The sequence below is a fragment of the Acidovorax sp. GW835-FHT14G06 genome, from assembly GCF_058793595.1.
Map to the genome: position 1 here is coordinate 340,683 of NZ_JBXAGA010000007.1, position 46,346 is coordinate 387,028.

41 protein-coding genes (1 of these 41 only partly in view) are annotated in these 46,346 nt (G+C 62.4%); 15 read left to right on the plus strand and 26 right to left on the minus strand.

The genetic code is table 11. From position 1 onward, the window contains the following. Nucleotides 1–451, minus strand: partial view of a YebC/PmpR family DNA-binding transcriptional regulator gene (locus tag AC1Q64_RS14950; protein ID WP_492251881.1) — the 5' portion only. Its footprint begins 269 nt before the window's first position; the window shows 451 of its 720 coding nt (coding positions 1–451); it begins with the start codon at nucleotides 449–451; the stop codon falls past the left edge of the window. A 79-nt stretch (nucleotides 452–530) separates the two neighbouring features. Between AC1Q64_RS14950 and AC1Q64_RS14955 the strand changes: the two genes are divergently transcribed. From AC1Q64_RS14955 to AC1Q64_RS15000, 10 genes are all read left to right on the plus strand, one after another. Further along, nucleotides 531–2,069: a helicase HerA-like C-terminal domain-containing protein gene (locus AC1Q64_RS14955; protein ID WP_492251882.1), complete on the plus strand. Its 1,539-nt coding sequence runs from the start codon at nucleotides 531–533 to the stop codon at nucleotides 2,067–2,069. A 190-nt stretch (nucleotides 2,070–2,259) separates the two neighbouring features. Beyond that, nucleotides 2,260–3,072, plus strand: a complete 813-nt coding sequence (locus AC1Q64_RS14960) for a glycine-rich domain-containing protein (protein ID WP_492251883.1) — start codon at nucleotides 2,260–2,262, stop codon at nucleotides 3,070–3,072. A 170-nt stretch (nucleotides 3,073–3,242) separates the two neighbouring features. After that, entirely contained in the window at nucleotides 3,243–4,085 is an 843-nt protein-coding gene (locus tag AC1Q64_RS14965) for an enoyl-CoA hydratase-related protein (protein ID WP_291435678.1), read from the plus strand. Between the two features lie 203 nt (nucleotides 4,086–4,288). Beyond that, nucleotides 4,289–5,263 (plus strand): threo-3-hydroxy-L-aspartate ammonia-lyase, encoded by a 975-nt coding sequence (locus AC1Q64_RS14970; RefSeq protein ID WP_492251884.1) that lies wholly within the window; start codon nucleotides 4,289–4,291, stop codon nucleotides 5,261–5,263. A gap of 83 nt (nucleotides 5,264–5,346) precedes the next feature. Continuing rightward, nucleotides 5,347–5,976, plus strand: a complete 630-nt coding sequence (gene upp, locus AC1Q64_RS14975) for a uracil phosphoribosyltransferase (protein ID WP_056062295.1) — start codon at nucleotides 5,347–5,349, stop codon at nucleotides 5,974–5,976. 227 nt (nucleotides 5,977–6,203) lie between these two features. Further along, a complete protein-coding gene (locus AC1Q64_RS14980; protein ID WP_444824695.1) occupies nucleotides 6,204–7,214 on the plus strand; it encodes a BMP family protein in 1,011 nt (336 codons plus the stop codon). Between the two features lie 111 nt (nucleotides 7,215–7,325). After that, nucleotides 7,326–8,291 (plus strand): 5'-methylthioadenosine/S-adenosylhomocysteine nucleosidase, encoded by a 966-nt coding sequence (locus AC1Q64_RS14985; protein ID WP_492251885.1) that lies wholly within the window; start codon nucleotides 7,326–7,328, stop codon nucleotides 8,289–8,291. Continuing rightward, nucleotides 8,292–9,848 carry an ABC transporter ATP-binding protein gene (locus tag AC1Q64_RS14990; protein WP_492251886.1) on the plus strand — a complete coding sequence of 519 codons (1,557 nt, stop codon included), beginning with the start codon at nucleotides 8,292–8,294 and terminating at the stop codon, nucleotides 9,846–9,848. A 25-nt stretch (nucleotides 9,849–9,873) separates the two neighbouring features. Beyond that, nucleotides 9,874–10,935, plus strand: coding sequence for an ABC transporter permease (locus tag AC1Q64_RS14995; protein WP_492251887.1), 1,062 nt, complete (start codon nucleotides 9,874–9,876; stop codon nucleotides 10,933–10,935). 114 nt (nucleotides 10,936–11,049) lie between these two features. After that, the gene (locus AC1Q64_RS15000) at nucleotides 11,050–11,973 is read left to right on the plus strand and encodes an ABC transporter permease (protein ID WP_492251888.1); all 924 of its coding nucleotides are present in this window, start codon (nucleotides 11,050–11,052) and stop codon (nucleotides 11,971–11,973) included. Here the strand turns inward: AC1Q64_RS15000 and AC1Q64_RS15005 are convergent. After that, nucleotides 11,952–12,320, minus strand: coding sequence for a VOC family protein (locus AC1Q64_RS15005; RefSeq protein WP_291435693.1), 369 nt, complete (start codon nucleotides 12,318–12,320; stop codon nucleotides 11,952–11,954). The two genes, AC1Q64_RS15000 and AC1Q64_RS15005, sit on opposite strands and share 22 nt — an antisense overlap. A gap of 71 nt (nucleotides 12,321–12,391) precedes the next feature. Between AC1Q64_RS15005 and AC1Q64_RS15010 the strand changes: the two genes are divergently transcribed. Further along, the gene (locus tag AC1Q64_RS15010) at nucleotides 12,392–13,666 is read left to right on the plus strand and encodes an amidohydrolase family protein (protein ID WP_492251889.1); all 1,275 of its coding nucleotides are present in this window, start codon (nucleotides 12,392–12,394) and stop codon (nucleotides 13,664–13,666) included. Between the two features lie 67 nt (nucleotides 13,667–13,733). Here AC1Q64_RS15010 and AC1Q64_RS15015 read toward each other — a convergent pair whose 3' ends face one another. From AC1Q64_RS15015 to AC1Q64_RS15060, 10 genes are all read right to left on the minus strand, one after another. Beyond that, nucleotides 13,734–14,867: an ABC transporter permease gene (locus AC1Q64_RS15015; RefSeq protein ID WP_492251890.1), complete on the minus strand. Its 1,134-nt coding sequence runs from the start codon at nucleotides 14,865–14,867 to the stop codon at nucleotides 13,734–13,736. 1 nt (nucleotide 14,868) lies between these two features. Next, entirely contained in the window at nucleotides 14,869–17,640 is a 2,772-nt protein-coding gene (gene rbbA / locus AC1Q64_RS15020; RefSeq protein WP_492251891.1) for a ribosome-associated ATPase/putative transporter RbbA, read from the minus strand. After that, nucleotides 17,637–18,707, minus strand: a complete 1,071-nt coding sequence (locus AC1Q64_RS15025; RefSeq protein ID WP_492251892.1) for an HlyD family secretion protein — start codon at nucleotides 18,705–18,707, stop codon at nucleotides 17,637–17,639. The genes rbbA and AC1Q64_RS15025 overlap by 4 nt, the downstream gene beginning before the upstream one ends. Before the next feature lie 210 nt (nucleotides 18,708–18,917). After that, complete coding sequence (locus tag AC1Q64_RS15030) at nucleotides 18,918–19,562, minus strand: DUF1569 domain-containing protein (RefSeq protein ID WP_492251893.1); 645 nt, start codon at nucleotides 19,560–19,562, stop codon at nucleotides 18,918–18,920. Nucleotides 19,563–19,726: 164 nt separating this feature from the next. Continuing rightward, on the minus strand, nucleotides 19,727–20,953 hold the full coding sequence (locus AC1Q64_RS15035; protein ID WP_492251894.1) for a GGDEF domain-containing protein: 1,227 nt from the start codon (nucleotides 20,951–20,953) through the stop codon (nucleotides 19,727–19,729). A 221-nt stretch (nucleotides 20,954–21,174) separates the two neighbouring features. Next, nucleotides 21,175–22,467: a hypothetical protein gene (locus tag AC1Q64_RS15040; protein ID WP_492251895.1), complete on the minus strand. Its 1,293-nt coding sequence runs from the start codon at nucleotides 22,465–22,467 to the stop codon at nucleotides 21,175–21,177. Between the two features lie 169 nt (nucleotides 22,468–22,636). After that, on the minus strand, nucleotides 22,637–23,392 hold the full coding sequence (locus AC1Q64_RS15045; RefSeq protein ID WP_492251896.1) for a hypothetical protein: 756 nt from the start codon (nucleotides 23,390–23,392) through the stop codon (nucleotides 22,637–22,639). Between the two features lie 152 nt (nucleotides 23,393–23,544). After that, complete coding sequence (locus AC1Q64_RS15050; RefSeq protein ID WP_291438221.1) at nucleotides 23,545–24,120, minus strand: hypothetical protein; 576 nt, start codon at nucleotides 24,118–24,120, stop codon at nucleotides 23,545–23,547. Then, nucleotides 24,117–24,413, minus strand: coding sequence for a DnaJ domain-containing protein (locus tag AC1Q64_RS15055; RefSeq protein WP_015014301.1), 297 nt, complete (start codon nucleotides 24,411–24,413; stop codon nucleotides 24,117–24,119). The genes AC1Q64_RS15050 and AC1Q64_RS15055 overlap by 4 nt, the downstream gene beginning before the upstream one ends. Nucleotides 24,414–24,473: 60 nt before the next feature. Beyond that, nucleotides 24,474–25,187, minus strand: coding sequence for a YebC/PmpR family DNA-binding transcriptional regulator (locus AC1Q64_RS15060; RefSeq protein WP_056062254.1), 714 nt, complete (start codon nucleotides 25,185–25,187; stop codon nucleotides 24,474–24,476). A 274-nt stretch (nucleotides 25,188–25,461) separates the two neighbouring features. Here AC1Q64_RS15060 and AC1Q64_RS15065 point away from each other — a divergent pair, with 274 nt between their 5' ends. Then, complete coding sequence (locus tag AC1Q64_RS15065) at nucleotides 25,462–26,691, plus strand: nucleoside recognition domain-containing protein (RefSeq protein ID WP_492251897.1); 1,230 nt, start codon at nucleotides 25,462–25,464, stop codon at nucleotides 26,689–26,691. Nucleotides 26,692–26,754: 63 nt separating this feature from the next. Here AC1Q64_RS15065 and AC1Q64_RS15070 read toward each other — a convergent pair whose 3' ends face one another. The 3 genes from AC1Q64_RS15070 to sbcB all read right to left on the minus strand — a co-directional run bounded on the left by AC1Q64_RS15070 (nucleotide 26,755) and on the right by sbcB (nucleotide 30,968). Then, nucleotides 26,755–28,083: a protein kinase domain-containing protein gene (locus tag AC1Q64_RS15070; protein ID WP_492251898.1), complete on the minus strand. Its 1,329-nt coding sequence runs from the start codon at nucleotides 28,081–28,083 to the stop codon at nucleotides 26,755–26,757. Between the two features lie 39 nt (nucleotides 28,084–28,122). Further along, nucleotides 28,123–29,370, minus strand: coding sequence for a cystathionine gamma-synthase family protein (locus AC1Q64_RS15075; protein ID WP_492251899.1), 1,248 nt, complete (start codon nucleotides 29,368–29,370; stop codon nucleotides 28,123–28,125). Nucleotides 29,371–29,519: 149 nt separating this feature from the next. After that, on the minus strand, nucleotides 29,520–30,968 hold the full coding sequence (sbcB, locus tag AC1Q64_RS15080; protein WP_492251900.1) for an exodeoxyribonuclease I: 1,449 nt from the start codon (nucleotides 30,966–30,968) through the stop codon (nucleotides 29,520–29,522). A gap of 221 nt (nucleotides 30,969–31,189) precedes the next feature. Here sbcB and AC1Q64_RS15085 point away from each other — a divergent pair, with 221 nt between their 5' ends. Together AC1Q64_RS15085 and AC1Q64_RS15090 are read left to right on the plus strand one after the other, a co-directional pair. Then, the gene (locus AC1Q64_RS15085) at nucleotides 31,190–32,569 is read left to right on the plus strand and encodes a lytic murein transglycosylase (protein ID WP_492251901.1); all 1,380 of its coding nucleotides are present in this window, start codon (nucleotides 31,190–31,192) and stop codon (nucleotides 32,567–32,569) included. 510 nt (nucleotides 32,570–33,079) lie between these two features. Then, on the plus strand, nucleotides 33,080–34,372 hold the full coding sequence (locus AC1Q64_RS15090) for a tyrosine-type recombinase/integrase (protein WP_056419748.1): 1,293 nt from the start codon (nucleotides 33,080–33,082) through the stop codon (nucleotides 34,370–34,372). A 60-nt stretch (nucleotides 34,373–34,432) separates the two neighbouring features. On the opposite strand, the gene AC1Q64_RS15095 is transcribed toward AC1Q64_RS15090, so the two are convergent. The 11 genes from AC1Q64_RS15095 to AC1Q64_RS15145 form a co-directional block, all read right to left on the minus strand. Continuing rightward, nucleotides 34,433–35,173 carry a DUF4113 domain-containing protein gene (locus tag AC1Q64_RS15095; RefSeq protein WP_326938734.1) on the minus strand — a complete coding sequence of 247 codons (741 nt, stop codon included), beginning with the start codon at nucleotides 35,171–35,173 and terminating at the stop codon, nucleotides 34,433–34,435. A 28-nt stretch (nucleotides 35,174–35,201) separates the two neighbouring features. Next, a complete protein-coding gene (locus AC1Q64_RS15100) occupies nucleotides 35,202–36,116 on the minus strand; it encodes a Y-family DNA polymerase (RefSeq protein WP_436128525.1) in 915 nt (304 codons plus the stop codon). Between the two features lie 797 nt (nucleotides 36,117–36,913). Beyond that, complete coding sequence (locus AC1Q64_RS15105; RefSeq protein WP_233247173.1) at nucleotides 36,914–38,140, minus strand: DUF3987 domain-containing protein; 1,227 nt, start codon at nucleotides 38,138–38,140, stop codon at nucleotides 36,914–36,916. Between the two features lie 41 nt (nucleotides 38,141–38,181). Further along, a complete protein-coding gene (locus tag AC1Q64_RS15110) occupies nucleotides 38,182–38,508 on the minus strand; it encodes a hypothetical protein (RefSeq protein WP_146186020.1) in 327 nt (108 codons plus the stop codon). Nucleotides 38,509–38,510: 2 nt separating this feature from the next. Then, a complete protein-coding gene (locus tag AC1Q64_RS15115) occupies nucleotides 38,511–38,738 on the minus strand; it encodes a helix-turn-helix transcriptional regulator (RefSeq protein ID WP_082493275.1) in 228 nt (75 codons plus the stop codon). Between the two features lie 509 nt (nucleotides 38,739–39,247). Beyond that, nucleotides 39,248–39,541 carry a hypothetical protein gene (locus AC1Q64_RS15120; protein ID WP_056419743.1) on the minus strand — a complete coding sequence of 98 codons (294 nt, stop codon included), beginning with the start codon at nucleotides 39,539–39,541 and terminating at the stop codon, nucleotides 39,248–39,250. A 312-nt stretch (nucleotides 39,542–39,853) separates the two neighbouring features. Beyond that, nucleotides 39,854–40,987 carry a hypothetical protein gene (locus tag AC1Q64_RS15125; protein WP_146186019.1) on the minus strand — a complete coding sequence of 378 codons (1,134 nt, stop codon included), beginning with the start codon at nucleotides 40,985–40,987 and terminating at the stop codon, nucleotides 39,854–39,856. A 3-nt stretch (nucleotides 40,988–40,990) separates the two neighbouring features. Further along, nucleotides 40,991–42,397 carry a tyrosine-type recombinase/integrase gene (locus tag AC1Q64_RS15130; RefSeq protein WP_124513999.1) on the minus strand — a complete coding sequence of 469 codons (1,407 nt, stop codon included), beginning with the start codon at nucleotides 42,395–42,397 and terminating at the stop codon, nucleotides 40,991–40,993. Nucleotides 42,398–42,708: 311 nt separating this feature from the next. Then, nucleotides 42,709–43,404, minus strand: a complete 696-nt coding sequence (locus AC1Q64_RS15135; protein WP_082493271.1) for a MobA/MobL family protein — start codon at nucleotides 43,402–43,404, stop codon at nucleotides 42,709–42,711. Between the two features lie 586 nt (nucleotides 43,405–43,990). Beyond that, a complete protein-coding gene (locus AC1Q64_RS15140; RefSeq protein ID WP_199226355.1) occupies nucleotides 43,991–44,188 on the minus strand; it encodes a hypothetical protein in 198 nt (65 codons plus the stop codon). Between the two features lie 257 nt (nucleotides 44,189–44,445). Further along, the gene (locus tag AC1Q64_RS15145; protein ID WP_108625398.1) at nucleotides 44,446–45,552 is read right to left on the minus strand and encodes an IS5 family transposase; all 1,107 of its coding nucleotides are present in this window, start codon (nucleotides 45,550–45,552) and stop codon (nucleotides 44,446–44,448) included. Nucleotides 45,553–46,026: 474 nt separating this feature from the next. Here AC1Q64_RS15145 and AC1Q64_RS15150 point away from each other — a divergent pair. Further along, nucleotides 46,027–46,346, plus strand: a 320-nt coding sequence (locus AC1Q64_RS15150) for a PD-(D/E)XK nuclease domain-containing protein (protein ID WP_492251902.1), incomplete at its 3' end; no start/stop codon positions are given.

Genomic DNA, 46,346 nt, shown 5'->3' on the forward strand with positions numbered 1-46,346 from the left:
CCTTGTCTTCGCTCGTGCCGGGGGCAAAAATCAGCTGACCACAGTGCTTGAACTGGAACACCACCGAGCCTTCGGTGCCCATGTTGCCGCCGTGTTTACTGAACGCGTGGCGCACTTCAGCCACGGTGCGCACACGGTTGTCAGTCATGGTGTCGATCATGATGGCGGCGCCACCGATGCCATAGCCCTCGTAGCGGATTTCTTCGTAGGTCAGCCCCTCGGCATTGCCCGTGGCCTTGTCGATGTTGTATTTGATGCGGTCAGCGGGCATATTGGCCGCCTTGGCCTTGTCCACCGCAAGGCGCAGGCGGGGGTTGGCTGACAGGTCGCCGCCACCGGCGCGGGCGGCCACAGTGATTTCACGAATGATGCGGGTCCAGATCTTGCCGCGTTTTTCATCCTGGCGCCCTTTGCGGTGCTGGATATTCGCCCATTTACTGTGTCCTGCCACGGGAAGTCCTTTTGTATTGATTTAATCTAGTCGGTGGATTTTACTTTTTGCCGAACCCGTACCCCCGAGGAAACCCGAAATGGCCGAACCCCTGCTGATTGCCAAGCACGACACGATTGAATGCCACCTGCTGCCCGGCCTGGCCAACCGCCACGGGCTCATCACCGGTGCCACCGGCACCGGCAAGACGGTGACCCTGCAGACCCTGGCCGAAAACTTCTCGCGCATTGGCGTTCCGGTGTTCATGGCCGACGTGAAGGGAGACCTCACCGGCGCCAGCCAGCCGGGCAAGATTGGCGACAAGCTGGCCAGCGTGCTCAAGGAGCGGGGCCTTCAGCTACCCGTCCCCCTGGCCTGCCCCACCACGCTGTGGGACGTGTTTGGCGAACAGGGCCACCCGGTGCGCGCCACGGTGTCGGACATGGGCCCGCTGCTGCTGGGCCGCATGCTCAACCTGAACGAAACCCAGCTGGGTGTGCTCAATCTGGTGTTCAAGATCGCCGACGACAACGGCATGCTGCTGCTGGACCTGAAGGACCTGCGCGCGATGCTGCAATATGTGGGCGACAACGCCAAGGAGTTCACGACCGAGTACGGCAACGTGAGCGCCGCCAGCGTGGGCGCCATCCAGCGCGGACTGCTGCAGATCGAGCAGCAGGGCGGTACGCAGTTCTTTGGCGAGCCCATGCTCAACATCCAGGACTTCATGCAGACCGTGGACGGCCATGGCGTGGTCAACATCCTGGCTGCCGACAAGCTCATGAACTCGCCGCGCCTGTATGCCACCTTCCTCCTGTGGATGCTGTCCGAGCTGTTCGAGCAACTGCCCGAAATTGGCGACCCCGAGCAGCCCAAGCTGGTGTTCTTCTTCGACGAGGCCCACCTGCTGTTCAACGAGGCGCCCAAGGTGCTCATCGAGCGCATCGAGCTGGTGGTGCGACTGGTGCGCTCCAAGGGCGTGGGGGTTTACTTCGTCACCCAGAATCCGCTCGACATCCCCGATAGCGTGCTGGCCCAGCTGGGCAACCGCGTGCAGCACGCGCTGCGCGCCTTCACCCCGCGCGACCAGAAGGCCGTCAAAGCGACGGCAACCACCATGCGGCAAAAGCCGGGGCTGGACATTGAAACCGCCATCACCGAGCTGGCCGTGGGCGAGGCGCTGGTGAGCTTTCTGGACACCAAGGGCCGCCCCAGCGTGACCGAACGCGTTTTTGTATTGCCTCCGGGCAGCCAGTTGGGCCCCATCACACCACAGCAGCGCCAGGCCCTGATGGCCGGTTCTCTGGTCGCGGGCGTGTATGAAAAGGTGGTGGACCGCGAGTCGGCCTACGAAAAGCTCAAGGGTCGCGCCGCCGAAGCCGGCGAGCAGGCGGGTAACGCAGCGGGCGGGGGCAACGGCAAGGTGGCCACCGGTGCGCCCGCCGAAGAAGGCGGCGGCCTGCTGGGCGGGCTGAACGATGTGCTGTTTGGCAGCACCGGCCCGCGCGGCGGCAAACGCGACGGCCTGGCGCAGACCATGGCCAAGTCCGCCGTGCGCACCATGGGCACCACGATCGGCAAGGAGATTTTGCGGGGCGTGCTCGGCGGCATCTTTGGCGGCGGCAGCAAGCGCCGCTGACATCAGTGATACGGCGCCAGGTGTCACAGACCGGCGCCACGACAGCTTGTGTCCCTGGCGGCTTGCCTCCACTGCCAAAGCGCATCACAAGGCGCCTGTGACTGTGTGACGACACTGCGCGATTCGTCACAAATCAGTCACATGACTGCCGTGAAATCGAAGAACACAACAACAAAAAGAAGGAGGGACTATGACACGCATCGAAAACGTCCTGCTGCGCTGGGGCGGCAAGGTCATACTGCTGGCGATTGGCGTGTGGGTGGCGGCCATCCTCGGCATATTTGCAGGCGCCTGGCGCCTGCGCTGGCCCTGGGTCCTGTACTTTATTGCCACGGTCATCATCACTGCGCTGGTGATCCAGTGGACCAATGCAGTGCGCCAGCGCTACATCCGCGAGGCGCCCCTGCCCCGCTTTCTGCAGCGCAAACTGCGCGAAACCTACCCCCACCTGAGCACGCGCGACTGTGAGCTGGTCGAGCGGGGCCTGCGCCAGTTCTTCATGGCCTGCCTGCGCAGCAACCAGCAGTTTGTGGCCATGCCTTCCAAGGCGGTGGATGCCCTGTGGCACGAGTTCATCCTGCACACGCAGGCCTACAAACTTTGGTGCCAGAACGCCCTGGGTTTCTTCTTGCACCACACCCCCGCCGAGGCGCTGGGCCACAAGGCGCGCCACAACGATGGCCTGCGCCGCTGCTGGTACTGGGTGTGCAAGGAAGAGTCCATCGACCCCAAGGCGCCCAGCCGCCTGCCCCTGCTGTTTGCGCTGGACGCCAAGTTCGCGATTGCAGGAGGCTTCAGCTACGTGCCCGACTGCTCCGACATTGCCCGCAAAAGCGACGCGGGCGGCAGCGGCGGTGACAGCTACTGCGGCACCAGTTTTTCGGACGGCAGCTACAGCGGCAGCTCGGGCGATTTTGGCGGCGCCGAGAGTTCGGATGCAGGCAGTGACGGCGGCGGGGATGGCGGGGGAGACGGCGGCGGTTGTGGTGGTGGCGGGGACTGAGCGCCTGAACCACCGACCCCGTTGGCGACACAACGCCAGCCCCAATCACTCTCTTTTTGATAGCTACCCGAGCATGATGCACTAGCGCATGCAGCCAAAATTGCCTGAAATCAAGCCCAGTCACCCAGGCGACGACCGGGCCTGCGCACACCGGTCTACAGTGGCACCCCATGAACACCCTCACCTGCTTTTCCCTCAGCATCACTGACCATGTGGCCCATCTGGTTCTGAACAAACCCGAGGCCATGAATACCATGCACCCCACCTTCTGGCGCGAGCTGGACGCGGTGCTGGCACAGCTGCACCAGGCGGGCGCGGCGCGGGCGCTGGTCATCAGCAGCACCGGCAAACATTTCAGCGCGGGCATGGCGCTGGAAACCTTTGGCGGCGCCATCACGATGGACGACCAGAGCCCCGAGGGCCGTGCCGCCATCTTTGACCTGCTGACGGACATGCAGGCCACCTTCACCCGCATCGACAACCTGCGCATCCCCGTCATCATGGCCATCCACGGCGGCTGCATCGGCGGAGCGGTGGACATGGTCACCGCAGGCTGCATTCGCTATGCCACGGCCGACGCGTTCTTCTGCATCCAGGAGATCAACATCGGCATGGTGGCCGACGTGGGCACGCTGCAACGCCTGCCCAAGCTCATCCCTCTCGGCGTGGTGAAAGAACTGGCCTACACCGGCCGCCGCTTGAGCGCCGCCAAGGCCCTGGGCTACGGCCTGGTCAACGAGGTCTTCGACACCCAGGAAGCCATGCTGGCCGCCGCGCTGCAGTGCGCCAAGGAGATCGCGTCCAAGCCCCCGGTGGCCATTTGGGGCACCAAGCAGGCGGTGAACTACGCGCGCGACCACAGCGTGGAAGACAGCCTGCGCCAGATGGGCTGGCTGCAAGGCGCCATCTGGAGCAACCAGCATGTGCGCGAATCGGTCATAGCCATGAAGCAAAAACGCGTGGGCGAGTTCCCGGCACTCACGCCGTTGCAGCGGTTCAGCGAGCTGGGCTGACCGCCACCGGGCCGCGCCATGCGGCCCGTGGTATTGGGCTCACAGGCATGTGCCACATCAAAATGTATAGCTGCCCAGGCATACAGCACTAGCGCTTGCAAGCCCTTTTGCTTGAAATGGTGAGGCAAAGGGCTATCATCAGGCTTCAAGGGCTGGGCCAGGTATGGCCGTCTTCCAGCCCTGTCCACAAGGATGCCGCCACCATGACGCTGCCCAGCCTGACCCCACCCACCTACGACGATGTGGCCGCTGCCGCGCACCGGCTCAAGGGCATGGCGCACCGCACACCCGTGCTGCGCTCCAGCACCGCCGACGAGCGGCTGGGCGCGCAGCTGTTCTTCAAGTGCGAGAACCTGCAGCGCACCGGCGCCTTCAAGTTCCGGGGTGCGTTCAACACCCTGGCCCAGTTCACCGACGAGCAGCGCGAGCGCGGCGTGCTCGCCTTCTCTGCTGGCAACCACGCCCAGGCGATTGCGCTGTCAGCCCGGCTGCTGGACATGCCCGCCGCCATCGTCATGCCCGAGGACGCCCCAGCCTCCAAGATGGCCGCCACGCGCGACTACGGCGCCCAGGTCGTCACCTACAACCGCTACACCGAAGACCGCGAGGCCATCAGCCGCCGCCTGGCGCTGGAGCGCGGCATGACGCTGGTACCCCCGTTCGACCACCCCCATGTCATCGCTGGCCAGGGCACGGCCGCCAAAGAGCTTTTTGAAGAAGTGCCCGACCTGGACTACCTCTTCGTCTGCGTGGGCGGCGGTGGCCTGCTGGCCGGCAGCCTGCTCGCAGCCGAGGCCCTGGCGCCGCAATGCCGGGTGGTGGGCGTAGAGCCTGCGGCGGGCAACGACGGCCAGCAGTCGTTCAAAGCTGGACACGTGGTGCAGATCCCCACGCCCCACACCATTGCCGACGGCGCACAGACCCAGGCCCTGGGCCAGCTCACCTTCCCCATCATCCAGCACCTGGCCGACGACATGGTCACCGCTACCGACGAGCAACTGGTGGAGTCCCTGCGCTTTTTTGCCGAGCGCATGAAGATCGTGGTCGAACCCACGGGCGCCCTCGCGTTCGCCGGGGCCCAGCACGGCAACGTGGACATCCATGGCGCGCGTGTCGGCATCCTCATCAGTGGCGGCAACGTCGATTTGTCGCGCCTGGCACGGTTTCTGGCAGACTAGCCCCCACTTTTTTACCCACTGTGTGGCAGAGCGTGCCTGTGCACCGGCACTGAGGCCTCTGCCCTTCTCCTTTCAGGTTCCCCATGAGCAACGTCACCGTCATCACCCACCCCCTCGTCCAGCACAAGCTCACGCTGATGCGCAAGAAGGACGCCAGCACCAACAGCTTTCGCCGCCTGCTCGGAGAACTCTCCACGCTGATGGCGTACGAAGTGACCCGCGACATGCCGCTGCAGGATGTCCAGATCGAAACCCCGCTGGAGACCATGACCGGCAAGATGATCGACGGCAAGAAACTGGTGCTGGTGTCCATCCTGCGTGCGGGCAACGGGTTTCTGGACGGCATGCTCAACGTGGTGCCCGGCGCGCGCGTGGGCCACATCGGCCTGTACCGCGACCCGGCCACGCTACAGCCGGTGGAGTACTACTTCAAGATGCCGTCCGAAATGGACGAGCGCGACATCATCGTGGTGGACCCGATGCTGGCCACCGGCAACTCCGCGGCCGCCTGTGTGGACCGCCTGAAAAAGCTCAACCCCCGCTCCATCAAGTTCGTCTGCCTGCTGGCTGCGCCCGAAGGTGTGGCCACGCTGCAAAAGGCGCATCCCGATGTGCCGATCTTCACCGCCGCCATCGATCGCGAGCTGAACGACCACGGCTATATCCTGCCGGGCCTGGGCGATGCGGGTGACCGTATCTTTGGCACCAAATAAGCGCACAGCCGCCTGGTCATGCACCAGCCACCGCAGGAGGGCCTTTGTGCCCGGCGGTGGCTTTTTTCATGGCTGCGCTCCCACGTCCGCAAATTTTTACCACTTGGTGGCTTTCCTCTGGCAGACTTGCCAGCGGTTTGCCGCAGTCCGGGGGGCCTACTGGCGCGCTCCTTGCTAGGACAAAGGCACCTCCAACCCTTTGTTCGCTTGTCTGAAGGACCCCCACCATGACCACTCGCCGCATCTTCACCGGACGCCTGCTCTGCACCTCCATGGCCCTCTCGGCCGCCATGGCGATGGCGCCCTCTTTGGCCTTCGCGCAGTCCAAGATCAAGGTCGCGGCGATCTACACGGTGCCTTTTGAACAGCAATGGGTCAGCCGCATCCACAAGGCGCTGAAGGCCGCCGAGGCACGTGGCGAAATCGAATACAAGGCCAGCGAAAACGTGAGCAACGCCGACTACGAGCGCGTGATGCGCGAGTACGCCACCGGCGGCAACCAGCTCATCGTGGGCGAGGCCTTTGCGGTAGAAGCCGCCGCCCGCAAGGTGGCCAAGGACTTCCCCAAGACTTCGTTCCTGCTCGGCTCCTCCGGCAAGCCGCAGGCGCCCAATTTCAGCGTGTTCGACAACTACATCCAGGAGCCCGCGTACCTCAGCGGCATGGTGGCTGGCGGCATGACCAAGACCAACAAGATCGGCATGGTGGGCGGCTTCCCCATCCCCGAGGTCAACCGCCTGATGCATGCCTTCATGGCAGGCGCCAAAGAAACCAATCCCAAGGTCGAGTTCACCATCACCTTCATCAACAGCTGGTTTGACCCACCCAAGGCAAAGGAAGCCACCTTCGCCATGATCGACAAGGGCGCCGACGTGCTCTACGCCGAGCGCTTTGGCGTGAGCGACGCGGCCAAGGAAAAAGGCAAGCTCGCCATCGGCAACGTGATCAACACACAAGAGCAGTACCCCGACACCGTGGTCGCATCGGCCCTGTGGCACATGGAGCCCAGCATTGAGCGTGCGCTGAAGTTGGTGAAAGAAGGCAAATTCACACCCGAGGACTACGGCCCGTATTCCATGATGAAACACAAGGGCTCGGAACTGGCCCCACTGGGCACGTTCGAGAAGAAAGTGCCTGCCGACATCGTCGCCAAGGTCAAAGCCAAGGAGGCCGACATCCTGGCCGGCAAGTTCACCGTGAAGGTGGACGACAGCCAGCCCAAGTCCACGGCCAAGTAAGCACCGGATGCAGCGGGCGCCGTGCCCGCGTCCTCAACTTCTGTGCACAGGCCACCCCAGCAAAGCGGTGGCCTGTTTGTTTTGATGTTCACCGCTATTGGCTCACCCACCATGTTTTCGCACCACACCACCAAGCCGACTCTGACAACCCGGTGCACCCGCCTGCTGGGCGCCCTGGCCCTGGCCGCCGTGGTCGCGGGCTGTGCCGCCACCTCGCCTGGCAAAACAGCCGTGCGGCTGGACGATACACCCCGCATCGCCGTCATCTCCGCCTTTGCGCCCGAGCTGAACGTGCTGCTGCCCCAGGTGCAGCAGCCCGCCAAACACAGCATCAACGGCGTGGAGTTCACCACCGGCACGCTCGAAGGCAAGCCTGTGGTGGTGTTCCTCTCCGGCATCAGCATGACCAACGCGGCCATGAACACGCAGCTGGTGCTGGACCGCTTCCACGTGAGCCACGTGGTGTTCAGCGGCATCGCGGGCGGTGTCAACCCCAGCCTGCACATTGGCGACGTCACAGTGCCCGCGCAGTGGGGCCAGTACATGGAATGGCTGATGGCGCGTGAAGACCGACCCGGCCAGTACAGCGCCCCCGCGTGGATGAAAAGCGAGCTGACAATGCCCGCCTTTGGCATGATGCACCCGCGCCCGGTGGAGGTGCGATCGGCTGCCAACCCCCAGCTCAGCAAGAAGTTCTGGTTCGAGGCTGACCCCAAGATGCTGGCCACCGCCCTCAGCCTGCAGAACGTGGGCCTGGAGCACTGCCTGGCCGCCACCTGCCTGAAGCAGCGCCCGCAGCTGGTGGTAGGCGGCAACGGCGTATCGGGCCAGGCCTTTGTGGACAACAAGGCCTTCCGCGAATACGCCTTCAAGACCTTCGAGGCCAACGTGCTCGACATGGAAACCGCCGCCACCGCCATGGTCGCCCACAGCAACGGCGTGCCCTACATCGCCTTCCGGTCGCTGAGCGATCTCGCCGGTGGTGGTGATGGCGAGAACGAAATGGGCACTTTCATGGGCCTGGCTGCCGCCAACTCGGCCAAGGTGTTGCGGGCGTTTCTGGCGGCGTGGAAGTAGATGGCCTCCACCAACGCCCCCGTCCTGAAACTGTCGGGCATCACCAAGCGTTTTGGAAAGCTCGTCGCCAACCACAGCATCAGTCTGACCTTGGCGCGCGGCGAGGTGCTGGCCCTGCTGGGCGAAAACGGCGCGGGCAAGTCCACGCTGATGTCCATACTCTTCGGGCACTACATGGCCGACGAAGGCAGCGTCGAAGTCTTCGGCCAGCCCCTGCCGCCCGGCCAGCCGCGTGCGGCGCTGGCGGCGGGCATTGGCATGGTGCATCAGCACTTCACGCTGGCCGACAACCTCACGGTGCTGGACAACGTGCTGCTGGGCACCGAGCCGCTGTGGCAACCGTTATCACGCCGCAGCGAGGCGCGTGCCAAGCTGCTGGCGGTGTCACAGCAGTTTGGCCTGCCCGTCAACCCCGATGCCCGCGTGGGCAGCCTCTCAGTGGGTGAACGCCAGCGCGTCGAAATCCTGAAGGCACTCTACCGGGGCGCCCGCATCCTCATCCTGGACGAACCCACCGCCGTGCTCACCCCGCAAGAGAGCGAGGCGCTGTTCGACACCCTGGCGCAGATGGTGGCGCAGGGCCTGTCCATCATCTTCATCAGCCACAAACTGGGCGAGGTGCTGCGCGTCTCACACCGCGTAGCCGTGCTGCGCCAAGGCAAGCTGGTGGCCGAGGCGCCTGCACAGGGCACCACGCAAGGGCAGCTGGCGCAGTGGATGGTGGGCCATGCGATTGAGGCCGCTGAGCGCCGCCCCGCGCAGAACGTGGGCGAGCCCATCTGCACCCTGACCAATGTCAGCACCGCTCTCGCAGGGCGCGACCGATTGAATGATGTGTCTCTCACCTTGCGCGCAGGCGAGATCGTGGCGATTGCAGGTGTGAGCGGCAACGGCCAAGTGGCACTGGCCGATGTGTTGTGCGGCGTGCGCAGCGCCTCCTCCGGCCAGGTCACCCTCCGCGGCGCCCCTCTGCAAGCACGGCCCGCGTGGCTGGTCGGCCAGGGCGTGGCCCGCATCCCCGAAGACCGCCACGCCGTGGGCGTGGTGGGTGACCTGCCCGTGTGGGAGAACGCTGTGGCCGAACGCCTGCGCGGGCCCTGGTTTGCGCACCCGTGGTTCCGCGCCTTCTGGGTCAAACGCCGCGCCGCGCGCCAGCACGCGCAGCGCGTGGCCGAGACCTTTGATGTGCGCGGCGGCGGTGCCGACGCGCCTGCGCGGTCGCTGTCGGGCGGCAACATGCAAAAGCTCATCCTGGGCCGGGCGCTGATGCCGCCGAAGGACGCAGCAGGCTACACCGCGCCTGCGCCCCAGCTCATCGTGGCCCACCAGCCTACTTGGGGGCTGGATATTGGTGCGGTGATGTTTGTGCAGCAGCAGCTCATTGCCGCGCGGGATGCAGGTGCCGCAGTGCTGCTCATTTCTGACGACCTGGACGAGGTCCTGGCGCTGGGTGACCGCGTGGCCGTGATGCACGACGGACAACTGAGCGAGGCGCGACGCGCTGAAGACTGGACACGCGAAGCCATCGGCCTGGCCATGGCGGGCGCTGCCCATTGAGCGACAACAACAAGAACAACCCAGCATGAGACTTGAAAAACGCAACCACACCTCCCCAGCCGCCTACGTGCTGGCGCCGGTGGGCGCCGTGGTGTTCACACTGATCGTCAGCGCCCTGCTGGTGCTGTGGGCCGGGGCGCCCGTGGGCCAGACCTATGCGCTGCTGCTGCAAGGCGCGTTCGGCTCGGTGTTTGCGCTGACCGAAACCCTCACCCGCGCCACGCCACTGATCCTGACCGGGCTGGCAGCGGCCGTGGCCTTCCGCGCGCGGCTGTTCAACATCGGGGCCGAGGGACAGCTCTACGCCGGGGCGCTGGCCGCCGTGGCCGTGGGCGGCATGCACGGGGGCACGGGGCTGGAGTGGTCGCCCTATGTGCTCTTTCCGCTGATGATGCTGGCGGCCGCGCTGGCGGGCGCAGCGCTGCTGCTGGGCCCGGCGCTGATGAAGGCGCGGCTGGGCGTGGATGAGGTGGTCACCACACTGCTGCTCAACTTCATCATGCTGCTGCTGGTGTCGGCCCTGCTCGATGGGCCGATGAAAGACCCGCTCTCCATGGGCTGGCCGCAGAGCGTGGCACTGCAGGGTGATCTGGAACTGTCCAAGCTGGTGCCGCAGACGCGGCTGCACACGGGCCTGCTGTGGGCCGTGTCGCTGGCGGTGATGCTGTGGGCGCTGCTGGCGCGCACGGTGCCGGGCTTTGACATTCGCGCTGCGGGGGCCAATGCACGGGCTGCTGCGTTTGCGGGCGTGCCCATCACCCGCACGGTGGTGCTGGTGGCCCTGCTTTCGGGCGGGCTGGCGGGGTTGGCGGGCGCCATCGAAGTGGCGGGCCGCACCAGTTATGTGACGCTCGACATGTCGCCCGGCTACGGCTACAGCGGCATCGTGATCGCCATGCTGGCGGGGCTGCACCCGCTGGGCGTGATTGCGGCGGGCACCTTTGTGGCGGGCGTGCTGGTGGGTGCCGACAGCATGAGCCGTGCGGTGGGCGTGCCGACCTACATTGCGGATGTGATCGTGGCAACCTCGCTGATCGCGGTGCTGGTCGCCGGGCTTCTCACGCACTACCGTGTGCGGCGGAAATGAGGGCACCATGAACAAGCACGCGCACCAGAATTTCATGCCAAATTGGCCTCTAGCGCTTATCCATCAAGCGCTAGCAGCTATCAAAATCAAAGTAACCAGCACTGAGGCGAGCACATGACAGAACTGCTCGACATCCTCGCCAACCCCGCGTTCTGGATCGCCACCCTGCGCGTGGCCACGCCGCTCATCCTGGGCACGCTGGGGGTTTTGCTGTGCGAGCGCGCAGGCGTGCTCAACCTGGGCATTGAAGGGATCATGGTCGCAGGCGCTTTCACCGGCTGGCTTGCCGTGTACGCGGGCCATGGGCTGTGGACCGGGGTGCTGGTGGCTGCGCTCACGGGGGCGGTGTTTGGCTTGCTGCATGCCTGGCTCACCGTAGGGTTGGCGCTGTCTCAGCATGTGTCGGGCCTGGGCATCACGCTGCTGGCCACAGCGCTCAGCTACTACGGCTACCGGGTGAGCTTTCCCAAGGTCAACACGCCACCCACCATCGAGCCCTTTGCACCGATGGAGTGGCTGGGCATTCCTATCCTGTCGGCTCAAACCCCACTCACGCTGCTGGCCCTGCTGCTGGTGCCACTGCTGGCCTGGGTGCTGCTGCGCACGCCACTGGGCCTGGCGGTGCGCATGGTGGGCGAGAACCCGCAGGCGGCCGAGGGCCAGGGCATCTCGGTGGCGGCCACGCGCACCGGCGCCATCGTGGCGGGGTCGGCGCTGATGGGGGTGGCGGGGTCGTTCCTCACGCTGTCGGCGTTCAACGCGTTTTTCTTCAACATGATCAACGGCCGGGGCTGGATCTGCGTGGCGCTGGTGGTGTTTGCCTCGTGGCGGCCCGGCAAGGCGCTGCTGGGTGCGCTGCTGTTTGCGTTTTTTGATGCGCTGCAGTTGCGGCTGCAACAGGCGGGCGATGCGTGGCTGCCATACCAAGTGTATTTGATGCTGCCGTACCTGCTGTCCATCCTGGCGCTGGTGCTGGTGGCACGCAAGGCGGCGTATCCGCAGGCGCTGATGAAGCCCTACCGCAAGGGGGAGCGGTGATCGGACCACACCGCAAACTCGTTGCCGCTGGGCTCTGTGAAATGAAAGCGCCGTCCTCCCGGAAAGTCGAATACCGGCTTGACCACATGGCCACCCGCCGCCTCCACCTTGGCCAATGTGGCTTCGAGGTCTGCGCTGTAGAACACCAGCAAGGCGCCGCCAGTGGCTGGGGAGGAACACAGGCTGGCTTGGAAAAAGCCGCCGTCCAGCCCCTGGCCCGAGAAGGCCGTGTACTCCGGGCCGTAGTCCACAAAGGCCCACGCAAAGGCCTTTTCAAAGAACGACTTGGTGGCGGGCAAATCGCGCGCCGCAAATTCGACGTAGTTCAGCTTTTCATGTGCGTTCATCGGATGACCCTTTTTTCTTGAAACCCCGCAGTGTGCCAGCGCGTCCCGACGAATATCTACACTCCCCCACCATGCTCGACCTGCTCATCACCCACGCCACCCTGCCCGACGGGCGCCAGAACATGTCGATCGCCGTGCAAGGCGGCCGCATCACCGAAGTGACCGAGGGCCTGCAAGCCCCCGCGCATGAGACGGTGGATGCCGGTGGCCTGCTGGTCAGCCCGCCGTTTGTGGACGCGCATTTCCACATGGACTCGACCCTGAGCTACGGCCAGCCGCGCGTGAACGAGAGCGGCACGCTGCTCGAAGGCATTGCGCTGTGGAGCGAGCTCAAGCCCACGCTGACCCATGACGCCATCGTGCAGCGCGCGCTGCAGTACTGCGACATGGCCGTGGCGCGCGGGCTGCTGGCCATTCGCAGCCATGTGGACACCAGCCACCCCAGCCTGCTGCCGGTGCAGGCGCTGCTGGATGTGAAACAGCGCGTGGCGCCCTACCTGGATTTGCAGCTGGTGGCCTTCCCCCAAGACGGCGTGCTGCGTGCGCCGGGTGGGCTCGACAACCTGAAACGCGCGCTGGACATGGGTGTGGACGTGGTGGGCGGCATTCCGCACTTCGAGCGCACCATGGCCCAAGGGGCCGAGAGCGTGAAGATCCTTTGCGAACTGGCGGCCGAACGGGGCAAACGCGTGGACATGCACTGCGACGAATCCGACGACCCGCACTCGCGCCACGTGGAAACCTTGGCGTACGAAACCCAGCGCCTGGGCCTGCAGGGCCGCGTGACGGGCTCGCACCTCACCTCCATGCACAGCATGGACAACTACTACGTGAGCAAGCTGATGGCGCTGATGGCCGAGGCCGACCTGGGCGTGGTGGCCAACCCGCTCATCAACATCACGCTGCAAGGCCGCCACGACACCTACCCCAAGCGCCGGGGCATGACCCGCGTGCCCGAGCTGATGGCTGCGGGCCTCACCGTCGCGTTCGGCCATGACTGCGTGCTGGACCCCTGGTACAGCGGCGGCAGCGCCGACATGCTGGAGGCCGCGCACATGGGCCTGCATGTGGGCCAGATGACCAGCCAGGCGGCGATGCGGCAGTGTTTTGATGCGGTGACGGAGAACGCTGCGCGCCTGCTGGGGCTGGAGGGTTACGGCATCGCCCCCGGCTGCCATGCCGACTTGGTGCTGCTGCACGCACGCAACCCGGTGGAAGCGATCCGCCTGCGCGCAACGCGCCTGGGTGTGTGGCGGCGCGGCCAACGGGTGGCCAGCAGCCCAGCGCCCGTGGCGCAGCTGAACCTGCCTGGGCGGCCCGGCAGCGTGGATTTTGCGTCCAACTAGCCTCAAGCGCTAATGGATCATGCCTTGACAGCTATATATTCGATAGCATATACAGTCTCCCCGACATTCAGGCCATGCGCGCAATCGTCTTGCGAAACCGCGCCAGCGCCAGGCTGAAAAGCACCGCCCCAATCCCCAGGAGCCACACCAGCGACGGCCACACCACCGCCCAGCCCGCGCCCCGGTAGAGGATGGCCTGGGCCAGTTCGGTGAAGTGCGTGGTGGGCGCAAGCGCCATGCCGTACTGCACCCACAGCGGCATGCTCTCGCGCGGGGTGACGCCGCCCGACAGCATCTGCAGCGGCATCATCACCAGCACCATCAGCAAGCCAAACTGCGGCATGCTGCGCGCCACCGTGGCCATGAAAATGCCCATGGACGTGGTGGCAAACAGGTGCAGCGTGGCGCCCAGAAGGAACAGCGGCACCGAGCCCTCGATGGGCACGCCAATCGCCCAGCGGATCACCGCCGTAAGCGACACCCAGGTAGCGACCAGCACCACCAGCGCCATGGCCCAGACCTTGGCCAGCATGATCTCGCCCGGAGTGACGGGCATCACCAGCAGGTGCTCCACCGTGCCGTGCTCGCGCTCGCGGATCAGCGCAGCGCCGGTGAGGATGATGGAGAGCATGGTCACGATGTTGATCAGCTCCATGAGCGAGCCGAACCACGCAGGGTTGAGCGCCGGGTTGAAGCGCGCGCGCACCGTCAGCTCGATGGGCTGCTCGGCCACGGTGCGGTCGCGCTGCACAAACTCCGCCACCTCCAGCTGCACGATCTGCTGCACCGCCCCATTGGCCGCAAACGCCTGCCCCATGCGCGTGGCGTCGATGTTGAGCTGCACCTGCGGCACCCGGCCCGCCAGCACGTCGCGCTGGAAGTGCGCTGGGATGTGCAGCACTAGCGTGAAGCGGCCAGCGTCCAGCCCCGGGTCCACCTCGCGCATGCTGATCCTGGCGGGGCGTGTGAACTGGGGCGCATAGAACGCGGTGGCGATGCGCTGGGACAAGGCCGAATCGTCCTCGTCCACGATGGCAATCGGCACGTGGTACAGCGTCTCGGGCTGCGCCATGCCGGCCGAGTACACCGCCAGCGTGGTGGTGTAGACGATGAGGAACAGCATGGCCGGGTCGCGCCACAGGCTCCACAGCTCCTTGATGCCCAAGCGAAAAATATTGGACCAGCGGCCACGCAGAGCCATATCAGGTCTCCTGCTTTCGTAACAGCAAGATCGCCGCGCCGATGATGACCGGCACCGCCACCAGCATGGGCCAGAACTCGGCCTGCAAATCCTGCAGGCCCAGCGCCTTGTTGAACACGCCCCGGCTGATGGTGAACATGTGGCTGGCCGGGTAGGCCTCTCCGAACCAGCGCGCAAAGCCCGTCATGGACGACACGGGGTTGATGAGCCCTGCAAACTGCACGGCGGGAATGATGGTGCCCACCATGGCAAAGAACATCGCCGCAATCTGGCTGCGCGTGACGGTGGAGGCCAGCAGCCCCATGCCCGTGGAACACAGGCTGAACAGCACAGCGGCCAATGTCAACGTGGCAAAACTTCCCGTCATCGGCACGCCAAACACCGTCACCGCCGCCAGGCACATCAGGCCAAAGTTGAACAGCGCCAGCAGCACATAGGGCAGCTGCTTGCCCAGCATGAATTCGGTGCGCGTGGTGGGCGTGACATACAGGTTGATGATGGAGCCCAGCTCTTTCTCGCGCACCACCGCCAGGGCCGTGAGCATGGCGGGCAGCATGAGCAACAGCAGCGGAATCACGGCGGGCACCATGGACGGCAGGCTGCGCACGTCGGGGTTGTAGCGGTAGCGTGGCTCCACCTCCAGCAGGCCTCGGGGCACCACGCCAGTGTGGCTGCGGCTTTGCTCCACCAGCCACTGCTGGTGCAGGCCCTGGGCGTAGCCGATGACGGTTTCGGCGCGCTGCGGCATGGCGCCGTCCACCCACGCGCCGATCTGCACCGGCTGGCCGCGCGCCACATCGCGTGCAAAGCCGGGCGGGATCTCCAGCGCCAGCGATATCTCGGCGGAGCGCATTCGCGCGTCCAGCTCGGCGTAGGTGGCAATCGGCGGCTGCTCCGTGAAGTAGCGCGAGCCCGCCAGGTTCAGCGTGTAGGCACGGCTCAGCGCGGTCTGGTCGCGGTCCAGCACGGCAAAGCGCAGGTTCTCCACGTCCATGCTGATGCCGTAACCCATCACGAACATCAAAATCAGCGAGCCCAGGAGTGCCATGGCGCCACGCACCGGGTCGCGGCGCAGCTCCAGCGCTTCGCGCCACTGGGTGCTGTGGATGCGGGCCAGGCTGTGGCGCAGGCGGGTGGGCCAGGCGGGGGCGTTGGGAGTGGGCGCCGGGGATAGCGCAGTGGGGGTCGAAGCCGCCACGGACACAGGAGCCGGGGCCGTGCCCGCAGCATCTTCCAGATAGCCGATGAAGGCTTCTTCCAGCGTGGCGGCGCCGCGCTTGGCCACGATGTCCTGCGGCGCAGCGCTTTCCAACACGCGCCCTGCGTGCATCAGCGAGATGCGGTCGCAGCGCTCGGCCTCGTTCATGAAGTGGGTGGAGATGAAGATGGTGACCTTGTCGCGCCGTGCCAGCTCCACCATCAGGCGCCAGAAGTTGTCGCGTGCCATGGGGTCCACGCCCGAGGTGGGCTCATCCAGGATCAGTAGCTCGGGCTGGTGCACCATGGCCACGGCCAGCGACAGGCGCTGGCGCATGCCCAGCGGCAGCTTCATGGGCAGTGCGCTGCGGGCGGCCTGCAGGTCAAACCGCTCCAGCATGGCCGTCACGCGCGCGGGCACCTCGGCCTCGGGCACGTGGAACAGCCGGGCGTGCAGCACCAGGTTCTGCTCCACCGACAGCTCGCTGTACAGCGAAAACGCCTGCGACATGTAGCCCACCCGCCGCCTCGTGGCCATGTCCTTGGGGTCCACCGGCTGGCCAAACAGCCAGGCCTGCCCGTCGCTGGCGGGCAGCAGGCCGGTGAGCATCTTCATGGTGGTGGACTTGCCGCAGCCATTGCTGCCCAGGAAACCAAAAATCTCGCCCCGCTGGATGCGAAAGCTCACATGGTCCACCGCCACAAAATCGCCAAAGCGCATGGTGAGGTCGCGCGCCTCGATGGCGACATTGGTGAGGTCGTCTGCCTGCGACCGGTCCAGCGGCGGAATCTGCACCGCCTGGTGACCCCGGCGCTTGGCCTCGGGCAGCAAGGCCACAAAGGCCTGCTCCAGCGAATCATGGCCGGTGCGGGCCATCAGCTCGGCAGGCGTGCCGGTGGCCAGGATGCAGCCTTCGTCCATGGCCACCAGCCATTCAAAACGCTGGGCCTCTTCCATGTAGGCCGTGGCCACGATGACGCTCATGCCCGGCCGGGCGGCGCGGATGCGGCCGATCAGGTCCCAGAACTGCGCGCGCGCCAACGGGTCCACGCCGGTGGTGGGCTCGTCCAGAATGAGCAGGTCCGGGTCGTGGATGAGCGCGCAGCACAGGGCCAGCTTCTGCTTCATTCCGCCCGAAAGCTTGCCCGCAGGCCGCGCGAGAAACGGGTACAGCCCCGTGCTGCGCGTGAGTTCGTCAATGCGGCGGCGCCGCTCGGCCGCGTCGTGCCCGAACAGGCGGCCAAAGAACTGCAGGTTCTCTTCCACCGACAGCGTGGGGTACAGGTTCTTGCCCAGCCCTTGAGGCATGTAGGCGATGCGGGGGCACACGCGGCTGCGGTGGCGGCTTTTGGCCATGTTGCCACCCAGCACCTCCACCGTGCCCTGCCGTACCGCCCGCGCGCCCGCCACCAGGGCCAGCAGGCTGGACTTGCCCACGCCGTCCGGCCCGATCAGGCCCACCATGCGGCCTGCGGCCACGTCCAAATCAATGTCTGCGAGCGCCACCGTGCGCCCGTAGCGCTGTCCCACGCCACGCAGGCGGGCCACGGGTGCCAAACTGTCAGAGGGGTTCACTGACCGGCCTTGACGGCGAGTTCTGCAGGCCACTCCACGGCGGGGTCCACCCGCAGCCAGGCCACGCCAGGCAGGCCGGTCTTGACCTGCTCCTGGTGGCGCTGCAGCAGAGCCTTGTCGATCTGCGCGCGCACGCGGAACATGAGCTTTTGGCGCTCGCTCGCGGTCTCCACCGTCTTGGGGGTGAACTGCGCGGTGCTGGCCACAAACGACACGGTGGCCGGGATCACAAAGCCCGGTGCGGCATCGAGCACGATGCGCACCTCGCTGCCCAGCGCCACCCGGCCCGCCACAGTCTCGGGCAAAAAGAAGGTCATGTACACATCGCTCAGGTCCACCAGTTGCAGCACCCGCGCGCCCGCGCCCACCACCTCGCCGGGCTGCACCACGCGGAACTGCACGCGGGCGTCGCGCGGGGCCTTGAGCTCGCTGTCGGCCAGCTCCACATCAATGCGGGCCAGCGTGGCCTGAAGCGCGCGCACATTGGCCTCGGCACTGGTCACCTGCGTGCGCGATGCGCCAATGCCCGCCTGTGCGGCCTTGGCCTGGGCTTTGGCAGCGGTCACGGCGGCCTGCTGGCTGCGCACCTTGGCGCGGTCGTCATCGAGCAACTGGCTGGAGAAAAAGCCTTCGCGCGCCAGCTGCTCAGAGCGCGGCAGGCGGCGGCGGGCGGTATCGAGATCGCTCTCGCGCTGTGCCACCACGGCCAGCGCAGCCTGGTAGTCGCTCTCACGCTGGGCCACTTGCACCTGTGCGCTGCTGATGGCCAGCTGAGCCTGCTGCAGCCGGGCCACGGCCTCTTCGCGCTGGGCCTGCAAGCTGTCGATCTGCATACGGGCCAGAGGTTGCCCGGCTTTCACGAAGTCGCCCTCGTCCACCAGCACGTCCACCACCCTGCCCGCCAGCTTGGTGGCCACAGCGATCTCGGTGGCCTCGATGCGGCCGTTGCCGCTCACAAAACCGGGGCCTGGCCCCTTGGGCTGCCAAGGCGCCCACCGCACTACCAGCACGGCTCCCAGCAACAACAGCACTGCTGCTACCGCGAAAATTCTCCACTTGCTGCCCATGGCTCTGATCCTCTTTGGTGTGGAGGCGGGAGCACATTCCAAGTCACGCAAGCGAAGCCGCCTCCCATCCAAAAAGCATCGTACGCGCAGCGCCCCCATCGGCTCTGTGCGGCAAGCCACCTCACTTGACTTGCATCAATTCGCTTGCGATTGCCCACGGCATCGCCAGGCGGCGCGAGGCCCTTCCTGCAGATTCAAAGGGGCGCAGCGTCAGCCCGGAGCCCTCCCATCAAAGGCTGACAGATGGTTGGCCAGGTGCATGGCATGCGCTTGCTCGTACTGGGCCCGGCTCAAGGCGCCGTAGGCGAAGTGGGGATGCAGTGCCCCAGTGTGGAATGCAAAATCCTGTACCGCCTGGCGCAAGCGGGCCATGGCGACAGAGGCATCCGTGGCCTGCGCATCCAGCGAAGGCGCACCCGGAATAGGCTCCGCCAGGTTGTGGCTCATGCGGCCACGCAGGGCAAACACCTTGAAAGCCGCTGCCCCCAGCGTGCTCTGAAACAGCGCAGATTGGGGCGACGGAAAGCCTCTCAGCGAATACTCAATGCTCTGTGCGCAATGCGCCAGCGTCTGTGCCCAGGTCCAGGCCGTAGCAGGCTCCAGCGCATGGACAGATGCGGCATTCAGCCGCTCGGCCTCGCGCATCGCATCGTGCAAAGTGGCGAACACCAACTGCCTGTCGTTACTCGGCTGGTGCAGAAAATACCCGGCAGCACCAGCCGCTGCGAGCACCACCCCCGTGCCGATGGCCAGAAACGCCCTCCGGTCGGGCGCTGCACGCGGCGCAGAGGGCGAGGGGTGCGTGGCTGCGAGGGTAGCGGCTTTGGGTGCGCCAGGAGTGGGTGGAACTGCCATGGGGTTGTCTGCCCGCATCACCGGGGGTGGTGTGAAAGCGTTGATTGTGCCGGGCAGCGCCTGCCTTGTGCCCCCTGCAGCCATCGCCAGGGTCGGGCAGCCGACACAGCCCGCCATGGCGCAGGGCTGCAAGGCCTGGGCGCCTTACTGGCGCTCCGCCGCTCCTAGGCTGCCAGGGTGGTTGGTGCGGCGGGCACGGGGGTTGCAGTAACGGGTACCAAGGGCGCTGCTGGGGCCACCGTCATCTCCACCCGGTTGCGCCCCCGCTCCTTGGCCAAGTACATGGCCTCGTCCGCACGCTGCAAGGCCGTACCCGCCGACTCGCTGCCCGCGCACAGGGTGACACCAACACTCACCGTGAGCGCAATGCTGCGCTGCTCGGTCACCACAGGGTGGGCCTCCACCATGGCGCGCAGGCGCTCGGCCACCGCAATGGCGCCACCGGCCCCTGCATTGGGCAAGAAGATCGCGAACTCCTCCCCGCCCAGGCGGCCCATCACATCTTCCTTGCGCAGGCAGCGCTGGGCCAGCATCACAAAATGGCGCAGCACATCGTCGCCCGCGCGGTGGCCCCAGCTGTCATTGACCTTCTTGAAGTGGTCCAGGTCCATCACCAGCACGGGCAACGTCGTCTGCGTGCGCTGGGCGTTGCTGATGGCCTTGTCCAACAAGGTCAGAAACGCGCGGCGGTTGAACACATTGGTCAGCGGGTCCACCTCGGCGAGGTGGCGCAGTTCGTTGGTGATGAACTCATTGGTCAGCATCAACGCGCCAAACGCCACCAGCACCACCGCGAGAGTGGACTCCAGAACCACAAACTGCGACAGCGCAGCCACTATGCCCGCCTCGGGCTGCGCCCCTTCGGCGGGTGCGGCCAGCTTGAACAATAAGGGCCGCAGGAGCAAGAAGGCACCGTGCACACCCACCGTGGCCGCAAACAGGTACCGTGCGGGTACCTTGCGAAAACCGCCACGCGCCAGCGTGTGTGCAGCCGCAATGAATATCACCCCTGGCACCAGACCCGTCAGCACGATGCGCACCTGCACGTTAGGCTTCACCAGGGTAAAAAACAAGGCTGTCGCCAGCAGAAGCGCCAAGGCCAGAGCGGCAACACCATGCCCCAGGGGCGCCTTGCCCATGTACTCGCGTGCGCCCAGCAGGCACAGGTATGCAGTCAAAGCAATGGAAGACTGCGCCAGCACGACAGACAATGGCAGCGGCACATGGTCGCGCAGCAACAGGTTGATGCAGAACACAGTGGCGCAGAACAATGCCTGCGCCCAGAGACGAAGTCCCGGAATACGTCTGTTGAAGAGCCACACCGCGGACAAAACGCCGGTGACCAGCGCTGCAAGAATGGCCGCGACGATAAGGAGGGTGGGGCTGTGCACAGAGGGTACGGGCAGGCGATGGAGTGGGGTTCACAACGCGACGCCATCGCTCAACGCCCGGCTGCTATCGCCTGCCGGCTGTGAGATGACTATCAACGTTAACAATGGTACCCGAGAGCATTGACTGCCCCGCGACGCTTTGCGGGCAGCAATGCAGTGCTTCAGCCGGCGCTTGGAGCCCCTCAGGCCATACCTCCTCGCGTGGCCGTTGGGAGCACCTGTCAACCCACCACGTGGCATTCGCGCCGCAGCAGCGCCAGCGCATCGTGCATCTGGTAGTCGCGGTCGCTGGTCAGCGTGGCCTGGGCGTCTTGCACAAAACCAGACCACAGAGCCAGATAGTCCTGCTGGAAGGCGGCAGCCGCGTGGCTGCGGATGAAGTCAGACGCCAGCTCGGGCTGCAGGCCAGACTTGCGGATCTTGCGCACCAGGCTGGCGGCGGTTTTCTCGGTGAGCAGCGTCTTCTTGGGCGCACCGGCGGCCAGGCACAGGAAGAGCGTCAGCAGCGAGTGCTCATCGTCGTTGCCCCCGGTCGCCTTGGTCCATGTCTTGCTGGCGGGCTGTGGGGGCTCGTCGTCGCCCTCCAACACATCCAGGCTGCGGTGAAAGCTGTCCACCTCGGCCAGGGGGTCGTCCAGCAGGAAGTATCGAGCCCTGAAGGCCCCCATGGGGCGCAACAGGGTGCGCAGCGGCGCAGAGGACTGCAGCAGCTTGGGCAGGTCGGCCAGCACCGTGGCGCACTGGGCTTGCAGCACGTCGTGCAGCTCTGCCGGCACACCGGGAGGCAAACGCAGCGCTGCGGGCAGTGCGGGCTTCTTTTTGCGCAGGGCAGTCACCAGCTTTTCAAACACCGGGGCGCTGGGCCACTCACTCGCCGCCATGGCCTTGGGGTTCAGCGCCTGCATCAGCAGCCCTGTGCGGATCACGGCCTCGGCGTCGGCACCGGCGGTTTCCAGCTCGTCCGTGTCCAGGCCATACTGCGCGGCCAGCCACTCGGCGGCGCCGATGGCCTGGGCGATGTGGCTGCGCCTGGCAAGCTCTGCGCGGTAGTCGGCATGGCTGCGCAGCGACCAGGCAGCCAGCAGTGGGGTTTCGGCATCCGCATAGCCGCCCATACCGAAGTTGCTGCTCTCGGGCATGGCGATCAGGCGCTTGAGCATGTCCGAGCCGCCCTTGGAGCGCGACAAAAAGGAGTTGTCGCGCAGCGACACCGCCGCCTTGGCCAGATCACCGTCCGTGGTCTCCAGCAGGTACAGGCTGATGAGGTTGACCATGCGGTCTCGCGCCTTCTCCAGCTCTGGCCGCAAAAACTCGCTGCCAAAGTAACGAGCAATCTGCACCATGCCCTTGGGTGCATCGGCATTGATGGCCGCCAGCCGGTCCGCATCAATCAGGCCGTGCTGCACGCCGTAGACCAGCGCCTTTTCAAAGAAAGGGCGCGCATCGTGCAGTTGCAGGGCATTGGCAGTAGCGACTGGTGCAGAAATTGAGGAAGGCGTGGGAGGCACGGTCATGTCTGAATCTATCGCGCTTCGCGCTGCTCATGGGCTATGAAACTGGCGCGGCCCATTCCAGGACCGCCGCGCAAGGGCCGCCCCGCCGCGCTGGCGGTGTGCCCCTTCCCGAATGGCACAGCCATTCGAGAGAAGGGGGAAGGCGCGAAGCGCCTCAGGGGGTTGTTCACTAAATTGCAGACTCTTCGTCTGAAGCCCGTGCGGCAGGCGTGGCCTTGCCGCGGTCGGTTTCGCTGGTCTCGAACTTGCCATCGTCTTCTTCGGACGTCTCGTCGCCCTCTTCCAGTCCCAGGTCAAACGCGCGGGCCTTGGCGCGCAGCACCAGCAGCATCTCGATGAACAGGTCGCGGCATTCATAGCGCAGCAGCCAGGCCATCTGCATCCAGTCACGGTCGGCCACCTCATCGAGGTCGATGCGCGGCTGCACATAGCCCGAGGCCAGCAGTTCGTCATCGCTCAGCGTGGGGCCGTAGTCTTCGGTCGCATCGAAGGTGCCGGTGCGGGCAAACGCCTCGACGCGGCTCCACTTTTCGGCAAAGTAGTTGGCCAGTGCCTCGGCGCCCCCCTCCAGATCGCCAATGGCGGTGAGGAACTCCACCGGGTCGGCATCGTCACGGAACACCACTGCGTTGACCATGTTGCGAAGGTGTGTGTGGGTGAGGTCCTTGTACTGCTTTTCCAGCACCATGGCGCGTGCGAACTGCTCGGGCGTGACCAGCATGTTGACCACCGAGGCCTTGGAGTCGTCGTACTCGCGCATCACGGCCAGGATGTCCTTGGGCGCCAGCTGGTCCAGCACCACCATCAGCGCGTTGTCGCCCTCTGCATCCGCCAGCTCGGCCAGGGCCGATTCAGCGCCCACGATGTCGCCCGCCGCGATGAGGCTGGTGGTTTTGGTGATGAGGGCCAGGTGGGTGTTGCTCATACGAAATTCCTTTTCATTTGTCCATGGCGCCGTGCACGCTGCGCAAGCCGATGAAACTGGCGCGGCAACGGCAAGCGGCCGCCGCGCAAGGGCCTCCCCGCCGCACTGACTGCATCTCCCTCGAAAGGGAAGGCACGAGCCGACTCAGGGGGCTAGTCCTTCCGGTCAAAGCCCACGTCCGCCAGCCAGTTGGAGCTGGCCTCCTCTCGCGTGCGGCTGTTGTGGGGCTCGATGGCGTCGTCTGCGCTCAGCGCATCAAAATCGTCATCGTGCTCGGCGGCGTCTTCGTCATCGCCCTCTGCATCACCGTCGCCATGCGACGCTGCGGCCGGAGCCAAGCGCGCGTGCTGTTGCAGGTATTCCAGGCCGGCGGCTACCGTCAGAAAGCGTGCGCCCTGGGGCTCGCGCAACACGGTCTGGGCCAGACTCATTGCCCAGGGCTCCAACGCTACGGCATGGGTCAGGCTGTGCCAGTCGGGCAGCTCGTTCACCGGCAAGCCCAGCAGGTGCTCCAGTGCAGCCGGTTTGGTAAAGCGAAAGCCCCGGTGAAAGACCACGGCCACCATTTCGGGGGCCAGTTCCATCATCTGCACCAAAAACGCCATCTCGTTGCGCTTTTCGGCCAGGCGTTTGCGCAGAACGTCGTTGCCCTCGGAGTCGGACACCAAGTCGTCCAGCTCGGCCTGGTAGGCCGAGCGCAGGTCATAAAAATAAGGAGAAAGTTTCACAGGGCAGAAGGATGAGAAAGAATGCGCGCACTGTAGGCCTGCCAGATCTCCTGGGCGGTCTGCAGCGGGTCGTCCAGCAGGTTGCGGCGGCGGTTGTCGTCATAAGCCTGGCGGGCGTCGTCGTCAGACAGCACCTCGTAGGCCTTTTGCACCTCCGCAAAGCGCTGTGCGGCGTCGGGCGCCGTGTTGCGGTCGGGGTGGTAGAACGAAGCCTTCTGGCGAAAGGCCTTTTTGATGTCCGCCAGCGACGCATTGGCCGCCAGCCCGAGGGCTGCGTAGTGGTCAGCAGTCATGAAACAGTCGGTTCGTCAGTCAAAGCCTGTGGCACGGTCAGCGGCGCCAGCGCGCCCGCATCAGCCACCCAGGCTCACAAACACGTTTTGCACGTCGTCGTTCGAATCGATGGCCGCCAGGAAGTTCTCGACCTCCTCCAGTTGCTCGGCCGTGAGGTTGGCAGGGTTCACCGGGTTCTTGGGCTTGTACCCCAGCTTGGCGGACAGCACCGTGAAGCCGTGGGCGGGCAGCGCACGGCTGACCAGGTCGAGGTCGGTGGGGTCGGTCCAGAAGGTGGTGGTGCCCTCTTCGTCGCCCGCCTCAAAGTCCTGCGCACCGGCTTCGATGGCGGCCAGCTCAGGGTCGGCATCGGGGGTGGCGGGTTCGGCTTCGATCATGCCGACATGGTTGAAGTCCCAGGCCACCGAGCCCGAGGTACCCAGCTGGCCCTTGCGGAACAGCACACGCATTTCGGGCGCGGTGCGGTTCACGTTATCGGTCAGGCATTCGACCATCACAGCCACTTGGTGGGGGGCAAAGCCTTCATAGATCACGCGTTCGTAGTTCACCGCGTCGGCGCCGGTGCCGGAGCCCTTCTTGATGGCACGCTCCAGCGTATCCTTGGGCATGGAGGCCTTGCGGGCCTGCTCCACCACCAGGCGCAGGCGTGCATTGCTGGCCGGGTCGGCGCCGCCGCGTGCGGCCACGGTGATTTCCTTGACCAGCTTGCCAAACAGCTTGCCCTTGGCGTCGGCCACCTGTGCCTTGCCTTTTGCTTTCCACTGCGCGCCCATGATGGATCTCTTTTCCTTGGTGTGAATGCGGCGCGCCGGGGCGCCGTGTGTAGTGTGGGAGTTGCTGCGGCCGTGCAGAAGGGCAAAAAAGCCCTCGAATAACCAACCAAAAGGCGGTTGTGCAACTCCAAACCGAACCCTATAGAGTACCACTGACCACCATTGACAGTTTCGTTGCCCTCCCGCCACGCTCTCAACCACCCGAACGCAGCGGTGCAGTTAACCTCGGCGACATGCGCAAAGCCCCCTCCTTCGCCTTCTCCCCGGTGCACTGATGCTCAACACCCTGTGGCTGGGCTTTTTCCTCACGGCGGCGGTGGCAGCCCTGGCCCAATGGCTGGTGGGTGGCAACGCCCAGATTTTTGCGGCCATGGTCGAGGCGCTATTCGCCATGGCAAAGCTGTCGGTCGAGGTGATGGTGCTGCTGTTTGGCACGCTCACGCTGTGGCTGGGCTTTTTGCGGATTGCCGAAAGGGCCGGATTGGTCGATGCCCTGGCCCGCTGGCTGGCCCCGCTGTTCCAGCGCCTGATGCCGGGTGTTCCCCGGGGCCACCCTGCTCTGGGCCTGATGACACTGAACTTTGCCGCCAACGCCCTGGGGCTGGACAACGCAGCGACACCCATGGGCCTGAAGGCCATGAAGGCCCTGCAAGAGCTGAACCCTGAGCCCGATACCGCCACCAACGCGCAGATCCTGTTCTTGGTGCTCAACGCCTCGTCGCTCACGTTGCTGCCGGTCACGATTTTCATGTACCGCATGCAGCAAGGCGCGCCCGATCCCACGCTGGTCTTTTTGCCCATTCTGCTGGCCACATCGGCGTCTACCCTGGTGGGCCTGCTCAGTGTGGCCGTGGTGCAGCGCCTGCCGCTGTGGAGCCCCGTGGTGCTGGCCTACCTGCTGCCCGTGGCGCTGGTGCTGGCTGGCTTCATGGCACTGCTGACCACGCTGAGTGCCGCCGCACTTGCATCCCTGTCCTCGCTGCTGGGCAACCTCACGCTGTTCGCGTTGATCGTGCTGTTTGTGGCTCTGGGCGCGTGGCGCAAGGTGCTGGTGTACGAGGCCTTCATCGACGGAGCACGCGAAGGCTTTGACGTGGCCAAGGGCCTACTGCCCTACCTGGTGGCCATGCTGTGCGCCGTAGGCGTGTTCCGCGCCTCGGGCGCGCTGGGCTATGTGCTGGACGGCATCCGTTGGTGCGTGACCACACTGGGCGCCGACGCCCGGTTTGTGGACGCACTGCCCACCGCCCTGGTCAAGCCGTTTTCAGGCAGCGCGGCGCGCGCCATGCTGATCGAGACCATGCAGACCCAGGGCGTGGACAGCTTTGCCGCCCTGGCCGCCGCCACCATCCAGGGCAGCACCGAGACCACGTTCTACGTGCTGGCCGTGTACTTTGGCGCAGTGGGCATACAGCGCGCGCGCCATGCTGTGGGCTGCGCCTTGCTGGCCGAACTGGCAGGCGTGGTAGCCGCCATCGTGGTGTGCTACCGGTTTTTTGGGTAATTTTGGCTGGTAGCGCGAGTGCAATATGCCCTAACAGCTATCAATTAAGTAGCAACCGGGATATCAACCGCAAGCGGGCCCTGGCGCTGCCACCAGCTCCCATTCGGCCAGCTGCTCGTTGGTGGCAATCAGCCGCCCCACCAGCAGCTTGATGAAGGCCTTGTCAAAACGTGACTGCAGGTCTTCCGACGCCTCGCGCAGCGCGGGGTTGCGCACCTTGAGTACCAGCACCTCGGTCTCGGCCACGGCGGTGGCGGTGCGGATGCGGTTGTCGGGGCGCAGGTAGGTCATCTCGCCCAGAGTCACGCCCGGCCCGAGCGTGCTGAGGTTCCAGCCCTGGCGGCTGACGGCCACCTGGCCTTCGATGAGGATGCAGAACGAGTCGCCCGGCGTGTTCTCGCGCATCAGCACCGTGCCCTGTTCCAGCCGGCGCCAATGCCCCAAGCGCATCAGCTCCCACAGCGCGACGTCGTGAAAGTCGGCAAAAAACGGCAGCGCACGCAGGCGTGCAAAGCGCTCGGCCTCGGTGTCTTGCGACTTCTGGCGGGGCAGGCCCCGGTGCGCCGCCAGCAGCGCCTGGGCAAAGTCGGCCCAGGTGGCAAAGCGGTCGGCGGGCTGCTTGGCCAGCGCACGCAGCAGCACCTCGTCCACATGCGCTGGCAACGACGCGCGCAACAGGCTGGGCCGGGTGGGCGTCTCGTTGCTGATCTTGTAGAGCGTGGCGAAGTCGGTGTCGCCATCAAACGGGCGGCGGCCGGTGAGCAGCTCGTACACCACCACGCCCAGCGAAAACATGTCGCTGTGGTGGGTGAGGTCCTGCTCGCGCACCTGTTCGGGCGACATATACGACGGCGACCCCACCAGGCCGGACAGCTGGGTGGCATCGCTGCGCAGCGACAGGGCGGCGCCAAAGTCGGTCAGCTTCACGTCGCCGCCACGCGCCAGCATCAGGTTGGCGGGTTTGATGTCGCGGTGCACCAGGCCTTCGCGGTAGGCGTATTCGAGCGCGTTGCAGCACTTGAAGGCAATGTCCAGCACCTGGGGCACCGACAAGAGGGTGTCGGGCGTTGCAAAGTCGGACAGCGGCTGGCCGTCCACGTATTCGAGCACCAGATACGGCGGCAGCGCTTCTTCGTCCGCATCCAGCAGGCGCACGATGTTGGGGTGGCGCAGGCGGCCCGACAGCGCGGCCTCGTTGCGCAGCAGCTTGCGGTAGCGCTCGGCCTGCTCGGGCACCTTGAGCAAATGCGCGTGGGTCTGCTTGATGGCGACCTTACGGCCCCGGAAGCCATCGAGCCCCAGGTACACAATGCCGCTGGCGCCCCGCCCCAGTTCACGCTCGATGCGGTACTTGCCGATGCTGGCGGGTGGTGCAGAGGTGGCAGTGGCCATGGCGTGGCTCCCGGTCAGGGTGGGCAGTTCAGGTGGGGGTCAGGCTCCGGCAAGCGCCTGCTCAAAGTCGGCCAGCAGGTCTTCCACCTCTTCCAGGCCTACTGACAAGCGGATCATGCTGTCGGCAATGCCCATGGTGGCGCGCACCGCAGGGCCTGCCTCCCAGAAGATGGTGTGCGCCACCGGGATGATCAGCGTGCGCGTGTCAGCCAGCCCCGTGGCCTTGATGGGCAACTGCAGGCGGTTGCACACGGCCAGGCACTGGTCGGGGTTGCGCAGCTCGAACGACAGCAGCCACGAGCCCGCCTTGAGGTGCTTGCGCGCAAAGGCGTGCTGCGGGTGCGAGGGCAGCATGGGGTACAGCACGCGCGAGACGGCCGGGTGCGCCTCCAGCCGCTGCGCCAGCGCCAGGGCGGTGGCACTGGTGCGGTCCATGCGCAGCGACAAAGTCTCCGCACCCAGGGCCAGCTGGTGGGCGGCGTGGGACGACAGCGTGCCGCCCATGTCGCGCAGGCCTTTTTTGCGCAGCTGCTGCAGGCCCCAGCCCTTCGCGTCGCCCTTGCGGTAGGCCGCAAAGATGTTGGGGTAGCCCGACCAGTCGTACAGGCCCGTGTCGGTGATGGCGCCGCCCAGCGCGTCGCCCTGCCCGCCAATGCTCTTGGTGAGCGAGTTGACCACCAGCCCCGCGCCCACCGTGGCCGCGCGGAACAGGTAGGGCGATGCCACCGTGTTGTCCACCACGTAGATCGCGCCATGCGCCTTGCACAGTGCGCCGATGCCTTCCAGGTCGGGGATCTGCGTGCCGGGGTTGGCAATGGTTTCGACAAACACCATGCGGGTGTTGGGGCGCAGCGCGGCGGCCACATTGGCCGCGTCGGTCACGTCCACCGTGGTCACTTCAATGCCCAGGTCGGCCAAGGTGCCGAACACGCTGTTGGTGTTGCCAAACACGAACTGGCTGGCCACCAGGTGGTCGCCCGCCTTGAGCAGGGTGAGGAACACCGCGCAGATGCCCGCCATGCCGGTGGAGAACACGATGGAGCCGTGCCCGCCCTCCATCTGCGTGATCTTGGCCTCCAGCGCCGCCGTGGTGGGTGTGCCCTGGCGCGCGTAGTTGAAGCCGCCCTTGGCGGTGCCCTGGAAGACGGCGATCAGGTCCTCGACCTTCTCGTAGCCGTACTGCACCGAGGTGTGGATGGGCTTGTGGATGGCCCCGTGCTCGGCGCCGCCCAGGCGGTCGGCGTGCACGATCTGGGTGGTGAAACTGTGGCTCTGCGGTGTCGTCATAAAAATCTGCGCTGTTTCTGCGTGGCTACTTACAAGACGGGGCGATCACTACTGGCGCGCCCTGATGCCAGTGCACCCGTGGAACTGGCTTTGCCAGGCCACCGGGTGCGTCCCCCTCCGGGGGAAGGCGCGCAGCGCCTCAGGGGGAGTCATCGTTCCGGTGCGATGTGTTCAGCGTAATCGTACAAGGCGCCCAGAATGTCCTGCGTCCGCTCGTCATCGGCGGTCTCCGAGAGTTCATCGATTTCGGTGAACAGCTGCTCCACCGTGCGCGCCCCGCCCTGCCCGTCGAACAGGCAGGCGGCGCGGTGGGCCTCCCAGCGTTCCTGCTCCTCGGGCGACAGCGTTTGCGGGAAGTTGCGCGCCCGATAGCGCCACAGCAGCTCGGCCAGGCGCGGGTCATCAAAGTTCGCACGCGCCTTGGCCAGTCGGTCGCCGCTCAGGGTGCGCAGGTCGTTCAACAGGCGCCGGTCGTTGTTGCCCACAAACCCGCCGTACAGGTCCTGGTCCACATCGGGCGCGGGCTCTTGCGGGCGGGCAAACACCGCCGGCCAGATGCCGCTCATGTCGGGCAGCGCACGCGCCACCTCGGCGTGCAGCGCGGCCTGGGCCAGGTCGATGCCCCAGCGCTGCGCCAGCGCGGGCGTGAGCGTGTTCACATTGCCCACCACCATGGGGGATTTGTTCAGGTGGATGGTCTTGATGGGCAGGCGCGTGACGCCCTCGGGCAGCGCGTCGGCCTTGCTGAACATGCGCAGGCGGATGTCCTCCACATTCAGCGTGGCCAGCTCGCGTGGGTCGTGGGCCAGGTCCCAGGCGATCAGCTCGTTCTTGTTGGTGGGGTGGCTAGCCAGCGGCCACATCACGGCCAGGCAGCCGCGCTCGGTGGGGAACATGCCCGACACATGCAAAAAAGCCCGCGCCGTGGCCGTGGTGGCGGGCAGGCGCAGTTCGGCGGCCACGCGGTCCTTCTTGTGCAGGCTCAGCGCAAAGTCGAACAGCTTGGTGTTGTGCTGGCGGATCAGCCGCGCCAGCGCAATGGTGGCGCGCACGTCCGACAGCGCATCGTGCGCGGCATCGTGCTGCAGGCCGTTGGCCTTGGACAGGTGCTCCAGCTTGAAGCTGGGCGTCACGCCGTCTTCCTTCTTGGGCCAGGTGATGCCGTCGGGCCGCAGCGCATAGGTCATGCGCACCACGTCCAGCAGGTCCCAGCGGCCGCACTGGTTCTGCCACTCGCGCGCATAGGGGTCGATGAGGTTGCGCCAGAACATGAAGCGCGTGATCTCATCGTCAAACCGGATGGTGTTGTAGCCCACGCCAATGGTGCCGGGCTGCGCAAACTCGGACTCGATGCGCGCGGCAAACTGGTGCTCGGGCACGCCCTGCTCCAGGCACTGCTGGGGCGTGATGCCGGTGATGAGGCACGACACCGGGTCGGGCAGATAGTCGCTGGCGGGCTGACAGTACAGCATCAGCGGCTCGCCGATTTCGTTCAGCTCGGCATCGGTGCGGATGGCCGCGAACTGCGCAGGCCGGTCGCGGCGCGTGTTGGCGCCAAAGGTTTCGTAGTCGTGCCAGAGAAAGGTGTGGGGCGCCATGGTCGGTAGGCTAACAGGGGGCTGCAGGCGGAGGCTCGCGCACGGAGGGCGGGGCGCAAGGCGATCAAGCCGCCACTGTAACCGCATTTTTCAGTGTTTTTGGCCGCAAGCGCTAGTGGAACATGCGCAAGCAGCTATCAAAAACATAGTAAGCAAATTCACCGTACGGACTGATGCACATTCGCACCCGGTACACACGCCGCCGCGCGGGACAATGGCGCATGCCCAGTTTCATTGCTTCCCCTCGCCCCGTGGAGCGTGCCTCCGCCCTGCCCCTCGCCGCCTCACGCGCCCACGCCCCAGCACAGGTTGCCGGGGTGGCCCTGGCAGCCGCCCTCGCCCTCGCCCTCGCGGGCTGCGCGTCAGCCCCCAGCCCCACCCCCACACCCTCAGCAAAACCTGTGGCTGCGGCCACACCGCCCACAGCGTCGCCCACCACAGCCGCCACACCGCCACAGGCCAGCCCCGACGCCGACCACACGGCCGGCTTTGCCCAATGGCTGAGCAGCTTTTCGGCCCAGGCGCTGGAGGCGGGCATTCGCCCCGCCACCGTGCGCGACGTGCTGGGCAAGGCGCAGTGGCTGCCCCGCGTGGTCGAGCTGGACCGCGCCCAGCCAGAGTTCACCCGCACCCCATGGGCGTACCTCGACAGCGCCGTCTCGCCCCAGCGCATCGCCCAGGGCCAGGCGCAGTTGGCTGCGCACGGCGCTGCGTTGCAAGCAGCAGCCGCCCGCTATGGTGTGCCGGCCAGCGTCATCACCGCCATCTGGGGCATGGAGAGCAACTACGGCAGCAACTTTGGCACCTTCCGCACGGTGGATGCACTGGCCACCCTGGCCTACGAAGGCCGCCGCCGCGCCTGGGCGCAGGCCGAGCTGCTTGCAGCGCTGCGCATCATCGACCAGGGCGACATCGCCGCCGACCGCATGATCGGATCGTGGGCCGGGGCCATGGGGCACACCCAGTTCCTGCCCTCAGTGTTCCTGGCCTACGCGGTCGATGCCGACGGCGACGGGCACCGCGACATCTGGGGCAGCGTGGCCGATGTGACGGCGTCCACCGCGCATTTTCTGGCCCGATCAGGCTGGAAGTCCGGCGAACCATGGGGTGCCGAAGTGCAGTTGCCCCCCACGTTCGACCACGCCCGCGCCGACGCAGCCGTGCGCCAGACCGCAGCCCAGTGGGAGTCCGAAGGGGTGCGATCCATCGACGGGGCGCCGCTGCCCGACCTGGCCGGGGCCTCCATCGTCACCCCTGCGGGCGCACGGGGCCCGGCGTTTTTGGTGGGCAACAACTTCCGCACCATCCTGCGTTACAACAACTCGGTCAACTACGCGCTGGGCGTGGCGCTGCTTGCGCGCCAGATCGACGGCGGCGGCCCAGTGGCCACCCCGTGGCCCCGCGACATCGAACCACTGTCGCGTGCACAGCTGCAAGCCCTGCAAGAAGCCCTGAACCGCAAAGGCTTTGCCGCAGGAACCCCCGACGGCGTGATGGGCCCCGCCACCCGGGCAGGCCTGCGCGGCTACCAGCACAGCCTGGGCGTGGTGGCCGACGGGTATCCGACGCTGGAGCTGCTGCAGAAACTGCAGGCGCCTTGAATGCCGCCCGGCGCCTGCTGGGCGCCCATGTTTTTCAGGGCTTCAACAAGTCCACCAGAAACCCCTGCACCGGCTGCCGTTCCGCCCGCAGGTTCAGCAGTGTGCGGGGCGCGCCGGGAATCAACACCACACCGACGCACGAGCGGCGAAGACTAGGAGGATGGAAAACGCTCTCGATGGTGGAGCGGTACACGCATGTAGCGCCAGAAGGCTTGCAGGCCGTTGCAAGTCGGCTTGAGAATGCGCTTGGCCACGCCAGACGAGAAAAGGGACTGACCATGACAGCCAGTCCCTCTATATCTCTGGTAGGACGTACAAGATTCGAACTTGTGACCAACGGATTAAAAGTCCCCAAAAGCTAGACAACAATGGACATTGCTGGACTGTCACCAGCACCATAAACCTTTGTTTTTAATAGATTTATTGTCCAAATCAGTCCGTTAGTGGGTGATACCATTCACGCTCAAACTGTCACCAGACTGTCACCAGGGTGGCAAACGGACTTAGATCATGGCTACGAAAACCAGCGGACAAAGTATCAACGAACTGTCGCCAGGGCAGTTCCTGAAAATGGGCAAAGTGATCCCGTCAGGATCGTTGGAGGTACGAAAACTAGCATCTGGTGCCGTCACCTTCTACTGGCGCGTCACGATCAACGGCAAGACTGCTCGCGAAGTGATCGGCATATACGACCCGAGCGCACCGCCCAAAAGCCTGAAGCCGACAGGCAAGGGGTTTTCTGTCTTGGCCGCAATGCGTGCTGCGGAGGCCCTTGCAGAGCAGCACCATGCCAATCTAGCCAACGGTGGATTCGCTGGCGTGAAGGCGGCGGAGCAGGAGGCGAAGGACAAGGCCGAAACAGCAAAGCTAGAAGCTGCAAAGTTCACATTGCAGGCGCTGTTGACTGACTACTGCGACCACCTGAAAGCCCTGGAACGCGATTCGCACAGTGACGCCCGAAGCATCTTCAAGCTGCATGTGCTGGAGGCATGGCCCAAGATCGCTGCCCTGCCTGCCAATGAAGTGACTGGAGAACAGATAGCAGACATGATGCGCCAGGTAATTGAGCAGGGAAAAGCTCGCACAAGTAACAAGCTGCGCAGCTATATCAGGGCTGCATACCAGACCGCGAAGGCTGCACGCTCCAAACCCAGCATTCCGGTGAAGTTCAAAAGCTACAACGTCACCCACAACCCTGCGGCAGACACAGAACCCGACGAAAGCGCCAACAAGGCTGACAAGCGCCCCCTGACAACTGAGGAGCTTCGTTCCTACTGGCAAGCCATCAAGCTCCTGCCAGGATTTCGGGGTGCGGTCCTGAGGCTACATCTCCTAACTGGTGGGCAACGCATCGCGCAACTGGTGAAACTGCGTACGGAAAACGTAACGGCTGAAAGCATCGTGCTCTTCGATGGCAAGGGTAGACCTGGCAAGCCTCCCCGCCCACATACGGTGCCGCTGATTCCTCAAGCAGCGACTGCGCTGCAGGAGTGCGAGCCACAAGGCACCTATGCCTTGAGCACCGACAAAGGCGTTACTCACCTTGCCGCGACCACACTGAGCGCGTGGGCAGTCGATGCCACCACGCTGGCCGACTTCCAAGCAAAGCGTATTCGTTCAGGTGTGGAGACCATTCTTGCCCGCGCTCGTATCAGCTCAGATGATCGTGGCCGCTTGCAGTCGCACGGTATCAGCGGGGTACAGAACCGTCACTATGACGGGCATGACTATATGGAAGAGAAGCGGCAAGCGCTTGAAACCTTGTTCCTCCTACTGGATGCACCTGAGGGTAGTTCCGCATGAAGGAGTATCCGCTGTTCTGCCTTCTGGCGGAATTGATTCGTCCGGACCGAAGCAGGTCAGTCAGCCTTTAACGACAGCCAACTCCTGCCAGTGGGTGGTGTAGCGCGGCGTGCGCCTCTCCTGCTTCATCTTCCAGCTGGATTGTACGGCTCCTAGTTGGAGCAAGCGGCCATGTTCGATACCACCACTTGCCAGTTTGACAGTTCCTCGGCCATAGCGGGTGTTCAGGTTGTCGATAGCACTCATCACTCGACTGCGGTCTTTGGTGTCTCGGCCCGTTGCGGATGAAGGCTCACCCCAGGCCAGTTCACCCTGCACAAATCCTTCCGGCATGAGGTCCAACAGCAATACTCCGGCTTTTGCGTAGTTGAAGCCTGGGCGATAGATGGCCTTGAGGGTTTCCAATGGGGCGTTGACCGGCACACCGGTGTTCAGCGTGGGACGCACCAGAGCCAAGGCCATGGAAAGGGAGTATTGATCGTCCTGACGCCTGAACGGGCTGGTTCTCACGAAGGTGAGAATCTGGCTGGCCTGCTGCTTTTGGCGCCGGAGCTTTTCAGCAGCACGCGACGCGAACTCTGTAATCGCCTGCGCCAGTTCTGCCTGTTCAGTCACAGGGTGACCGAAGCTGCGGGTGCAGGCGATCTGCTGTATAGGCAAGGGGGCGTTTTCCAAGTCTATGCAGAGTATGCCTTGCAGCTCTCGCACGGTGCGTTCCAGAACTACTGACCAACGTCTGGCAACCACCACTGGGTCGAGTTGCACCAGATCTTGAACGGTGGCGATGTCGATGTCTTTCAACTGTCTGCCGATTTGTGGCCTCACCCCCTCAGACTTCAGTCACAGCGGTGCGTTCGAACAAGGTTCGTTTGTCGTCGTCACTGAGTATCCCCAGGTGGCAAATCTGGGCGATGGAGCCGTCTGGACCATGACCTGGAAAGCGCTCGGGATAGACACCGGGTTTGCGTTCGGCAGTTTTGGCGATGTGGTTGGCCAGTTTGGCCAGGGTTTTTGTGGGGCCGATACCGATGCAGGTGGGGATGCCGGTCCATTGCAATAGCCTCTGCCTGATGAGTCGGCTTCTTCGGATCATGTCTCCCCGAATGCCTGCGAGATCGATAAAGCTCTCGTCGATGGAATAGACCTCCTGCTGGTGGCCTAATCCCGCCACGAGACTCATCATGCGGTCGCTCATATCTCCGTAGAGAGAGAAGTTGGCTGACGGGGCTACCAGACCAGCTTCTTCTTCCAGATGTTTGATCTGGAACCAGGGGGCCCCCATCTTGATACCCAGCGCTTTGGCTTCGTTGCTGCGGGCGATGGCGCAGCCGTCATTGTTGGACAGCACCACGACGGGACGGTCGTTAAGGTCCGGTCTGAATACGCGTTCGCAGGACACGTAGAAATTATTGCCATCGATCAGGGCGTACACGTTGGTCAGGCCTTGAACTGTTTGATGGCGGCTACCACGACGCCCCACACCTGAACAGTCTGGCTTTCTTTGGGAACGAGGTCGGGGTACGTGGGGTTGGCGGCTTTGAGTTTGATGCGCCCTGCCCTTATCTGCAAGGTTTTGCAGACGAATTCGTTTTCGACAACAGCGACGACCACATGACCAGAGCGGGGGGGTGATGGCGCGATCTACCAACACCACGTCCCCGTCAAAGATGCCGACATCACGCATGGACTCCCCACGGATGCGCAGCAGGAAGCTGGCTTGTGGATGTTTAATCAGTTCGGCCATCAGATCCACACGCTGAACCATATTGTCTTCTGCGGGCGATGGGAACCCGGCCTGGACGGAGCTAGGACGCAAATCGCCGACCAATATCGGAACGCTGGAGTCAGCCCCCCGGCCTACCAGTGGCCATGGAACCTCACCTTACATGAGTCAGTCCTGGCCAAGTCGATGCGGATCCCGCACAGACTGAACACTGTCGCGGACCCATCCACGAGTTCACGTGGATGTCGGCCCGATGCATCTGCCACACCGTATGGCCAATGCTCACAGCCAGCCCCAGACCTTTCGCAGCCATGTGGGCGAAGACACGCGAGGAGGCGTACTGTACTGGCGGTACTTTTGCTGGACGGTCATGGCATGCTCCGGATAAGGCTGGATGAAATACTGATTGTTTATCCAGTATACAGAAACACTGTGTTTTCAGCCAGTTCCATCTCAGCCTAACCTATCAGTGGCCTGAGACCCTTTCCCTTTATCTGATCGCACCCTGTTGGCTGCTATTGAATCTGGACCGGGTCGTGCACGCGGGACACTCGTGCGTTGCTATCAACACCTCGGCGGGCGCAGCATCAACTAGCTTCGCAAGGACGCTTGGTGAGCCATCGGACGCAACATTGCCTCCATACTTAGAGCGATAGAAAAGATGAGCGCCCCACAATGACAAAGCCGCCTGACAAGGCGGCTTTGGGAGTGTCATCGTCGGCATCGCCAGCAACAACTGCGGTCCATTGCAACTCAATCCTAGGCTGAAGAGCACCGAGGGAAGGAGGCAACCATCTACAGTTGCCCCTACCCACATATCAGCCCCTCCCAATCGTCGGCGGCTGGTAACTTCTGGATCCAAGGCCATACCGTCCGTTCGGACTGTCCAAGTAAGCAAAATCCTTCATCAGATTCAGCACATTGCCAGGGGCTGGATTTGTCAGAAAATACTCGCGATTAATTTTCAATTGCATTTCCCCCCTAATATCCTGCACCTCAACAACACCTTTCTTTTCCAGCGCGCGGATCGCCAAGTCCAAATTCTCTCGCTTCGGTGGCCTGAAACAATTAGGCCCCATGTCCCTGACCTCCCCCACTCTGACGTTGAACATGGCCCTTTTTACTTTGAAGCGAGCCCATAGCCATTCCTCAAGCACTCGTGCGTAGGTTTGCTCGTCGCTCAGTTCACCGATTCGGCCAAAGAGGCGTTGGAACTCGAGCAGATACCAAGTACAAACGTGGAGCGCTGCTTTCATGGTGTCGCCTTCGATGAATCCAGTTTTTCCCCCCATCAGATGAAAAATCCCTGCGATTTTTAGGGCATTAGCTCTCATCTTCGCGACAGCATCATCAACATCGCTAAAGCGCCCTCCCGGTTTGATGGACTCACGCAGCTTTGCGAAATACTCAACAAACATCATGTCGGCGCTCGGAGAAGTCATGATAACATCAAATTTAAAATTATCATCATGCCTTCTCCTCATTCCAATACTTAAAAAATCTGCTAGCTTGGCCTGAAGCAATGGCAGAGCCTTAAAGGGAGCATTGGATTCTGCAACTGTCTCAGGGATCTCGGAAATTTCACAAATGAGGGCACGCCCAACATTGCCCATTTCACGAGACCGCTGAATGTACTTTTTTACTGCATCATGTTGGATCGAGTAGTTTTGAGTTACGACAGGCTCCTCAAATACCATTTTACATCCCTTCCGAAGAACAGACATATGTGAGGAAGGATCGTGAAGATCATTGAGCGTCGCCAAGTCTCCTTTGGATTTACCAGAAAAAAATCTCTCTGCCTCCGCAATACTGATGGTAGTTACAGGAATTCCTTTGTTCAAAACCTCAAGAATTCCAGCAAGAGTTGCATCCTGAATTAATACATTTTCCTCCTTTGGCAGTCGCGGCTCTTTTTCCTGGAGTTCCTCCTGATCTCTTTCATAATCATCATAGTCCTTACCTTGATTGACACATTGATTAATGAATTTATCGATTAAGCGAACCTTTATTTTATGAATTCGAATTTTAATTTCGTGCGTCTTCAACGCCTTTTCATGAATTTTATCTTGCTCACTCTGATACTCTCTCAGGAAAAAAAAAGCAAATCATCGACGGTCGTCTTACCCGCTCCGCGAATCCCGATTGTCAGGACACTCAAGTTCAATCCGACAGTTTGGGCATTGGACCCTTGCACCTTGATGGCAGGTTGATGCGCAGCGGCGCAAGCAGCAAGGAGTGCTCCTCCGATAAGCTGGGGCTTCAAGCCCCGCCGTTGGGAAATTTCAATTAAGACTTCACGTAAGAGATCTGGAAATTGCTCAACGGGATACGGCCCAGGTTCAAAGACCTGATTGTCGGCGGTCGTGATGTAGCGTCTAGTAACTAGCGCGTTAGGGGTTTGCGGTTTGTGCATAGTCACACCACACGTCGCGTTGTAGCCGTCAGATCAAGCCACGCGAGAACCTCTGCCCGAGGCCAGCCAACAGATCGGCTATTGGCGGTCCCCAAGCGCACTCTCCGCGGGAACTTCTCGTCATACTGACGACTGCGGGGGTTTCCCTTGGCATAGATCGTGGAACGGCCTAAGCCGGTGAGAGCCTTTAGCTCGTTTAACCGGCAGATGCCGGAAGTTGTTGTGGTCATTGCGACTCCTTTCAAAGAGACTCAATGGTCGCCAAAGCTCAACTTAGCGTCATCTTCGGAATTTTCACTGTATAAAATACCAGCACTGTGAGCATAGGCCACGTAAGCCTACGAGCCGGGCATACAACTTCTTGGTTCTTACTCTGCTTTCCTGGCAACTAAAGATCTCTGCCGCCATATAACGAGGAGATGAGCTGAAGAGGTCAGCAAACGGCTAGTCATACATAGAGGACCGCATGCGCTCAATGACCCCGGTCAGGCTTGTCACCAAGGGGGAATTGCACAACTCTGGCACCCCGGGTGAGATGTGACGAAGAAGCAATCTAAGCAATTGAATCCGACGAGTCCCCAACGAAGTACCTGACCAATAGGGCAGCCACTGGGATCTCAGAAATAGCAGGCGCACAAGGGGAGACCCGGGCTTGGGGCTCATGCTCGGCTGTGAGTAAAGCGGCCAACTTCAAGGACGTGACACAAGCGCATGTGTTTGTGCGTGGAGACCTACAGATTTAGTGGCCGACGTGAACCAGCAGGGAATGAGCTAGCGCGATGACCAGTAGGGCATCGAAGTCAACGGGCATGCAGTCAAACAGTACGGCAAGCGCAAGATGCAGCACACAAGCGCGCGAACCGCAAATCCAAGACAATCTGTGCTGGTCAACGCCCCCATCGGTTTCAAAGTCGAACGCGCGTTTCAATTGATCAATAACAAGTCCGGGCATAGCAAGGCTCGCCACCGTGACCTCGTCAAGATCCCTGGAACACTTCGCAAGCTGTTGGACTTTGCCCAATGTGTAGAACACGCCGCGCGCCTCGGTACGACAGATGCGGGGAGTACGTCGGCAGGCAACAACAGGACATCAAAACGAGGCGAACTCGGCGCTAGCCCCAATCGGCATGTGAGGTCGGCATGATCCTAATCGAGCACATCAAGTCTCGTCTCGGCGCGTGGTGTAAAGACCCTCTCACGCGAATTCATCAGTTTTGGCTCAATAGGCTCTTGGTCTGTTTGTCGTTTAGGCAGAACATTGACAATGGAGTTGCAGACATTGCGCTCAACCACAATTTTCCACTGCGAGGCTGATGAGATCAGAAAATTTCTGGCAATACAGGCATCATAAATCGGACAGCACCTTAGGACCAAATATTGTTTTATTCTGCTTGATTACCTCCAAAGACTTCTTGCGACTCTTCCGCTTTGCAAGATCAGGAAAAGGATTAATAATCATAGCCGCCACTTTACTCTCAACCTGAGTAAACAGCTCACCATTGGAATCCCGAATGTACTGAGCAATATTTTCCTGGCTCACTTTCTTAATTTTTACTTGCCCATTGCTTTTAGCGGATTTTTCAAAATACGGCTTCCAAAAATGATCCGAGGCTTTTAATAGACAATCGAAACGAGGATCAATCTCGCCGTTCTCGGCGGGCTTTACAACGCCATCCGTCCACTTTCGTTTATACAAATCAAGGTCACGGGGAGTAATAAATTTTAATGCTGTTTCACTTGAATTTGCCGAATTAAAAACTTCCGACCTGGCTTTCAATTCAACGATGGCTGAGCGTTTCCAATCACGGACTTCCTGAACTGTTAGGTCTCGAAGGAACCAGGTCTCCCTAAAAATATCCCACAGTACGATCAAAGCCTCTGAAAAGTGAGGCGCACTCAAATCCAATAGAGGATCGACTTCTTTGCCGTCAACATGCAATAAAGCTTCCGCATCACCCACCTTCTCTGGATGCACATGAAGATTATCAATGGTTATCTGAATTGGCTCCGCAGTCCGGAGATCACTGTAACGCTCCCCAAAATACTCTTCAGAGGATGGGCGGAGTTGCAAAATGATATTTGCACCACCCAATGTGAGGCGGCGGCCAGTTTCAGATGAACTTGAAAAAATATCGCAGGCAGCCCAGCGCTTCGCCTCGAGTTGAAGAGCGATTGCAAAATCCGTGCACCAAAAATCCTTGGCGTTCAGCAATCCTGCGGCATCAATCTCAAGCATCCGAGCTGACTTCAGAACGAATGGCCTGATGTGATTCAGCACTGCATACGCTTGCCGGTTATCCACACCATGGCCATCGAAGATCTGTTTATTAACAGCTACCGCAACAAGGTCACTCGGAATCTGAACATAAAACTTGAAACCGTGCTCCAATAAATTGGCGAGCACCTTTTTAGGGGCCAAGCCGAATTTTCCAGCGATGTTTTCTAAGCGACTAGAGGCATCTTTATAGGCTGAGCTCATAGATCAAAAGGCTCTCAAAGCAAACGGAAAAGCGATCTTCGACGCTTTTTGCATGATAAATTGGTCCCATTCGTTCATCATTTCCCTTCTCTGCCCCAATTCAACGTCATCAGGTTTTAATGATTTTTCATTTCTCTTGGCAGCACTCGCCAATGAAATATCTACGAGTTTCTGGGGGTACCGGGCCTTATTAACAGCCCAGTCTCGGAAAGTGCGCCTGAAGTCGTCGGGATAGAGCTCCAGACTCAACCGTTTCAATACGTCAACCAGTATCGCCTCTGAGAGGGATGATTCTTTGTCCTTTGCAAAGACCAAGTGAGTGTCTGGCGGAATGTGAAGCACCTCTGACTTCAGTACAGATATCGCACTGCTACTAAGTGGGATTCGATACGGTTCATCCAACGCCGCACGCTCAGCGGGCACCGTCCAGACACCAGCTCTCAAATCAATCTCACCCCATCGGGCCATGAGCACCCAATCGCTAGGGACTGCAGTGAGAATGCAAAACTCGAGGGCACGTGCTGCAGTTCCTGGGCGACGGCGGAGGTTGCACATGAACTCTGGCATGTTGGTGACCGGATGTCCGCCGTGGAGTTGGATCTCCCGGGCTTTGGATGGTCGAGGCAGCAACGCGTCTAGGTGCCCTCTCCATCGAGCTGGATTGTCGCCACTACGCTGTCCCCCAATGGTCGTCCAATCCAGTACTGCTTCAATCCGCCCCCGAAGGCGCGAAGCTGTCTCTGCTTTGGTGGTCCATATCGGTTTGAGGATGGACAGTACCTGCTCAGTCGATACGTCCTGAACTGCCGTATTTCCAATATGAGGATATGCGTAGGTCTTGAGAGTGGAAGACCACTGACTGCGGTGCTTGAGGTTCTTCCATTCACTCTCGCGTGTTGCGATGTAGGCATTGGCTGCCTGCTCGAACGTCATGGGTAGCACCTGCTGTGCTTTCAAAGAGGTCATGAGTGCGGTCCGACGCTCAATCGGATCGACCCCTTGATCCAGCCAGTCTTTGGCTTCACGGGCTTTTGATCTGGCTTGCGCAAGTGTGACTTCTGGAAAACTCCCAAGGCCCATGTGCCGCCGCCTGTCGCCGATCATGATGCGCAGCACCCAGGATCTCGCACCAGAGCCCGTGACATACAAATACAGCCCAGCAACGCCTCCCACGGCATGGTGACCCTGGCAGGTCAGTCGTGACACTTCAAGGGCAGTTAAGTCCTTCGCTTTCCGAGCCATGATCGCCTTCACCACGAGTTGGGCAGCGGATTTTGCCAGGGACCTGAGCTCCATCCTTTCTACCAATGAACACTGGATCAGGTTGGACGTTTTAGGATTCCAATGGACATCATCTGAACCCACATTACCATTGTGGCGATTGGTTGAACAGTGACTCGTGATGCTCAATGCACGCTGCAAGATGCCGATGGACCACTGAGGCGGCAGGCTTTTCTCCGCCGACCTGCAGCTAGGTTGCTTGCGGTGGTGTTCGCCGTTCTACCAATCCACCTACCTTTAGTCCTTTGGCGTGTGACGGCGCTTCTTGGAAAACCTTGGACGTGAGGCGCAGATCGATCTGGTGCAGTTTGCGCAGCCAAGACCGCCAAGAGCTTTTTAGTCACCTCGGCTCACGGCGTTCTTCGAGCGAAAATTGAAGGCCTCTGTGTCTAAAAACACGGAATTTCTGCTGCCGGCAGCAGAAATCTCGCGTTTTGAGCCTATGGCGATGTCGCAGACTGCGCTTGTGCCGCCCGCAGTCGCTGGACCCTGGCAGGTCCGAGGTGCCGCCCCGGCTCGGCGGAGAGTCCTCGCTCCTGGTGGCTTCGATGATCGAGCCGCGGGTCATGTCCATTCGCTGTCAAATGCCGGTTCAAGAGATCGGCAAACGCTTTGCGTGTTTCCTTCAACTCGTTGCGCAAGGCCAAGGGTGTGCGGCCACCGCTGTCTTTTTTGCTGCCCCCTGCTTCCGGCTTCTTGGGGTTGTAACGTCGAAAATGCAGCTCCGCCGGGCGGTCGATTCCATCGAGTACCCGATCCGAAACCATCGCATGGAAATGCGGTTGTGGCACTCCACCAAGGGCGGCAACGGGCTCATGGATGGCAACTTCATAGGGCTTGTTGGGTGCGACGTGCTGCATCCACTCCTCGAGAGCCTCGCGCATTTGTGTATGGGTTAGTTCGGCTGGTAACGCGCCCTCGTACTCGCGGTACACGGCAGCGTTGCTACGCTCGTACTTGTCGGCGGTCTGCCAGAATTTGGTGGTATCGCCACTGGTCCAACCGGGAAGGTTGCCGGAGAATGTGTCCACGAGGTCTTCGCTTTTGCTCTCAAAGGCTCCGCGACGTCCGATGTATTTTGCATGGCGCGCTGCAGCGCCCTTGCCTCCCGTCTTCACGCTGAGGTGATATGTCATGGTAATACCCTTTCTCGAGGTCAAAAGTAAAAACGCCCCTCAAAGGGGCGTGCTTTGGATGTAAACAAGTAGGAAGGGCTGTGCTCTCTGGTGCGCTTGATTGACGCATCATTTGAGAAACGGTAAGTGCGCGTGTTTATTCCTGTGCTATTTGAATCAGTGATATCACGACCATTGGTCGAATGAGTGTTCTGTACCTACATGCACCTTGTTATCCCTACCTTGTTCTTATCCATAACATAGGGAGGTTCACAGTAAAAAATTACTGATAGGCTGTTATACAGCGAACAAGCATTCGCTAGATGAGAGCAAGCAAAGGCTATTTGTTTGAGCCCCTATTGGGTGATGAGTCTCTCTGTGATGGCAATGAGGTCATCCATGTTGATGACCTATTCCAGTACCTAGTGAACCAAGGTGTATTCAGGCGAGGTATTGGCCTCTTACATGCCAATGGATGCATGTAAAAAATACCACCGTAAGATACTGGCGTGAGTACTGATTCGGATGCCTTCTAGGGCCTAAGCTTTTGAATGAGCAAAGGTTTCCATACGCACGTTGAGCAGGTTGTTGGCGAAACTCCTCACCATCAAAGCTCCAAGTCGTCAATCATTCCATCGTCAACGATATATGCGCTGAAGTACCAAGCGAGATCGAACAATTCCAGTTTGGTGTCTTTGGGTTGACGTAGCTTCTCGTAGCCTGGTTTGAACTCCTGATTGCGCTCCGGGTGATGTACTAGGGCTATGGTCTGCACATCACGCATTCTGTTGAAGACGAGATTCATTTCCTTCCACAGAGTCTGCTCCCGGGCTTTGCCGACACAAAGGGCCTGGCCACGAGAGTCGCAAAAGACATAAATGCTGAAGCTGTCCTCAAGCGCTACTTTGAGGCCTTAGCAGGCTGCTGAAATACTCCCCCACCTGCGGCCTGCCTCCCTTGGCCCTGGCGCTGTTTTTTCGCCAAGTTTCCGTATCTTGAAATTCAGCACTCCATCAGGCCGGTTTTTTGCCTTTCCCGGCCCATCTCCCGCCTCTTTTTCCCTCACACCCGCCCCTGCAGACGGATTTGCCCCAGGCTGCGCAGTCGCGTGAGGTTGTAGCCCGCCATCGTCAGCACAAACATCTGGTCCACTTTCTTGATCCCGCGCACCAGCACCTGGCGCATGTGACCCACCGTCTTGGCCCAGCCAAAGCCCTGTTCGATCAGCTTTCTCTTTTGCTGCGAGATGGCGTAGCCTTCGCTGTCTGCTATTCCCTCGGGCACCGCAGATTGGCGCCCTGATTTGTTCTGCGCCACATGGGGCAGTACGTTCATCTCTTGCAGGGCTTCAATGAATTCCTTGGCGTCGTAGCCTTTGTCCGCGCCCAGCGTGATCGTGATGGGCTCATCGCCGGGCAATGCCTGTCGCGCATCGTTGATCATGGCCTTGGCCGCTTCGCGCTCTGCATACCCGTCGGCCTGGGTGACCACGGCACTGACCACCGGCCCATGGCGGTTGTCGGTGAGCGTGTGGCCCATGAAGCGCAACTCGCTGGCCGTTTTGCCCTTGCGGTACAGCCGTGCGTCCCCGTCCGTGGTGGATTCATGGGTGTCGTTGCTGCGCTTTTGGTCTTTGAAGTTGCCCGCATCGGTATCGTCGTCGCCCTGGCGGTCTTTGCGCACAAAGCTCTTGTGGCCCGCCCAGGCCTGGATCAGGGTGCCGTCCACGCTGAAGTGTTCGCCCGAGAGTAGCTCCTGTTCCTGGGCTTGCTGCACGATCTGGTTGAAGAGCTCTATGACCGCATCGTGCTCGATCAGGCGTTCGCGGTTCTTGCTGAAGACGGTGGGCACCCAGACCGCATCGTCCATGGCCAGGCCAATGAACCAGCGAAACAGCAGGTTGTACTGGGTTTGCTCCATGAGCTGGCGTTCTGAGCGCACGCTGTAGAGCACCTGAATGAGCATGGCGCGCAGCATCTTCTCAGGGGCGATGCTGGGGCGTCCACCTTTGATGTCGGCTGCGTACATCTGGGCAAACAGCCCATCCATGTTTGCCAGCGCCTTGTTGACCATCACGCGAATCACGCGCAGAGGATGGTCCGCGGGCACGAAGTCATCGAGATGGCGCATGGTGAACAGGCTCTCGGTGAAGGTGTCGGCTCCGCGCATGGATGGCTTGTCTGGTGGTTCGGGGGAATGTCTCGATTGTCCTGCCTCGGTGGCAGGCGCAGAGGGTTGGCGGGGAGTATTTCAGCAGCCTGTTAGGCGTATAGGAGCGCATCCTTGCAGCCGTTGAAGATTTACCCACTTTGCGGGCAACAAGTGAATCCTGTCGTGCTCGGGAATCGCGTCTCCTCATCGAGTCACCACAGCGTAGACGGTATTCTCAGAAAAGTACCGATACTAGGCTTTGTCTGCAATGCAGCGGTTGCAGACGGTGGCTTGACGTGAGCGAACTCACGCTGGCTGACCTCAAGCAGTCGTCCGCGCAAGGGCGCTAGCACTTGCCAAGGAACACAACTACGACCTCCCGTGACCGCTGGCCACCAAAAGCACGGCTCCATCCATAATCTATAAACAGTGTAAAGAAGCCGTATTTAGGGAGGCTCAGTGTCAGAAACGAGCAAGATCGCATTAATGGCTATGAAACTGTCTGATGAAGTGTTCTCAGAATTCTTCTGGACAAAGGTCGGCCCCGAAGATCAGAACTGGCCCTGTGAGGACAAGGTCCTTCATGGAGTCGACACGCATCCGGCGGATGTGGTCTTCTACTACGACGAGCCGTATGCGCAGCGCAGGACGTTCGTTCATTGCGACCTGAAGAGCTACGCAAAGGGCTCCATCACTACCGCGACCTTGCAGGGGGCCATTGCCAGCCTCGCGAAGCAGATCGCCTGCGCAGAGAAGAGCGAGCGCTGGCGGGACCTCTACATGCATGGCAACGTGACGCCGAACGTCTGCGG

Excerpts from the sequence above, each read along its gene's own strand:
- AC1Q64_RS15000 (WP_492251888.1), top strand. The coding sequence starts at position 11,050 with ATGACAGAACTGCTCGACATCCTCGCCAACCCCGCGTTCTGGATCGCC.
- AC1Q64_RS15025 (WP_492251892.1), bottom strand. The coding sequence starts at position 18,707 with ATGGGCAGCAAGTGGAGAATTTTCGCGGTAGCAGCAGTGCTGTTGTTG.
- AC1Q64_RS15135 (WP_082493271.1), bottom strand. The coding sequence starts at position 43,404 with ATGACATATCACCTCAGCGTGAAGACGGGAGGCAAGGGCGCTGCAGCG.
- AC1Q64_RS15110 (WP_146186020.1), bottom strand. The coding sequence starts at position 38,508 with ATGCACAAACCGCAAACCCCTAACGCGCTAGTTACTAGACGCTACATC.
- AC1Q64_RS14990 (WP_492251886.1), top strand. The coding sequence starts at position 8,292 with ATGGCCTCCACCAACGCCCCCGTCCTGAAACTGTCGGGCATCACCAAG.
- sbcB (WP_492251900.1), bottom strand. The coding sequence starts at position 30,968 with ATGGCGCCCCACACCTTTCTCTGGCACGACTACGAAACCTTTGGCGCC.
- AC1Q64_RS15055 (WP_015014301.1), bottom strand. The coding sequence starts at position 24,413 with ATGACTGCTGACCACTACGCAGCCCTCGGGCTGGCGGCCAATGCGTCG.
- AC1Q64_RS15040 (WP_492251895.1), bottom strand. The coding sequence starts at position 22,467 with ATGACCGTGCCTCCCACGCCTTCCTCAATTTCTGCACCAGTCGCTACT.
- AC1Q64_RS15005 (WP_291435693.1), bottom strand. The coding sequence starts at position 12,320 with ATGAACGCACATGAAAAGCTGAACTACGTCGAATTTGCGGCGCGCGAT.
- AC1Q64_RS15045 (WP_492251896.1), bottom strand. The coding sequence starts at position 23,392 with ATGAGCAACACCCACCTGGCCCTCATCACCAAAACCACCAGCCTCATC.
- AC1Q64_RS15075 (WP_492251899.1), bottom strand. The coding sequence starts at position 29,370 with ATGACGACACCGCAGAGCCACAGTTTCACCACCCAGATCGTGCACGCC.
- upp (WP_056062295.1), top strand. The coding sequence starts at position 5,347 with ATGAGCAACGTCACCGTCATCACCCACCCCCTCGTCCAGCACAAGCTC.
- AC1Q64_RS14985 (WP_492251885.1), top strand. The coding sequence starts at position 7,326 with ATGTTTTCGCACCACACCACCAAGCCGACTCTGACAACCCGGTGCACC.
- AC1Q64_RS15010 (WP_492251889.1), top strand. The coding sequence starts at position 12,392 with ATGCTCGACCTGCTCATCACCCACGCCACCCTGCCCGACGGGCGCCAG.
- AC1Q64_RS14955 (WP_492251882.1), top strand. The coding sequence starts at position 531 with ATGGCCGAACCCCTGCTGATTGCCAAGCACGACACGATTGAATGCCAC.
- AC1Q64_RS15015 (WP_492251890.1), bottom strand. The coding sequence starts at position 14,867 with ATGGCTCTGCGTGGCCGCTGGTCCAATATTTTTCGCTTGGGCATCAAG.
- AC1Q64_RS15060 (WP_056062254.1), bottom strand. The coding sequence starts at position 25,187 with ATGGGCGCGCAGTGGAAAGCAAAAGGCAAGGCACAGGTGGCCGACGCC.
- AC1Q64_RS15065 (WP_492251897.1), top strand. The coding sequence starts at position 25,462 with ATGCTCAACACCCTGTGGCTGGGCTTTTTCCTCACGGCGGCGGTGGCA.
- AC1Q64_RS14995 (WP_492251887.1), top strand. The coding sequence starts at position 9,874 with ATGAGACTTGAAAAACGCAACCACACCTCCCCAGCCGCCTACGTGCTG.
- AC1Q64_RS15145 (WP_108625398.1), bottom strand. The coding sequence starts at position 45,552 with ATGCGCGGAGCCGACACCTTCACCGAGAGCCTGTTCACCATGCGCCAT.
- AC1Q64_RS15030 (WP_492251893.1), bottom strand. The coding sequence starts at position 19,562 with ATGGCAGTTCCACCCACTCCTGGCGCACCCAAAGCCGCTACCCTCGCA.
- AC1Q64_RS15125 (WP_146186019.1), bottom strand. The coding sequence starts at position 40,987 with ATGAGCTCAGCCTATAAAGATGCCTCTAGTCGCTTAGAAAACATCGCT.
- AC1Q64_RS15100 (WP_436128525.1), bottom strand. The coding sequence starts at position 36,116 with ATGGCCGAACTGATTAAACATCCACAAGCCAGCTTCCTGCTGCGCATC.
- AC1Q64_RS14960 (WP_492251883.1), top strand. The coding sequence starts at position 2,260 with ATGACACGCATCGAAAACGTCCTGCTGCGCTGGGGCGGCAAGGTCATA.
- AC1Q64_RS15090 (WP_056419748.1), top strand. The coding sequence starts at position 33,080 with ATGGCTACGAAAACCAGCGGACAAAGTATCAACGAACTGTCGCCAGGG.
- AC1Q64_RS14965 (WP_291435678.1), top strand. The coding sequence starts at position 3,243 with ATGAACACCCTCACCTGCTTTTCCCTCAGCATCACTGACCATGTGGCC.
- AC1Q64_RS14980 (WP_444824695.1), top strand. The coding sequence starts at position 6,204 with ATGACCACTCGCCGCATCTTCACCGGACGCCTGCTCTGCACCTCCATG.
- AC1Q64_RS15140 (WP_199226355.1), bottom strand. The coding sequence starts at position 44,188 with ATGAATCTCGTCTTCAACAGAATGCGTGATGTGCAGACCATAGCCCTA.
- AC1Q64_RS15115 (WP_082493275.1), bottom strand. The coding sequence starts at position 38,738 with ATGACCACAACAACTTCCGGCATCTGCCGGTTAAACGAGCTAAAGGCT.
- AC1Q64_RS15085 (WP_492251901.1), top strand. The coding sequence starts at position 31,190 with ATGCCCAGTTTCATTGCTTCCCCTCGCCCCGTGGAGCGTGCCTCCGCC.
- AC1Q64_RS14970 (WP_492251884.1), top strand. The coding sequence starts at position 4,289 with ATGACGCTGCCCAGCCTGACCCCACCCACCTACGACGATGTGGCCGCT.
- AC1Q64_RS15070 (WP_492251898.1), bottom strand. The coding sequence starts at position 28,083 with ATGGCCACTGCCACCTCTGCACCACCCGCCAGCATCGGCAAGTACCGC.